The 55,895-nt window shown below is 63.7% G+C and carries 52 protein-coding genes and 1 pseudogene (2 of these 53 only partly in view); 35 read left to right on the plus strand and 18 right to left on the minus strand.

Features of this window, described 5'->3' with window-relative positions; translation table 11 throughout:
* Together mmsA and chvE are read right to left on the minus strand one after the other, a co-directional pair.
* A protein-coding gene (gene mmsA / locus ACVNHC_RS10230) for a multiple monosaccharide ABC transporter ATP-binding protein (RefSeq protein WP_050474813.1) crosses the window boundary here: on the minus strand, positions 1 to 133 show its 5' end (the start). 1,403 nt of this gene lie to the left of the window's left edge; the window shows 133 of its 1,536 coding nt (coding positions 1–133); it begins with the start codon at positions 131 to 133; its stop codon lies beyond the left edge, outside the window.
* A gap of 95 nt (positions 134 to 228) precedes the next feature.
* The gene (gene chvE / locus ACVNHC_RS10235; RefSeq protein ID WP_122520712.1) at positions 229 to 1,314 is read right to left on the minus strand and encodes a multiple monosaccharide ABC transporter substrate-binding protein; all 1,086 of its coding nucleotides are present in this window, start codon (positions 1,312 to 1,314) and stop codon (positions 229 to 231) included.
* 157 nt (positions 1,315 to 1,471) lie between these two features.
* Here chvE and ACVNHC_RS10240 point away from each other — a divergent pair, with 157 nt between their 5' ends.
* Positions 1,472 to 2,422 carry a LysR family transcriptional regulator gene (locus ACVNHC_RS10240; protein ID WP_050474811.1) on the plus strand — a complete coding sequence of 317 codons (951 nt, stop codon included), beginning with the start codon at positions 1,472 to 1,474 and terminating at the stop codon, positions 2,420 to 2,422.
* A 125-nt stretch (positions 2,423 to 2,547) separates the two neighbouring features.
* A complete protein-coding gene (locus ACVNHC_RS10245) occupies positions 2,548 to 2,901 on the plus strand; it encodes a cupin domain-containing protein (RefSeq protein WP_019965565.1) in 354 nt (117 codons plus the stop codon).
* 305 nt (positions 2,902 to 3,206) lie between these two features.
* Here the strand turns inward: ACVNHC_RS10245 and argE are convergent, their stop codons facing one another.
* A complete protein-coding gene (argE, locus tag ACVNHC_RS10250; protein WP_457167175.1) occupies positions 3,207 to 4,358 on the minus strand; it encodes an acetylornithine deacetylase in 1,152 nt (383 codons plus the stop codon).
* Positions 4,359 to 4,626: 268 nt separating this feature from the next.
* Here argE and ACVNHC_RS10255 point away from each other — a divergent pair.
* The 5 genes and pseudogenes from ACVNHC_RS10255 to prfH all read left to right on the plus strand — a co-directional run.
* Positions 4,627 to 4,872 (plus strand): annotated as a pseudogene (locus ACVNHC_RS10255) (aldehyde dehydrogenase family protein); the annotation flags it as partial.
* Between the two features lie 6 nt (positions 4,873 to 4,878).
* On the plus strand, positions 4,879 to 5,913 hold the full coding sequence (locus ACVNHC_RS10260; RefSeq protein WP_457167176.1) for a tartrate dehydrogenase: 1,035 nt from the start codon (positions 4,879 to 4,881) through the stop codon (positions 5,911 to 5,913).
* Between the two features lie 10 nt (positions 5,914 to 5,923).
* Positions 5,924 to 7,399 carry an NAD-dependent succinate-semialdehyde dehydrogenase gene (locus tag ACVNHC_RS10265; RefSeq protein ID WP_457167177.1) on the plus strand — a complete coding sequence of 492 codons (1,476 nt, stop codon included), beginning with the start codon at positions 5,924 to 5,926 and terminating at the stop codon, positions 7,397 to 7,399.
* Between the two features lie 347 nt (positions 7,400 to 7,746).
* Complete coding sequence (locus tag ACVNHC_RS10270) at positions 7,747 to 8,940, plus strand: RNA ligase RtcB family protein (protein ID WP_457167178.1); 1,194 nt, start codon at positions 7,747 to 7,749, stop codon at positions 8,938 to 8,940.
* On the plus strand, positions 8,937 to 9,581 hold the full coding sequence (gene prfH, locus ACVNHC_RS10275) for a peptide chain release factor H (RefSeq protein WP_457167179.1): 645 nt from the start codon (positions 8,937 to 8,939) through the stop codon (positions 9,579 to 9,581). The genes ACVNHC_RS10270 and prfH overlap by 4 nt, the downstream gene beginning before the upstream one ends.
* 394 nt (positions 9,582 to 9,975) lie before the next feature.
* Here the strand turns inward: prfH and ACVNHC_RS10280 are convergent, their stop codons facing one another.
* The 4 genes from ACVNHC_RS10280 to ACVNHC_RS10295 all read right to left on the minus strand — a co-directional run bounded on the left by ACVNHC_RS10280 (position 9,976) and on the right by ACVNHC_RS10295 (position 13,852).
* A complete protein-coding gene (locus ACVNHC_RS10280; protein WP_457167180.1) occupies positions 9,976 to 10,689 on the minus strand; it encodes a DNA helicase in 714 nt (237 codons plus the stop codon).
* A gap of 438 nt (positions 10,690 to 11,127) precedes the next feature.
* Positions 11,128 to 11,538, minus strand: coding sequence for a VOC family protein (locus tag ACVNHC_RS10285; protein ID WP_457167181.1), 411 nt, complete (start codon positions 11,536 to 11,538; stop codon positions 11,128 to 11,130).
* Between the two features lie 331 nt (positions 11,539 to 11,869).
* Positions 11,870 to 13,147: an NAD(P)/FAD-dependent oxidoreductase gene (locus tag ACVNHC_RS10290; RefSeq protein ID WP_457167182.1), complete on the minus strand. Its 1,278-nt coding sequence runs from the start codon at positions 13,145 to 13,147 to the stop codon at positions 11,870 to 11,872.
* Between the two features lie 39 nt (positions 13,148 to 13,186).
* Entirely contained in the window at positions 13,187 to 13,852 is a 666-nt protein-coding gene (locus ACVNHC_RS10295) for a haloacid dehalogenase type II (protein ID WP_457167183.1), read from the minus strand.
* 342 nt (positions 13,853 to 14,194) lie between these two features.
* Between ACVNHC_RS10295 and ACVNHC_RS10300 the strand changes: the two genes are divergently transcribed.
* From ACVNHC_RS10300 to ACVNHC_RS10335, 8 genes are all read left to right on the plus strand, one after another.
* Positions 14,195 to 15,049 (plus strand): GNAT family N-acetyltransferase, encoded by an 855-nt coding sequence (locus tag ACVNHC_RS10300; protein WP_457167372.1) that lies wholly within the window; start codon positions 14,195 to 14,197, stop codon positions 15,047 to 15,049.
* 50 nt (positions 15,050 to 15,099) lie between these two features.
* Entirely contained in the window at positions 15,100 to 16,476 is a 1,377-nt protein-coding gene (locus tag ACVNHC_RS10305; RefSeq protein ID WP_457167184.1) for an aminotransferase class III-fold pyridoxal phosphate-dependent enzyme, read from the plus strand.
* Positions 16,477 to 16,480: 4 nt separating this feature from the next.
* Positions 16,481 to 17,395, plus strand: coding sequence for a 2-hydroxyacid dehydrogenase (locus ACVNHC_RS10310; protein WP_457167185.1), 915 nt, complete (start codon positions 16,481 to 16,483; stop codon positions 17,393 to 17,395).
* A gap of 227 nt (positions 17,396 to 17,622) precedes the next feature.
* Complete coding sequence (locus tag ACVNHC_RS10315) at positions 17,623 to 18,339, plus strand: HAD-IA family hydrolase (protein ID WP_457167186.1); 717 nt, start codon at positions 17,623 to 17,625, stop codon at positions 18,337 to 18,339.
* Between the two features lie 68 nt (positions 18,340 to 18,407).
* A complete protein-coding gene (locus ACVNHC_RS10320; protein ID WP_457167187.1) occupies positions 18,408 to 20,021 on the plus strand; it encodes an ABC transporter substrate-binding protein in 1,614 nt (537 codons plus the stop codon).
* Positions 20,022 to 20,095: 74 nt separating this feature from the next.
* Positions 20,096 to 21,049, plus strand: a complete 954-nt coding sequence (locus ACVNHC_RS10325) for an ABC transporter permease (RefSeq protein ID WP_058899095.1) — start codon at positions 20,096 to 20,098, stop codon at positions 21,047 to 21,049.
* Positions 21,046 to 21,885 (plus strand): ABC transporter permease, encoded by an 840-nt coding sequence (locus tag ACVNHC_RS10330; protein WP_123194929.1) that lies wholly within the window; start codon positions 21,046 to 21,048, stop codon positions 21,883 to 21,885. Before ACVNHC_RS10325 ends, ACVNHC_RS10330 begins: the two co-directional genes overlap by 4 nt.
* Positions 21,885 to 23,543 carry an ABC transporter ATP-binding protein gene (locus ACVNHC_RS10335; protein ID WP_457167188.1) on the plus strand — a complete coding sequence of 553 codons (1,659 nt, stop codon included), beginning with the start codon at positions 21,885 to 21,887 and terminating at the stop codon, positions 23,541 to 23,543. The genes ACVNHC_RS10330 and ACVNHC_RS10335 overlap by 1 nt, the downstream gene beginning before the upstream one ends.
* A 231-nt stretch (positions 23,544 to 23,774) precedes the next feature.
* On the opposite strand, the gene ACVNHC_RS10340 is transcribed toward ACVNHC_RS10335, so the two are convergent.
* The gene (locus tag ACVNHC_RS10340; RefSeq protein WP_050474792.1) at positions 23,775 to 24,251 is read right to left on the minus strand and encodes an Lrp/AsnC family transcriptional regulator; all 477 of its coding nucleotides are present in this window, start codon (positions 24,249 to 24,251) and stop codon (positions 23,775 to 23,777) included.
* A 209-nt stretch (positions 24,252 to 24,460) separates the two neighbouring features.
* On the opposite strand from ACVNHC_RS10340, the gene ACVNHC_RS10345 reads away from it, so the two are divergent.
* A complete protein-coding gene (locus ACVNHC_RS10345) occupies positions 24,461 to 25,777 on the plus strand; it encodes an NAD(P)/FAD-dependent oxidoreductase (RefSeq protein WP_457167189.1) in 1,317 nt (438 codons plus the stop codon).
* A 72-nt stretch (positions 25,778 to 25,849) separates the two neighbouring features.
* Here the strand turns inward: ACVNHC_RS10345 and ACVNHC_RS10350 are convergent, their stop codons facing one another.
* Together ACVNHC_RS10350 and ACVNHC_RS10355 are read right to left on the minus strand one after the other, a co-directional pair.
* Positions 25,850 to 26,713 carry a GNAT family N-acetyltransferase gene (locus ACVNHC_RS10350; RefSeq protein WP_457167190.1) on the minus strand — a complete coding sequence of 288 codons (864 nt, stop codon included), beginning with the start codon at positions 26,711 to 26,713 and terminating at the stop codon, positions 25,850 to 25,852.
* A 73-nt stretch (positions 26,714 to 26,786) separates the two neighbouring features.
* Positions 26,787 to 27,830, minus strand: a complete 1,044-nt coding sequence (locus ACVNHC_RS10355) for a LacI family DNA-binding transcriptional regulator (RefSeq protein ID WP_457167191.1) — start codon at positions 27,828 to 27,830, stop codon at positions 26,787 to 26,789.
* A gap of 125 nt (positions 27,831 to 27,955) precedes the next feature.
* Between ACVNHC_RS10355 and ACVNHC_RS10360 the strand changes: the two genes are divergently transcribed.
* The 3 genes from ACVNHC_RS10360 to ACVNHC_RS10370 are packed head-to-tail and all read left to right on the plus strand — an operon-like array spanning position 27,956 to position 30,744.
* Entirely contained in the window at positions 27,956 to 28,447 is a 492-nt protein-coding gene (locus tag ACVNHC_RS10360; RefSeq protein ID WP_457167192.1) for a TRAP transporter small permease, read from the plus strand.
* Entirely contained in the window at positions 28,444 to 29,724 is a 1,281-nt protein-coding gene (locus ACVNHC_RS10365; protein WP_457167193.1) for a TRAP transporter large permease subunit, read from the plus strand. Before ACVNHC_RS10360 ends, ACVNHC_RS10365 begins: the two co-directional genes overlap by 4 nt.
* Positions 29,725 to 29,766: 42 nt before the next feature.
* Entirely contained in the window at positions 29,767 to 30,744 is a 978-nt protein-coding gene (locus ACVNHC_RS10370; protein WP_457167194.1) for a TRAP transporter substrate-binding protein, read from the plus strand.
* An 885-nt stretch (positions 30,745 to 31,629) separates the two neighbouring features.
* Here ACVNHC_RS10370 and ACVNHC_RS10375 read toward each other — a convergent pair.
* The 5 genes from ACVNHC_RS10375 to ACVNHC_RS10395 all read right to left on the minus strand — a co-directional run bounded on the left by ACVNHC_RS10375 (position 31,630) and on the right by ACVNHC_RS10395 (position 35,193).
* Positions 31,630 to 32,646 (minus strand): LacI family DNA-binding transcriptional regulator, encoded by a 1,017-nt coding sequence (locus ACVNHC_RS10375; protein ID WP_457167195.1) that lies wholly within the window; start codon positions 32,644 to 32,646, stop codon positions 31,630 to 31,632.
* A gap of 66 nt (positions 32,647 to 32,712) precedes the next feature.
* A complete protein-coding gene (locus ACVNHC_RS10380; RefSeq protein WP_055454226.1) occupies positions 32,713 to 33,051 on the minus strand; it encodes a hypothetical protein in 339 nt (112 codons plus the stop codon).
* A complete protein-coding gene (locus ACVNHC_RS10385) occupies positions 33,048 to 33,935 on the minus strand; it encodes an NAD(P)-dependent oxidoreductase (protein ID WP_457167196.1) in 888 nt (295 codons plus the stop codon). Before ACVNHC_RS10385 ends, ACVNHC_RS10380 begins: the two co-directional genes overlap by 4 nt.
* Positions 33,932 to 34,438, minus strand: coding sequence for a gluconokinase (locus ACVNHC_RS10390; protein WP_457167197.1), 507 nt, complete (start codon positions 34,436 to 34,438; stop codon positions 33,932 to 33,934). The genes ACVNHC_RS10385 and ACVNHC_RS10390 overlap by 4 nt, the downstream gene beginning before the upstream one ends.
* Positions 34,438 to 35,193, minus strand: coding sequence for an SDR family oxidoreductase (locus tag ACVNHC_RS10395; RefSeq protein WP_019965592.1), 756 nt, complete (start codon positions 35,191 to 35,193; stop codon positions 34,438 to 34,440). Before ACVNHC_RS10395 ends, ACVNHC_RS10390 begins: the two co-directional genes overlap by 1 nt.
* Positions 35,194 to 35,293: 100 nt before the next feature.
* Between ACVNHC_RS10395 and ACVNHC_RS10400 the strand changes: the two genes are divergently transcribed.
* The 4 genes from ACVNHC_RS10400 to gndA all read left to right on the plus strand — a co-directional run bounded on the left by ACVNHC_RS10400 (position 35,294) and on the right by gndA (position 39,757).
* Positions 35,294 to 36,241 carry a 2-hydroxyacid dehydrogenase gene (locus tag ACVNHC_RS10400; RefSeq protein WP_457167198.1) on the plus strand — a complete coding sequence of 316 codons (948 nt, stop codon included), beginning with the start codon at positions 35,294 to 35,296 and terminating at the stop codon, positions 36,239 to 36,241.
* 11 nt (positions 36,242 to 36,252) lie between these two features.
* A complete protein-coding gene (locus tag ACVNHC_RS10405; protein ID WP_457167199.1) occupies positions 36,253 to 37,284 on the plus strand; it encodes an L-idonate 5-dehydrogenase in 1,032 nt (343 codons plus the stop codon).
* 179 nt (positions 37,285 to 37,463) lie between these two features.
* Positions 37,464 to 38,354: an SMP-30/gluconolactonase/LRE family protein gene (locus tag ACVNHC_RS10410; RefSeq protein ID WP_457167200.1), complete on the plus strand. Its 891-nt coding sequence runs from the start codon at positions 37,464 to 37,466 to the stop codon at positions 38,352 to 38,354.
* Positions 38,345 to 39,757, plus strand: a complete 1,413-nt coding sequence (gene gndA / locus ACVNHC_RS10415) for an NADP-dependent phosphogluconate dehydrogenase (protein ID WP_457167201.1) — start codon at positions 38,345 to 38,347, stop codon at positions 39,755 to 39,757. Before ACVNHC_RS10410 ends, gndA begins: the two co-directional genes overlap by 10 nt.
* A 337-nt stretch (positions 39,758 to 40,094) precedes the next feature.
* On the opposite strand, the gene ACVNHC_RS10420 is transcribed toward gndA, so the two are convergent.
* Entirely contained in the window at positions 40,095 to 41,105 is a 1,011-nt protein-coding gene (locus ACVNHC_RS10420; RefSeq protein ID WP_208982798.1) for a LacI family DNA-binding transcriptional regulator, read from the minus strand.
* A 140-nt stretch (positions 41,106 to 41,245) separates the two neighbouring features.
* Here ACVNHC_RS10420 and ACVNHC_RS10425 point away from each other — a divergent pair, with 140 nt between their 5' ends.
* From ACVNHC_RS10425 to ACVNHC_RS10475, 11 genes are all read left to right on the plus strand, one after another.
* Positions 41,246 to 42,739: a sugar ABC transporter ATP-binding protein gene (locus ACVNHC_RS10425; RefSeq protein ID WP_457167202.1), complete on the plus strand. Its 1,494-nt coding sequence runs from the start codon at positions 41,246 to 41,248 to the stop codon at positions 42,737 to 42,739.
* 8 nt (positions 42,740 to 42,747) lie between these two features.
* Positions 42,748 to 43,770, plus strand: coding sequence for an ABC transporter permease (locus ACVNHC_RS10430; RefSeq protein WP_430511377.1), 1,023 nt, complete (start codon positions 42,748 to 42,750; stop codon positions 43,768 to 43,770).
* Between the two features lie 36 nt (positions 43,771 to 43,806).
* On the plus strand, positions 43,807 to 44,898 hold the full coding sequence (locus ACVNHC_RS10435) for a substrate-binding domain-containing protein (RefSeq protein WP_058900689.1): 1,092 nt from the start codon (positions 43,807 to 43,809) through the stop codon (positions 44,896 to 44,898).
* 160 nt (positions 44,899 to 45,058) lie between these two features.
* Positions 45,059 to 46,579 carry an ABC transporter substrate-binding protein gene (locus ACVNHC_RS10440; protein WP_457167203.1) on the plus strand — a complete coding sequence of 507 codons (1,521 nt, stop codon included), beginning with the start codon at positions 45,059 to 45,061 and terminating at the stop codon, positions 46,577 to 46,579.
* On the plus strand, positions 46,579 to 47,547 hold the full coding sequence (locus ACVNHC_RS10445) for an ABC transporter permease (protein ID WP_457167204.1): 969 nt from the start codon (positions 46,579 to 46,581) through the stop codon (positions 47,545 to 47,547). The genes ACVNHC_RS10440 and ACVNHC_RS10445 overlap by 1 nt, the downstream gene beginning before the upstream one ends.
* Complete coding sequence (locus ACVNHC_RS10450) at positions 47,547 to 48,362, plus strand: ABC transporter permease (protein ID WP_457167205.1); 816 nt, start codon at positions 47,547 to 47,549, stop codon at positions 48,360 to 48,362. Before ACVNHC_RS10445 ends, ACVNHC_RS10450 begins: the two co-directional genes overlap by 1 nt.
* A complete protein-coding gene (locus ACVNHC_RS10455) occupies positions 48,359 to 49,756 on the plus strand; it encodes an ABC transporter ATP-binding protein (protein ID WP_457167206.1) in 1,398 nt (465 codons plus the stop codon). The genes ACVNHC_RS10450 and ACVNHC_RS10455 overlap by 4 nt, the downstream gene beginning before the upstream one ends.
* A gap of 219 nt (positions 49,757 to 49,975) precedes the next feature.
* Complete coding sequence (locus tag ACVNHC_RS10460) at positions 49,976 to 51,406, plus strand: alanine/glycine:cation symporter family protein (RefSeq protein ID WP_050474773.1); 1,431 nt, start codon at positions 49,976 to 49,978, stop codon at positions 51,404 to 51,406.
* A 73-nt stretch (positions 51,407 to 51,479) separates the two neighbouring features.
* Positions 51,480 to 52,853, plus strand: coding sequence for an aspartate ammonia-lyase (locus ACVNHC_RS10465; RefSeq protein WP_186391320.1), 1,374 nt, complete (start codon positions 51,480 to 51,482; stop codon positions 52,851 to 52,853).
* Between the two features lie 121 nt (positions 52,854 to 52,974).
* The gene (locus ACVNHC_RS10470) at positions 52,975 to 53,346 is read left to right on the plus strand and encodes a nucleotidyltransferase domain-containing protein (RefSeq protein ID WP_197717522.1); all 372 of its coding nucleotides are present in this window, start codon (positions 52,975 to 52,977) and stop codon (positions 53,344 to 53,346) included.
* Positions 53,347 to 53,375: 29 nt separating this feature from the next.
* Positions 53,376 to 53,759, plus strand: coding sequence for a HEPN domain-containing protein (locus ACVNHC_RS10475; protein WP_457167207.1), 384 nt, complete (start codon positions 53,376 to 53,378; stop codon positions 53,757 to 53,759).
* A 53-nt stretch (positions 53,760 to 53,812) separates the two neighbouring features.
* Here the strand turns inward: ACVNHC_RS10475 and ACVNHC_RS10480 are convergent, their stop codons facing one another.
* Together ACVNHC_RS10480 and ACVNHC_RS10485 are read right to left on the minus strand one after the other, a co-directional pair.
* Positions 53,813 to 54,658 (minus strand): asparaginase domain-containing protein, encoded by an 846-nt coding sequence (locus ACVNHC_RS10480; protein ID WP_050474770.1) that lies wholly within the window; start codon positions 54,656 to 54,658, stop codon positions 53,813 to 53,815.
* Positions 54,658 to 55,386: an aspartate/glutamate racemase family protein gene (locus ACVNHC_RS10485; protein WP_050474769.1), complete on the minus strand. Its 729-nt coding sequence runs from the start codon at positions 55,384 to 55,386 to the stop codon at positions 54,658 to 54,660. The genes ACVNHC_RS10480 and ACVNHC_RS10485 overlap by 1 nt, the downstream gene beginning before the upstream one ends.
* 108 nt (positions 55,387 to 55,494) lie before the next feature.
* Between ACVNHC_RS10485 and ACVNHC_RS10490 the strand changes: the two genes are divergently transcribed.
* Positions 55,495 to 55,895, plus strand: partial view of a helix-turn-helix domain-containing protein gene (locus tag ACVNHC_RS10490; RefSeq protein WP_050474768.1) — the 5' end (the start) only. It continues 406 nt past the right edge of the window; 401 of the gene's 807 nt are visible here — the first part of the coding sequence; the start codon lies at positions 55,495 to 55,497; its stop codon lies off the right edge, out of view.

Below are 55,895 nucleotides of genomic sequence, written 5' to 3' on the forward strand. Positions count from 1 at the left end.
TGCTCTTGCCCGCGCCGTTTTCGCCGCATATGGCGTGAATTTCGCCCTCTTCCACGGTCAGATTCACCCGGTCAAGCGCCTTGACGCCGGGGAAGACCTTGGAGATGCCGCGCATTTCCAGAAGGGTTGCCATCGAACCTCTCAGAGGAGCCTTGCAGGGGGAACCTTGCAGGATGCAGGAGGCCCGCCCCGGTCTCAGCGGAGCGGGCCCTGCATGCGGATGTCAGATCACTTCAGCTGATCGGCGGTGTAGTAGCCGGAGCCGACGAGGATCTCTTCATAGTTGCTGGCATCGACCGAGACCGGCTCGAGCAGGTAGGACGGCACCACCTTGACGCCATTGTCATAGGTCGTGGTGTCGTTGATTTCCGGCTCGGAACCGCCCAGCAGGGCTTCGGCCATGCCAACGGTGACGCGGGCCAGCTCGCGGGTGTCCTTGAACACCGTGGAATACTGCTCACCGGCAATCATCGACTTCACCGAGGGAACCTCAGCGTCCTGACCGGTAACGATCGGCATCTTCAGGTCGCCGGAACCGTAGCCCACGCCCTTGAGCGAGGACAGGATGCCGATGGACAAGCCGTCATAGGGAGACAGCACGCCATTCACCTGGCGGCTGCCATAGTTGGCGGAGAGCAGGTTATCCATGCGGGCCTGAGCCACGGCACCATCCCAGCGCAGTGTGCCGACAACATCCATGCCCATCTGGCCGGACGGAACGGCAACTTCACCGGAATCGATCAGCGGCTGCAGAACCGACATGGCGCCGTTGTAGAAGAAGTAGGCGTTGTTATCGTCCGGCGAGCCGCCGAACAGTTCCACGTTCCACGGCTTTGCATCCGGGAACCGCTCCTTCAGGCCCTTCACCAGGCTTTCCGCCTGCTGCACGCCGACCTTGAAGTTGTCGAAGGTGGCGTAATAGTCGACGTTGCCGCTGTCGCGGATCAGGCGGTCATAGGCGATCACCTTGATGCCGGCCGCATTGGCGTTTTCCAGCGCGTTCGACAGGGTGGTGCCGTCGATGGCGGCAATCACGAGCACATTCACACCCTTGGTGATCATGTTCTCGATCTGCGCCAGCTGGTTCGGGATGTCATCCTCGGCATACTGAAGATCGGTGCGGAAACCGGCCTTCTGGAACTGCTCAACCATCGAGTTGCCGTCGGAAATCCAGCGGGCGGACGATTTGGTCGGCATGGAAATACCAATGGACCCCTTGTCCTGTGCGAAGACGCTGGACGTCATCATGGCCGGAGCAGCAAGCAGGGTGCCAGCAAGGGTCAGCGCCATGAAGGCGCGTTTCGTCAGTTTCATATCAGTTTCCTCCCCCGCCCTAAGCGCATAGGGCGTCAAATGGTCTTTGGCCCCGCCGCTTCTCCGCAGCTTGGGGTCCATTCACCGCGGGAAGGCTTGCACCGGCCAAACATAACTGTCAAATTCGATTATATCCATCAAACATAGCAAATCAGATATGAATGACTCCTTCCGCACCAGCAGCCTGCACCAGCGCGGCCTGAAACTCTCACATCTTCGGCTGATGGCCACTTTGGGCGAGCGGCCGCAGGTCAGCGTCGCCGCAACACTTCTGGGGATGACGCAGCCCGCCGCCTCCCGGCTGCTTGCGGACGTGGAGCGCATCATCGGCCAGCCGGTGCACCAGCGCGAGGGGCGCGGCCTTTCGCTGACCAGCAGCGGACAGGCGCTGGCCCGCCGTGCCGCCCGCATCCTGCAGGAGCTGGATGATGCGGGCCGGGAGATCGAGGAACTGGCCGAAGGCAGCAAGGGCGAGGTGCGCATCGGCTCGGTGACGGCTCCGTCCATCGAGCACGTGCTGCCGGCCGTCCAGAGGGCGCGGGAGCTCAATCCAGGCCTGCTGATCGAAGTGATCGTCGATACGTCCGACAATCTGTGCAAGGCGCTGATGGCCGGCCGGATCGACTTTGCCGTGGGGCGCCTCGTCGGCATCAGCGATCCCACGCTGGTGGAGATGGAGGTGATGGAGCCGGAACCTGTCAGCCTGATGGTCCGCCATGACCATCCGCTTCTGCAGTCGGGCAATGCGGCCCTCGAAGACATCATCCGGCACGACTGGGTGATGCCGAGCCCCGACAGCGTGCTGGGCCGCGCCGTCATCCGCCGCCTGAGCAGCCTTGGGCTCCCCCCGCCGCGCCAGCAGCTCTCCACCGCGTCCTTCCTGCTGACGCTCGCCATCATCCGCGGCAGCGATTCCATCGCGCCCGTCGCCAAGGCCGTCGCCGACGCCTTTGCCCAGGACGAAGGCACCGTTTACGGCGTGCTGCCTGTGGAACTGGGCATCGAGGTGGAACCCTACGGCCTCATCCGCCGCAGCGGCAGCACGCTGACGCCCGCCGCCAGCAAGATCGCCGGTCTCATCCTCGAAGGCAGCCGGGCGAAGATCTGACCGCAGGATCTTGGGCGAAGAGGGGGTAATACGGCAGAATTTCCTGCCGTCCGGCAGCGGACGGCAGATCCCGCGTGCGGCGGGCGGGTCTAATGGCAGCGATCCTTCCCCCTCAGGAGCCTGTCATGAGCCTCATCAAAACCATCGACCACAACCCCACCTTCGAGCCCACCCACGCCCTGCCCGCCCCCGAGCGGCTGATTTCCGGCAATCCGGAATTCTCCACCTGGGCCATGGACGAGTCGCGCGACGGCAAGATCAAGTCCGGCATCTGGCAGGCCACCCCCGGCCTCACCCATTCGATCAAGGGCGAGACCTTCGAATTCTGCCACATCCTGGAAGGCGTCGTGGAAATCACCGAAAACGGCAAGGAGCCCATCACCTACCGTGCCGGTGACAGCTTCGTCATGAAACCCGGCTTCGTCGGCACCTGGCGCACCATCGAGACCGTGCGCAAGATCTACGTGGTTTGCTACTGAGTGATATCGCGGCTGACAGCTCCCAAGCTGTCAGGCGCTTTCTCCGAAGCGAGTTGCCGTCGGCACGACCTGCACAATACGCAAACACCACCCACCGCGCCGTCCCGGCCTTGTGCCGTCCCCCATGGCCGTACCACCTCCCGATCGTCATCCCGGACGCAGCGAAGCGAAGATCCGGGACCGGTGAGTCAAGGTCCATCGCCTCACGCTCTTGCTGGCAACCAAATGACACCCCGGCTCTCCGGTCCCGGATCGCGCGGAGGCGCGTCCGGGATGACGATGGAGAGGCAGGGCTTCCAGTGCCCCTACCCCGCCAGTTCCCCCGCCAGCCGTTCCAGCATGGCCATGCAGGCGGCGAGTTCCTCGCGCAGGATATATTCATCGGGCCGGTGGGCGCGGGTGATGGAACCGGGGCCGCAGATGATTGACGGCACGCCTGCGGCCTGAAACAGCCCCGCTTCCGTGCCATAGCTGACCGATTGGATCGCCTCGCCGCCCGACAGCCGCTCCATCAGCGCGATGAAGCCTGCATCCGGCGTCGGGGCCAGCGCGGGATAGCTCGCCAGTTCCTGCCAGCTTGCCGACAGCGCCCGCCCTTCCGCCTGTGCCTGCGCCATCAGCGCATCAAGCTTTGCCAGTACCTTTGCACTCACGTCCTGCGGCGCGGCACCGGGCACGGAACGCACCTCGAAAGCCAAACGGCACAGATCGGGAATGATGTTGACGGCGCTGCCGCCGGACACAATCCCCGCCACCACCGTTGAGGAGGGCGGCGAGAAGCGCGCATCAAACGGGCCTTCCACTTCCATCTTCGCCGAGAGATCGCGGATGAACAGCAGCAGTTCCGCCGCCGGATAAAGCGCATTCTCCCCGAGCGCGGGCTGGGAGCTGTGCGCCGCCTTGCCGGTAAAGGTGATTTCAACCGCCTGTTTGCCCTTGTGCGAGAGCACGGGGCGCATGTCCGAGGGCTCGCCGACGATGCAGCCCGCCGGCGGGGCGCACAGCTCCGGCAGTTCCGCAATCATGTGCGGCACGCCCCGGCAGCCGATTTCCTCATCATAGGAAAAGGCGATATGCACCGGCCGCTTCAGGCTTGCTGCCTTGAACTGGGGCACCGCCGCCAGCACGCAGGCAAGAAAGCCCTTCATGTCCGTGGCCCCGCGCCCCGTCAGCCGCCCGCCAAGGTCGGTGAGGCGGAAGGGATCGGAGGTCCAGACCTGCCCCTCCACCGGCACCACATCCATATGGCCGGACAGCACATAGCCCGGCACATCCTTCGGCCCGATGGTGGCAAAGAGGTTCACCCGGTCGCCCTCCGGCCCCGGCAGCACGGCACAATCCACGCCATGGCCCGCCAGATAGTTGCGCACATAATCCGCAATCGTGCCATTGGCCGCCCCGGGCAGCACGTTGAAGCCAACCAGATCCGCCAGCAGTGCTTCCGCCGAATGCGCCATTCCCATTTCTCCAGTCAGTCCACAAAGTCTCTGCCTGCCATCATCCGCGCTTTGCCGCGCAGTTCCTGCCGAAGACACGCTGCCCCGCAGGATATCCTGCGGCAGGCTGGCCTCCTGCTTGCGGATGGACTTTACCAGCCCCAAGCCCCCGCCGCACAGAATTGCGCCGAAGGGCTTCCGAACAGCGAAATCGGCCGCGCGCTGCAAACATATGGCGCATGGTTGTGCCGCCTGAGGCCTAGGATCGCTGCAGATTTACCGGAGCCTTGCAGTGTCCCTGTCCTTTCACCCCACCTATGGCCTTGCAGCCGGGGTCTATACCCGCGATGTTTCGCGGGCGCTGAAGAGCCTCAAGCACATCGAGGCTGGCGCCACCCGGATCAACCGCAACGGCCGGTCGCGCGTTTCCATCCTGCTGGCGGGGGGCTCCAAGTCCTCCGGCACCCGCAAGGATCCGGGCCGCGACGCCTACAACGCCAACCGCCGCTCCAAGAGCGTGCTCATCGACCTGTGAGAGAACATGGCCCCCTATCGTATTGCAGTCATCCCCGGCGACGGCATCGGCATTCCGGTCACGGAAGCAGCGCTCGCCGTGGCAGCCAAGGCCCTGCCCGGCAAGCTGGAAACCGTCACCTTCCCCTGGTCCTGCGACTATTACCTGCAGACCGGCCGGATGATGCCGGAAGACGGCATCGAGACCCTGCGCGGCTTTGACGCCATCTACCTTGGCGCCGTTGGCTGGCCGCAGAAAGTGCCGGATTCGGTATCTCTGCATGGCCTGCTGCTGCCGATCCGCAAGGCCTTCGTGCAATATGCCAACATCCGCCCGCACCGCATTCTGGCCGGCGTCGAAGGCCCGCTGCGCAAGGGCGGCTTCGACATCCTGTGCATCCGCGAGAACACAGAGGGCGAATACTCGGGCGCCGGCGGGCGCGTGCATCAGGGCACGGCCAATGAAGTGGCCGTTGAAACCGCCGTCTTTACCCGGGCAGGCGTCGAGCGCATCCTGCGCTTCGGCTTCGAGCAGGCCCGCAAGCGCAGCAAGCGCCTTGCCTCGGTCACCAAGTCCAACGCGCAGAAGCACACGATGGTGTTCTGGGACGAGGTGACGAAGGAACTGGCCGCCGAATACCCGGATGTTGCCGTCAGCCACTACCATATCGATGCCATCGCCGCCCGCATGGTGATGGCGCCCGAAAGCCTCGACGTGGTGGTCGCCTCCAACCTCTTCGGCGACATCCTCACCGATCTGGGTGCGGCCATCCAGGGCGGCCTCGGCTTTGCCGCTTCGGCCAACATCAACCCGGACCGCAGCGCCCCGTCCATGTTCGAACCGGTGCATGGCTCTGCGCCCGATATCGCGCATCTGGGCATCGCCAACCCGCTGGCCGCCATCTGGTCCGCCGCCATGATGCTGGAGCATCTGGGCGAAGCAGAAGCTGCCAACCGCATCATGACCGCCATGGAACAGGCCACCGCGCAAGGCATTGGCACCGTGCCGGGGCAGAACAAGACCGATGAAATCACCCATGCCGTGATGGCAGCGCTGGATTGAGGATAAAGCTATGACAATTGCAATCTCTGACCTTCTGCCCGGTCTCAAGGATGCAGACCTGTTCCGCCAGCAGAGCGTGATCGGCGGCGTCTGGTGTGATGCCTCGACGGGCAAGACCATCGACGTCACCAACCCGGCCACCGGCAAGGTCATCGGCACCGTGCCGGACATGTCGGCAGAGGACACCCGCCGCGCCATCGAGGCCGCAGACACCGCTTTCCGCGCCTGGCGCAAAGTGCCCAATGGCGAGCGCGCCGCCAGGCTGGAGCGCTGGTTCGACCTGATGGAGGAGCATGCGGATGACCTCGCGCTCATCCTGACGCTGGAGCAGGGCAAACCGCTCAGCGAGGCCAGGGGCGAAATCACCTATGGCGCCTCCTTCGTGAAGTGGTTTGCCGAGGAAGCGCGGCGCATCGAGGGCGGCATCATCCCGGCCCCCACCAATGACCGCAAGATCCTGGCGCTGAAGGAGCCGGTGGGCGTTTCGGCCATCATCACGCCGTGGAACTTCCCCAACGCGATGATTACCCGCAAGGTCGGCCCGGCGCTCGCCGCCGGCTGCACCGTGGTGATCAAGCCGTCCGACTTCACCCCCTATTCGGCGCTGGCCCTAGCCGTTCTGGCCGAGCGGGCCGGCATTCCGGCGGGTGTCATCAACATCCTCACCGGCCAGCCGGCGGAGATCGGCGCGGAGCTGACCTCCAGTCCGGTGGTGCGCAAGCTGTCCTTCACCGGCTCCACCCGCGTTGGCTCCCTGCTGATGGCCCAGTGCGCCCCGACGGTGAAGCGGCTCAGCCTCGAGCTGGGCGGCAATGCGCCCTTCCTCGTCTTTGACGATGCGGATCTGGACGCCGCTGTGGAAGGCGCCATCGCCTCCAAGTTCCGCAACGGCGGCCAGACCTGCGTCTGCTCCAACCGCATCCTCGTCCAGTCCGGCATCTATGACGCCTTTGCTGCAAAGCTTGCCGAACGGGTGGCTGCGATGAAGGTCGGCGAGGGCCTTGAAGCGGGTGTTGCCATCGGCCCGATGATCAACCGCGCCGCCGTGGAAAAGATCGAGCGCCACGTGGCCGACGCCGTTGCCAAGGGCGCAAAGGTCGCTGCTAGGGCCGCAACGCCGGAAGGCAGCCAGTTCGCCGCCCCGGTGGTGCTGACCGGCTGCACCACGGACATGCAGCTGGCGAGCGAGGAAACCTTCGGCCCCGTCGCCCCGCTCTTCCGCTTCGAGACGGAAGAAGAGGCCGTGCGGATCGCCAACGACACCCCCTTCGGCCTGGCCGCCTATTTCTACACCCGCGACATGGCCCGCGCCTGGCGGGTGGGCGAAGCGCTGGAATCGGGCATGGTCGGCCTCAACACCGGCGCCATCTCCATGGCCGTCTCTCCCTTCGGCGGCGTCAAGCAATCCGGCCTCGGCCGCGAAGGCGCCCGCGACGGCATCGAGGAATACCTCGAAACCAAATCCTTCCACATGTGCGGGCTTTGATCAGACCGGAGCGGGCCAAACGGCCCGCTCTTCTGGTTTTGGAAAGCTGGACCGGCGCGGAAACTGGTGCGATCAGGCCGTGGCAATGTCGCAACACCAGCGTGTTATCCGCTTTCGCGTGCAATGCGTGGCTTGTAAAATATCAACGAAGTCCATAGCTCTGTAGTCACCGCACACAAAGCGGTCGCTAGTCTTTTGGAAACGGGAGCTAAAACATGATGACCATGTCTGGCATGCCCAAAGTGGCAGCAACCCTTCGCTAAACCGCGTTAACGGTGCGCCGGAGGCAGTTCAGGGCAACAATGCTTGCACCTGAGGCTTTCCTGTTTTCATAAAGAGAATCCCAAATGGGCACTTCTTCAAAGGAGGCTGCGCAGACAACAAGCGCCGCCTCCATTCATCGTTTTTATTCTGAAGACTCCTGGATAGAAGGAGCGGCAAAAGATCAGCTCCACGCCGTCGCCGCAATGAAGGGCGTCCTCAGCGTTGCTGCCTTCCCGGATCTTCACCCTGGCAAATATGGCCCAGTCGGCTGTGCAATAGTGTCCGACCGGATCTATCCGCAACTGATCGGGAATGACATCGGCTGCGGCATGTCGGTCTATGCGCTGGACATCCCAGCGCGCAAACTGCGGCTGGACAAAGCCGCTGAGAGACTGCGCACGCTGGAAGACTTGTGGGACGGGAATGCCGGCGCCCGCCTCGCATCAGCAGGCCTGGATCCGGACCTGCACCCGCAATCCCTCGGCACTCTCGGAGGGGGAAATCACTTCTGCGAATTGCAAGTCGTTGACACCGTGCATGATGAAGCGGCACTGCGCGAAGCTGGACTGGTCAAGGGAGGGCTTGTGCTCCTTGTTCACTCCGGCTCCCGTTCACTCGGAACGTCCGTCTTCAGTTCCGTACAGAACCACTTTGGCGGCCTCGGTGTGGGCAGTTCGACGGGACAGGCCTACATGGAGGCCCACAATCAGGCTGTTGCCTGGGCAAGCTTGAACCGGACACTCATTGCGGAACGCGCGGCCAAAGCTCTGCGCTCCGGCCTCCGGCAGGTCTGCGACGCGCCGCATAATCTTATTGAAAGCCATAAGGATGGGCTCCTCCATCGAAAAGGGGCCGCAAAGTCGGACAGCCCTGTGGTGCCGTTGGCTGGATCGAGGGATGCACTGAGCTTTCTCCTCAAACCCCTCCACAATAAGGCAGAAGCCTTGGCTTCACTGGCGCATGGCGCTGGACGCAAATATGACCGGCGCTCCATGATGGGCCGGGCGGGACTGACCCGCTCCGGCAGGGCAAGCTTGAGCCGGAACGCCTTCGGCGGCATGGTGATTTGTGACGATCGTCAGCTCCTGATCGAAGAAGCAGGGCAGGCCTACAAAGATCCTGCAAATGTGGTCAGAGAGCTCCAGTCAGCGGGGCTTGCAGAACCCATTTCCGAGTTGAAACCTTTGATAACATTTAAGAAAGCTGTGACTGAAAGCCATCAGACTGAAGTTCAGGAAAAACTCCAGCGCCTGAAAGACAGGAGGGCGGCAAGATGACCGTACCCGAAACCTTCCGCCTCCTTGTCTCAAGTGGCGATGGTCCACGTGAGTGCCGCCGGGCAGTCTCTCTCATATTGAACCGAATGGAACAGGAGGCGATCAGCTGCGGCATCCGCTTCAGCGCCGAAAGATCCAGTGCAGCAGCAAACGAGCAGGACCCCTCCTCGGCCCTCGTCACCTTGTCCGGGCCCAGCGCGGCAAAGATGGCAAATTCCTGGGCCGGAACGGTACAGTGGACTTGCCCGAGCCCTTTCCGCCCTCATCACAAGCGGCGCAACTGGTTTGCCGGTGTATTCGCCATCGAGATGCGGGACGCTGAAGAGGTCAATCCGAAACCTGAGGATTTGAAGATTGAGACCTTCCGTTCCGGAGGCCCAGGCGGGCAACATCAAAACACGACGGACAGCGGGGTGAGGATCACTCATCTGCCGACGGGTATCTCCGCCATCGCAACTGACGAACGTTCCCAGCACCGCAACAAACAAGCGGCACTTGAACGTCTCGCCGCCAGGTTGGTTCTGGAGCAGCACGAAGCCCTGAGCCGTGACCGATCCGCGCAGAACCAGTTGCACAAGCAGTTGGAGCGGGGAAATCCGGTCAGGGTGTTCAAGGGCGAGGGCTTTACGGAGGTGAATTAGGCCCGCACCGACACCGCAACCCAAGCAATCCGGCCTCGCCCGCGAAGGCGCCCGCGACGGCATTGAGGAATACCTCGAAACCAAATCCTTCCACATGTGCGGGCTTTGATCAGACCGGAGCGGGCCAACGGCCCGCTCCTTTGGTTTTCAGGGGCGACGAATGCAGCACTACCCTCCGCATTCGTCATGCCATGACTTGATCATGGCATCCATTCCCTGACCTCGCAAACAGGGACAAACAAAAGAAAATACAGAGGGTTATGGGTCAACCGCGCCGACACGAGAGGCAACAGCGTGGATGCCATGGTCAAGCCATGGCATGACGGAGAGAGACGGGAGGGCCCCACCCATTACGCAGCCGTCACGCCCCCATCACGCCGTCGGCGCTGCCGGATCAGCGTAGCGCCTGAAACCGCATCTGGCCTGCGTGCAGGAAGCAAGCTTTCGAGAAGTGACCAAGCTCCACCCTGTTGGGCAAGCGGAGGTCCTCAATGTCCGGCACAGGCTTTGCCGCAGGGTCATAGGACCTGTGGATCTGCGAGATGAAGGCAAGGATCATACCCGTTTGCTGCGCAAATGCCTGAAGTGCAATGATCTGCTCAGACAGGTGTGGCGTGTCGCGGCGCTGGTCGAGGATCTGCAGATAGTCAATGACGGCAACCGTACCGCACGGCATGCCACTCAGATACCGGATGACGTAATCTGCGCAGATCTCGTCCGATGTCACGATGTCCACGCCGTGCCCGCTGCATGGCGCGCCTTTTTCAAGGCGGCCGATGCGCGACAGAACGTCCTGCTCTGTATACTCCAGCGTGAAGAAGACAGCCCGCCGCCCTGCCCGCGCGGCCTCAAGGAGCAACTCGAGGCCAAGCAGCGTCTTGCCATGTCCGGGCCTTGCACCCAGCAGCAGCAGATCCCCTCCGGTAAGCCGGGGCAACATCCCGTTCGGTACGGTCACTGAAGAAAAGCGGGAGGCGAGCAGACTCCAGGTCTGAAAACCTTCGTCTCTGGCCACGCGGTCAAGAGCCGCATGCAGAGGAAGACCTTCCTCATGGGCAATACGTTTTGCCTTGCACTTCAAGAGATAGATCGGGGCAGATAATTTCATCTGGGAACCTCCGTTCCGGACAAGAAACGCAATCCCTCCTTATGCGGTGCCCGAACAGATGGCTCGATAATCCCGGAACCCCGTATGACAAATACTTCCCCGGTTGGAGGGAGGAGGCGCGGGCCAAGCCTGTTGAATATTGATAGCTTGAGTCTGGAGAGACCGGCAAGCGCCCAAGCCCTGGTCTCAGCTGGCCGTTCCGCCGCCACCATGCGGCGCCTTCTCCGTATTCGTCATGCCATGACTTGATCATGGCATCTATTCCCTGATCTCTCAGACAGGAAAAGCAAAAGAAAATACAGATAGTTACAGCAAAATCACGCAGCCATGAAAGGGAACGGCGTGGATGCCATGGTCAAGCCATGGCATGACGGAGAGAGACGGAAAGGCGCTTGAGCAGGACCAATGCCCGCCACATAGGCATTGAAAGCCCAGCTCTCAGCTGATCGTGCCGCCGCGATCGGGCCTGGCGAATTCGATCAGATCCCACCGGTTACCCCAAGGAGCGTTCCAGACGGCAACCCTGCCATAGGGTTCATCACGCGGCCCGGCTTCAAACTGCACGCCTTCGGCCAGCATTCGGGTGTAGTCGGCTTCAAAGTTCTCTGTTTCAAGAAACAGCCACACACGTCCGCCCCCTTGTTCTCCTATGGCAGCCGACTGCCTGTCACCCACGGCGCGGGCGAGCAGGATTTCCGTCTCGCCGCCGGAAGGAGCAATCCGGACCCAGCGTTTTCCATTACCCAGATCGGTATCTTCGCGGCATTCGAAGCCTATCCGGAGAAAGAAATTCAGAGCTTCGTCATAATCGGGAACGAGCAGGGAGAAGAGCGCAATACGTCTTGGCATGAAGACAGCCCGTCATTGAGTGATCAAATCTGCCTGCCGATGATCGTCCGAGTCGGCGATTGCCCAAAGACGTTTCTGACGCTGCCAGCACTTCGGTCATTCGCCCCCCTCCGTATTCGTCATGCCATGGCCTTTCATGGCTGCGTGATTTTGCTGTAACTATCTGTATTTTCTTTCGCTTTCCCGGTCTGAAACGTCAGGGAATGGATGCCATGGTCAAGCCATGGCATGACGGAGAGAGATGGAGAGCCGCGAGCAAGCAGGCCTTGGCACAATAAAAAAGGCAGGCGCGGCGCCTGCCCTTTTCAGCTTCATGACACAGATCTGGCCTTCACCCGATCCTGTCCTTGAACTTGTAGTAAGCCCCGACGAACGGCAGGAACCAGGGTTGGCCGAGATGGCCGGGGATGGCGGGCCAGGGGAGGCTGGCCCAGGGGTTGGTACGGGCGCGGCCGAGGATCTGGTCCGCGACAATCTCGCCCATGTGGGTGGCGATCTGCGCGCCGTGGCCGGAATAGCCCATGGAGAAATATACGCCATCCGCCTCGCCGGCGCGGGGGAAGCGGTCCTTGGTCATGTCGACGAGGCCGCCCCAGCAGTAATCCACCTCGATATCGCCCAGCTGCGGGAAGATGCCCTTGAGCGCGTCCTTGAGGATGCGGCCGCTCTTTTCGTCCGAGGTCTGGTTGGAGGTGGCGGAAAAGCGGGCGCGGCCACCGAAGATCAGGCGGTTGTCGGGCGCCAGGCGGAAGTAGTTGCCCACATTCAGCGAGGTGACGCAGGTGCGGTTGCCCGGCATCACCGACTGCACTTCCGTGTCCGTCAGCGGGCGGGTGGCCAGCAGGAAACTGCCGACGGGCACGATACGGCGGCGGAAGAAGCCGAAGGTCTTGGGCGTATAGGCACCGGTCGCCAGCACCACCTTGGCTGCACGCACGGTGCCTTTCGGCGTTTCCAGCTCGTGGCCGGCAGCCGTCTGGCGGCGGCCGGTGACGGGCGTGTTCTCGTGGATCTCCGCCCCATGCCGGGCGGCGGCTTCCGCAAGGCCGACGACAAAGCGGCCCATGTGCATCATGGCGCTCTTCTTCTGCAGCATGCCGCCGTGGAAGATGTCCGAGCCGATTTCCCCGGCAAGCTCGGCTTTGCTCAGCATCGCCGTTTCGGGATCAACCGTACGGTTGATGGCTTCGAGGTTACGGGCCAGCACCTCGTAATGCTGCGGCTTGGAGGCGAGCTTCAGCTTGCCTGCGCGGCGGAAATTGCAGTTGATGCCCTCCTCCGCGATGATGCGTTCGATGGTCTCGATGCCATCGTCAAAGGCCTTGTACATGGCCTTGGCGGTTTCCACCCCATAGGTGGAAATGGCGCCGGTGAAGCTGTGGGCCACCCCGTTGTTGAGGTGGCCGCCATTCCGGCCCGAGGCTCCGAAGCCGACCGTTGCCGCCTCCAGCACGATGACCCGGCGGCCCTCCATGGCCAGACGGCGTGCCGCGCCGAGGCCGGTAAACCCGGCCCCGATCACCGCAACATCATAGAGGCTCGAAGGGGCGGCCGTGGCGCCGCCGGTGAAGGCGGGCGCCGTATCCTGCCAGTAGGATGCAAATTTCATGGGTCAGCTCCCGGAGCTTGCGCGGATCACAGCCGGATTTCAGATGCCGAACACGCCCGGCAGGTCATAAACACCCTTGATTTCGGTGTATTCGTAGAAGGGGTTGGCCGGCTCGTGCTGGCGGTTGACCCAGACCTTGGACTTGATGCCCAGATCATAGGCGGTCATCAGGTCATAGCGGAAGGAGGACGACACATGGGTGATGTCCTCCGGACCGCAGCCGAGCACGTCGAACATATACTCAAAGCCGTTCATCTGCGGCTTGTAGCTGCCGGCTTGTTCTGCCGTGATCACCTTGTGGAAGGGCGCGCCGAGCTTTTCCACATTCGACATGATCTGGCTGTTCATGGCGTTGGAGAGGATGACGAGCGGAATTTCCTTGGCCAGTTTGGCAAGGCCTTCCGGAACATCGGGATGCGGACCCCAGGTCGGCACTTCATTATAGATGCGCAGCGCATCTTCCTCGCGGAAGGTGACGCCATTGCGCTTGCAGGTGCGCTTGAGGGAGTTGTGCACCACATCCGCATAGGGCTTCCAGGCGCCCAGCACCTCATCCAGCCGGTAGGCCGAGAAGTCACGGATGAAGACGTTCATCTTCGCTTCGTCGAGCATTTCGCCATAGATGCGGCGCGCGGCGCCTGCCATGTCGAAGTTGATCAATGTGCCGTAGCAGTCGAAGGTCACGTATTTCGGGCGGAAGGTCATTTGGGTCCCCGTGCTGAAAGTGCCGGAAGGAAGAAGGCTGAGGCAGGTCATCGCTTGCCTGCTGATCTATCCTAGACAGCCTGCAAAAAAGCCCTCGCCGCTTTCGCGCCGTCCCAAAGCACATTCCGCCGTATCACAAGGGCTCCACGGCACCTTATTGCGCAACGGCCATCTGGCGCCCCGGGCCGCCTCCCCCATCTTCCCGCCTCCGTGGCAGATCATGCTTTTAAGCACCCGGCGAACAGCGGAAGATACCGCCAGCACAGAGGCCAAGGGCGGCAAGTTTGCCCGGATGGGACATAGGCTGAGAACATCACCAGTCTTCCAGCGCAGGTTCACATGCTGACCGATGACACACTGACCATCCAGCCGATGGAACCGGACCACCTCGCCGGGGCACTGCGCCTGTCGCAGGCCGAAAAGTGGCCTCACCGGGCTGAGGATTGGAGCCTCTTCCACAGCCTGTCGAAAGGCGCCGTCGCCATCGAGAATGGCGAGGTCGTCGCAACGGCCCTGACAACGCTCTTCGGCGATGCGGCAACCATCAACATGATCATCGTCGATGGGAGCATGCGTGGGCGCGGCCTTGGTCGCAAGATGATGACCAGCGTCATGAGCCTGATCCAGCCGAAGCAATGGCGGCTGGTGGCAACGAAGGACGGCCTGCCGCTTTATGAAAAGCTCGGCTTCCGTGCAGTGGGCGAAATCTTCCAGCATCAGGGTATCGCCCAGGCACCGGAAAATGTTCCAGCCCTTGCTGCAGAAGGTGCTGACGGGCTGCATCCCGCCGGTCCTGAAGATGCGTCTGTTCTGGCCCAGCTCGACAAGGCCGCAACCGGCATGGACCGGACCGCGCTGATCAGCGAGCTGTTCCGTCTCGGCCGGATCTTCGTCATCCGCGAGAACGGCCAGATCACCGCCTATGCCGCGCTGCGCCCCTTCGGGCGCGGCGAGGTGGCTGGCCCGGTCATCGCGCGCGATGCGGATCAGGCGCGGCTGCTGTTGTCCCATATCCTGAAGGAATGCGAAGGCCGATTCCTTCGGGTGGACACGGGCGCCGAGACCGGCCTTGCCCCCTGGCTGGCAGAGCATGGCCTGGCCCATGCGGGCGGAGGGATCCCCATGCGCCTTGGGGCCACCAGCGAAGCTGCCGGCCCGGTTCACACATTTGCCCTCGCCGCGCAGGCGCTCGGCTGAACGGACAGTCCGGTGGCCAAAGAGCCGGCCGGAGCAGAAAGGACATTCCCATGCTTGCCAACTCGCTGGTCGAACTCGACCGTGCCCATCTCATCCATCCGGTTGCCAGCTGGCGCGGCCACGAGGCCGCCGGTGTCCGCGTGCTGAAATCCGCCAAGGGCGCCACGGTGACCGACGCCAGCGGCCACACCCTGCTGGATGGCTTTGCCGGCCTGTGGTGCGTCAATGCCGGCTATGGGCATGAAAGCATCATCGAGGCCGCCACGAAGCAGCTGCGCGAGCTGCCCTATGCCACCGGCTACTTCGGCCTCGGCTCGGAACCGGCAATCCGCCTTGCCTCCCGTCTTGCCGAACATGCGCCGGGCGATCTCAGCCATGTCTATTTCACGCTCGGCGGCTCGGATGCGGTGGACACCACGGTCCGCTTCGTACGCTACTACTGGCAGGCCAAGGGCCAGCCGCAGAAGGAGCATTTCATCTCCGTCGAGCAGGGCTATCACGGCTCCACCACCGTTGGCTCCGGCCTCACCGCCCTGCCCGCCTTCCACGCCGGTTTCGGCGTGCCCTACACCTGGCAGCACAAGATCCCCTCGCACTACAGTTACCGCAATCCGGTGGGTGACAGCCCGGAGGCGATCATCGCGGCCTCACTTGATGCCCTGAAGGCCAAGGTTGCGGAACTGGGCGGCGCGGAAAAGGTCGCGGCCTTCTATCTGGAGCCGATCCAGGGCTCGGGCGGCGTCATCGTGCCGCCGAAGGGCTGGGTCAAGGCCATGCGCGATGCCTGCAAGGAGATGGGCATCCTGTTCATCGCCGACGAGGTGATCACCGGCTTCGGCCGCACCGGCCCCATCTTCGCCTGCCTCGAGGAAGGCATCGTGCCGGACATGATGTCCACCGCCAAGGGCCTCACCTCCGGCTACGTGCCGATGGGTGCGGTATTCCTGTCCGACCACATGTATCAGGTGATGGCGGATGCGGCAGGCGCGGCCGCCATCGGCCACGGCTTCACCTATTCCGCCCATCCGGTCAGCGCGGCTGTCGGCCTTGCGGTGCTGGATCTTTATGAAAACGGCCTGTTCGACAACGGCGTGAAGATGGGCAATCTGCTGCAGCAGGGCCTTGCCTCGCTGGCAGACCATCCGCTGGTGGGCGAGGTGCGCGGGCGCGGCATGCTGGCGGCCGTGGAACTCGTCACCGACAAGGCGAAGAAGACGCCGATCCCCGCCGCCGCAAAGCCTGCCACCCGCATCTTTGACCGGGCCTGGGAAAACGGTCTCGTCATCCGCGCCTTTGCGCAGGGCGTGCTCGGCTACGCCCCGCCGCTGTGCTGCGCGGAAGACGAGATTGCCCAGATCGTCGAGCGCACAAAGCTGACGCTGGACCAGACACTGGCGGACCCGGACGTCCGCGCGGCGATGGCCTGACCCGGTGGCGGTCCTCTACACCTCAGAGGCAAAGCGCGGCGAGATATTCGCCGCGCATTTTGCCGCCGAACTGCCCGCCCTGCCCTTCCACCGCGACAAAGCCCCCGATCCGGCGGCGGTGGAATATCTCGTCGCCTGGACGGCGCCGCAGGATGTTGGCACGCTCTACCCCAATCTCAAGCTGCTGTTTTCGGTGGGCGCGGGCGTCGACCAGCTGAACCTTGCCTGCCTGCCGCCGCAGGTGGGCGTGGTGCGCATGCTGGAGCCTGGCATCGCCGAGCAGATGAAGGAATATGTGACGCTCGCCGTCCTTGGCCTGCACCGGGATCTGCCGCGCTACATCAGCCAGAAATCCGCCGGCCTCTGGCAAGCGGGACGCAATGTTCCGGCGCGGGAACGGCGGGTGGGCGTCATGGGCCTTGGTCAGCTGGGCAAGGCAGTGCTGGAAGCCCTTGCCCCCTTCGGCTTTCCGCTGGCCGGGTGGAGCCGCAGCCCGCAGGATATTCCGGGCGTCGACACCTTCACGGACCTTCCCGCCTTTCTCGCCCGCACGGATATTCTCATCTGCCTGCTGCCGCTGACGGCCGAGACAACGGGTCTTCTGGATGCCCAGCTTTTCGCGCAGCTGCCGCGCGGCGCAGCGCTGGTTCATGCCGGGCGCGGGCGCCAGCTGGATCACGATGCCCTGCTGGACGCACTCGCCAGCGGCCAGCTCTCCAATGCCTGGGTCGACGTGACGGACCCGGAGCCGCTGCCCTCAGAGCATCCCTTCTGGCAGCACCAGCAGATTGTGCTGACACCGCATGTCGCCTGCCAGACGCGCGCGGATGATGGTGCAAGACATGTGATCGCCGGAATCCGGGCGCATCGGGCGGGATTGCCGGTGCCAGGGCTGGTCGACCGCGCCAGAGGCTACTGAAGCTCCATGCACGGCAAAATGCCGTAAAACAGCAGATTGTGCCGAAGCACGATTGGATTCGGAGCATATGCCGCGCAAAAGACCCGCAAACTGATCTGCAGAAATCAAGGCAAAGCATACAAAATGCGAGCCAAGCCCGCAAAACAGACCGGGCCAACAAAACTGGCAGAAAATGCCGGAAACCAACCAGAGGACGCCGCAGCTTCTGCGGCAATACGGGACTCAGAATGACGGCACAGCCTCTCGCGTCGTTCCGCTATATGACATTTGATGTCGTCGGGACGCTCATCGACTTTGAAGGCGGCTTAATCTCCGCCCTTTCGCAGATTGCGGCAGATCAGGGCGTCAGCCTCGACGGAGAGGAGGCCCTCGCCCACTACCGCGCTGCCCGCTACATGCCGGAAGCGCAGCTCTTCCCGGATGATCTCGCCCGCGTCTACACGGTCATCGCGCCCAAGCTGGGCCTGGATCCGGACCCTTCGCATGGCGAACGCCTGCGGCAGGCAGTGGCGGACTGGCAGCCCTTTGCCGACAGCGTTGCAGCACTGGCGGAACTCAAGAAGAAGTACCGCCTGATCGCCATGACCAATGCGCAGCGGTGGGCCTTCGAGCATTTCAACGAAAAGCTCGGCTATCCCTTCCATGCGGCTTTCACCACCGATGACACGGGAACGGAAAAGCCGGACCCGGCCTTCTTCGAGCAGGTCTTCCGCTTTGTGGAGCAGGAAGGCGCGGACAAGAACGCGATCCTGCACGTGGCCCAGAGCCAGTATCACGATATCGGCGTCTCCCGCAGCCTTGGCATGACCAACTGCTGGATCGAGCGCAGGCACGCCCAGCCGGGATACGGCGGCACCATCGAGCCCGCGCAGTTCACGAAGCCCGATTACCACTTCACCTCCATGGCCGGGCTCGCCGCGGCTGCGGAGGCCGGACACTCCTGACAGCCGGCAGGCAGGTTCGCGGCAATAAAAATAAAAAGCCGGGCATATCTACGACAAGGGGAACACTGATGAGCAAATCTGAAATCAACAACTGGACCCGCAACGACGATGCGATGGTCGAGGACGCAATCCGCCGCGGCGCCAGCCGCCGCGACATCATGCGCATGTTCCTTGCCGGCGGCATCGGCCTTGCGGCCGGCGGCTCGCTCTTTGCCCGCGCCACCTCGGCGCTCGCTGCAACCCCGGTCAAGGGCGGCCACTTCAAGGCTGCCGGCTGGTCCTCGTCCACCTCGGACACGCTGGACCCGGCCAAGGCCTCGCTCTCGACCGACTATGTGCGCTGCTGTTCGCTCTACAACCGCCTCACCTTCCTCAACGATGGCGGCACGCTGAGCATGGAACTGGCCGACAGCATCGAAAGCTCGGATGCCAAGGTCTGGATCGTCAAGCTGAAGTCCGGCGTCACCTTCCATGACGGCAAGTCCCTCACCTCGGCCGACGTGGTGTTCTCGCTGATGCGCCACCTCGACAAGGAGACCGGCTCCAAGGTCAATGCCATCGCCAAGCAGATTACGGGCGTCAAGGCTGTTGACCCGCTGACGGTCGAAATCACGCTGGAAGCTCCCAACGCCGATCTTCCGACCATCCTGGCCATGCATCACTTCATGATCGTGCAGGACGGCACCACCGACTTCAGCAAGGGCATCGGCACCGGCGCCTTCAAGCTGGAAAGCTTCGAGCCGGGCGTGCGCTCGCTGATGAGCCGCAACGAGAACTACTTCAAGCCGGGCGGCGCCCATGTCGACAGCTTCGAGTATTTCGCCATCCCCGACGAAATGGCCCGCGTCAGTGCCGTCATCTCCGGCGACATTCACCTCGGCGCCTCCATCAAGCCGCAGTCCATGCGCCTCCTCGAAAGCGCCAGCGGCGTTGAACTGGTGAAGTCGACCGCCGGTAACTACACCAACCTGAACTTCCGCATGGACATGGAGCCAGGCAGCAAGTTCGATCTGATCGAAGGCGTGAAGTACCTTTTCGACCGCGAGTTGATCCAGATGTCGGTGATGCGCGGCCTCGCCGAAGTCGCCAATGACCAGCCTATTTCGCCGATGAACGCCTATCACAACGCCGACCTGAAGCCGCGTGCCTTTGATCCGGAAAAGGCAAAGCACCACTTCGAGAAGGCTGGCCTTCTTGGCCAGACAATCCCGGTCGTCGCCTCCGATGCGGCCACTGCCTCCGTCGAAATGGCCACCGTGCTGCAGCAGGCCGGCAGCAAGATCGGCATGAACTTCGACATTCAGCGCGTGCCCTCCGATGGCTACTGGTCCAACTACTGGCTCAAGGCCCCGGTCCACTTCGGCAACATCAACCCGCGCCCGACGCCGGACATCCTGTTCTCGCTGCTCTATGCTTCCAACGCTCCCTGGAACGAGAGCCAGTACAAGTCGGAGAAGTTCGACAGCATGCTGGCCGAAGCCCGCGGCGAACTGGACAACGAGAAGCGCAAGACGATCTACGGCGAAATGCAGGTGATGGTGGCCAACGAAGCAGGCACCGTCATCCCGGCCTACCTCTCCAACGTGGATGCCAAGCAGACCAAGCTGAAGGGCCTGGAGCCGAACCCGCTGGGCGGCCAGATGGGCTATGCCATGGCCGAATACGTCTGGCTCGAAGCCTGACAGTCTGCCAGCATCGAACCGGAGGCGCTTGCCGCCTCCGGTCTCATCTTTCCCTATCTGCAGAGGCTGCATGAATGTCGGGGCAAATCGCTTTCCTGGTTCTTGGACGGCTCGGCGTGACTATGCTCACGCTGCTGATCGTGTCCTTCGTCGTCTTCGGCGCAACCCTCCTGCTGCCGGGCGATGTGGCGGAGATCCTGCTGGGTCAGGCCGCCACGCCCGAAGCCGTTGCCGGGCTGCGCGAGGCCATGCATCTCGATTCCCCGGCGCTCATCCGCTACGGCCAGTGGCTTCTGGGTATGGTTCAGGGCGATTTCGGCGTCTCCTACGCCAACAACATGCCGATTGGCGACATGATCGGCACCCGTCTTGCCAACACACTGCGCCTGGCTGCCGTCACCACCACCATCGCCGTGCCGCTGGCCCTGTTTCTCGGCATCACCATGGCCGTCTACAAGGGCTCGCTCTATGACCGGGCCGTCACGACCACCGTGGTTTCCGTCATCTCCGTTCCCGAATTCATGATCGCCACCTTCGCCGTGCTGGTCTTTGCCGTCTGGCTGCGCTGGCTGCCCGCCCTGTCGCTGGCCAATGACGTGAGCAGCTTCAGCCAGCTCCTGAAGGTCTTTGCCATGCCGGTGATCACGCTGACCTGCGTCATCTCGGCCCAGATGATCCGCATGACCCGTGCCGCCGTGATCGACGCGCTGAAGATGCCCTATGTGGAAATGGCGCTTCTTAAAGGTGCTTCTCGCAGCCGCATGGTGATGCGCCACGCCCTGCCCAATGCCATCGGCCCGATCGCCAATGCGGTTGCCCTGTCCCTGTCCTACCTGCTGGGCGGCGTGATCATCGTCGAGACGATCTTCAACTATCCGGGCATTGCCAAGCTGATGGTGGATGCAGTTTCCACCCGTGACCTGCCGCTCATCCAGAGCTGCGCCATGATCTTCTGCTTCGGCTTCCTGCTGCTGATCACCATCGCAGACATCATCGCCATTCTCTCCAACCCGAGGCTGCGCAAATGAGCCAGATGCCCGTTTCCTCGCCCCGCTTCGGATTCCGGATCAACACCACCGGCATCGTTGCTGGACTGATCATCCTGTTCTGGGCGCTCGTGGCCATCGCCGGCCCCTCGGTTGCCCCTTACGCTCCCGGCGATATCGTCGATTTCGATTTCTACGGACCCATCTCGGAAAAGCTGTGGCTAGGCTCGGACTATCTCGGCCGGGATATCTTCTCCCGCATCCTGCTGGGCACGCGCTACACCGTCGGCATTTCCTTTGCCGCCGTCTGTATCGCCTGTTTCTCCGGTGTGGTTCTGGGCATGACGGCGGCCGTCACCGGCGGCTGGTTCGACACGGTGCTGAGCCGCGTGCTGGATGCACTCAACTCGATCCCGTCCAAGCTCTTCGGCCTCGTCATGGTCGCAGCCATCGGCTCGTCAATTCCGGTGCTGATCATCCTGCTGGCCGTCATCTATACCCCCGGCTCCTACCGCTTTGCCCGGGCGCTGGCGGTGAACTGCAACACCATGGACTACGTCACGGTGGCGCGGGCACGCGGCGAGCGGACGCTGTACCTTATTTTCCAGGAGATCCTGCCCAACATCACCGGCCCTGTGCTGGCTGATCTTGGCCTGCGCTTTGTCTTCATTGTACTGCTGCTCTCCGGCCTTTCCTTCCTTGGCCTCGGCGTACAACCGCCCAATGCAGACTGGGGCTCCCTAGTAAAGGAAAACCTCGGTGGCCTGCCCTTCGGCGCCCCCGCCGTGATCGCCCCCTGCATCGCCATCGCCAGCCTGACGATCAGCGTCAACCTTCTGATCGACAACCTGCCAGTCAAGATCCGGGACCGCGCCTGATGACCAAACCTCTTGCCGAAATCCAGGACCTGCACGTCGAAGCCCGCACCGACTCGGGCCGCCGGGTGGAGATCATCAAAGGGGTCAGCCTGACCATCAATCCGGGCGAGATCGTCGCACTGATAGGCGAAAGCGGGTCGGGCAAGACCACCATCGCCCTGACGCTGATGGGTTACACCCGCACCGGTTGCAAGATCAGCGGTGGCAAGGTCCTGCTCGGCGGGCAGGATCTGGTGACGATGAGCGAAGCCTCGCGCCAGAAGCTGCGCGGCACGGATGTGGCCTATGTGCCGCAAAGTGCAGCCGCTGCCTTCAATCCCTCGCACCGTCTGATCGATCAGGTCGTCGAGGTAGCCAGCATCCACAAGCTGATGAGCCGGACGGAAGCCCGCGCCAAGGCCGTGGACCTGTTCCGCGCCCTCGCCCTGCCGGAGCCGGAAACCATCGGCGAGCGCTATCCGCATCAGGTCTCCGGCGGCCAGCTGCAGCGCCTTGCCGCTGCCATGGCTCTCATCGGCGGCCCGCAGCTCGTCATCTTCGATGAGCCCACCACCGCGCTGGACGTGACCACCCAGATCGAGGTGCTGCGCGCCTTCAAGTCCGTCATGCGCAAGGGCGGCATGGCCGGTGTCTATGTCTCGCACGACCTTGCCGTCGTCGCGCAGATTGCGGACCGGATCATCGTGCTGAAGGGCGGTGAGATCCAGGAGGAAGGCTCGACACAGCAGATCCTGCATGCGGCCACCCACCCTTACACGAAAGAGCTTCTGGCTGCCTTCCAGCCGGTGCCCTTCGCAGCCCCTGCGGAAGCTGAGGTGGACATGCCCGTCAAGCGGCCCATCCTCGAAGTCAGCGGCGTTTACGCAGGCTATGGCCCGATCGAACCGACCGGCCTGCCCTTCAAGACCGTGTTGAAGAACGTCAGCTGCAAGCTGGAGCGCGGGCATAATCTCGGCGTCATCGGCGAAAGCGGCTCGGGCAAATCCACCCTCGCCCGCGTCATCGCCGGCCTGCTGCCGCCGGTTCGCGGCCATGTGCAGCTGGATGGCCACGAGGTCGATCCGCGCGCAAGACAGCGCAGCAAGGAAGAACTGCGGCGCATGCAGATCGTCTTCCAGCTGGCCGACACCGCGCTGAACCCGTCCCGATCCGTCTCCGACATCCTTGGCCGTCCGCTTGCCTTCTACCATGGACAGAAAGGCGCTGCGCAGGAGACCCGTGTCAACGAGCTTCTGGACATGGTGCAACTGCCCCGCGCCCTGCGCCACCGCATGCCGGGTGAACTCTCCGGCGGGCAGAAGCAGCGCGTCAACTTCGCCAGAGCCCTTGCCGCCAAACCGGACATCATCCTGTGCGACGAAATCACCTCCGCCCTCGACACGGTGGTAGCGGCTGCGGTGATCGAACTGCTGAAGGAATTGCAGCGGGAGCTGGGCCTCTCCTACGTCTTCATCAGCCACGACCTCTCCACCGTCCAGTCGATCTGTGATCAGGTGATGGTGATGCAGCATGGCGAGATGGTGGAGCTTCTGGCCAATGACCAGCTGCCGGGCGGCGCCACCCACCCCTATTCCAAGCTGCTCTTCTCCTCCGTGCCGAAACTCGACACCGGCTGGCTCGACAGCCTGCCCGAGAATTTCGCCAGCACGGCAGCGTGAGAGGCTGGGCTTTGGAAGCGCAAGTTCTCGCCGGAACAGATCCGGCGGGGACCTTCGCAGGCTGTTTCCATCGTCACCCCGGACGCAGCGAAGCGGAGATCCGGGGCCGGTGAGTCGAAGCGTCCCGGCTTTAACTTATTGAATGAACATACCGCTCGGCTCACCGGCCCGGATCCGCGAGGCGCATCACGGATCACGGCGGAGAAGCACAACCAGCGATCTGATCGCCCCTCACATCGGGAAAATCGTCTTCAGCGGCAGGTGAGATTTCACGAAAGGCGACTTCATCACCACGAAGCTGAAATACTTGTCGATACCGACATCCATGTCGATCATCCGCTCCATGATCGCCTGATAATCGCCGATGCTGCCGGTGACGAATTTCAGCAGGTAGTCATAGCCGCCGGAGATCAGGTGGCATTCGATGATCTCCTCCACCTTTTCCGCCGCCTGCTGGAAGCGGTCGAAGTCCATCTTGCGGTGGTTCTTCAAGGTGATTTCGGTGAAAACCGTCAGCGTCGGGCCGAGTTTGGCAAGATCGATCTGCGCCGCATAGCCGGTGATATAGCCCGCCTGTTGCAGCTTTTTCACCCGCATCAGACAGGGGCTGGGCGACAGGTGCACAAGCTCGGCCAGCTCCACATTGGTGATGCGGCCATTTTTCTGCAGCTCGTGCAGAATGCGGATGTCGATCCGGTCCAGCTTCATGATGCCCTCTCGCAATCAGCCGAGAGTAAGCAGAAAATGCCGGATAGGCAATCAGCCAAATTTCCCTGAATACAAAAAGATTTCTCCACGGGACGAACACCACCCGCCGCCCACGCATCCAGTTTCAGCAGAAAATGCCGCATCATGGCATCACTGCAGTAGCCATGCCTGACAGGCCGCCGCTAGGCTGCAAGTCAAAGGAGCCTTCCATGCGCGTACCCCTGCTGACAATCGAAACCGTCGATGACATGCCAGCCGAAGCCGATGTCGTGATCATCGGCGCCGGCATCGTGGGCACCTGCACGGCCTATTACCTCGCAAAGCGCGGGGTGAAGGTGGTGCTGGTGGAGAAAGGCCGCACCGGCGCCGAACAGTCGAGCCGGAACTGGGGCTGGTGCCGCCAGCAAAACCGCGATGAACGCGAGCTGCCGATGGCGACCCGCAGCCTCGCGCTGTGGGATGAGCTTGCCGCCGAAATCGGCCCCGGCATTGGCTTCCGCCGCTCCGGCCTTTTGTATTTGTCCAACAACGAGGCAGAGATCGAGGGCTGGGCGCGCTGGCGCGATTTCGCCCGTACGCAGAATGTCATCACCCACATGCTCACCGCCGAAGAGGCCGCCGAGCGCGGGCGGGCAACGGGCAAGAGCTGGAAGGGCGGCGTCTTCTCCCCGACCGATGGCATTGCCGATCCGGCCAGCGCCGTGCCGCTGATTGCGAAGGCCGCCGAGACCCATGGCGGCCGCGTGCTGCAGAATTGCGCCGTGCGCGGGCTGGAACTCTCCGGCGGCCGTGTCAGCGGCGTCGTGACCGAGCGCGGCACCATCCGCACAAAGACTGCCGTCATGGCGGGCGGTGCCTGGGCCTCCAGCTTCTGCCGCCAGCTCGGCATCCGTTTTCCGCAGGCCTCCGTCCGCGCCTCGATCCTCGCCGTCAGCGAGGCAGCAGGCATTCCGGATGCACTGCACACGGCACGCGTGTCTCTGACCGCACGCAAGGGCGGGCACACGCTCGCCATTTCCGGCCGCGCCCGTGTTGACCCGACCGCGCAGATGCTGCGCTTCGGCACCACCTTCGTTCCGATGTTCCTGAAGCGGCACAAGTCCCTCGCCGTCGGCGGACTTGAGGGCCTGCGCAGCGGCCACGAGAGCCTGTCGCGCTGGCGGCTCGACCGGGAAACGCCGATGGAGCATATGCGCATCCTCGATCCGAAGCCTGATCCGTCGCAGATCCGCGACACGCTGGCCCGTGCCCGCGAGTTGATCCCGGCCCTCAAGGAAAGTCAGGTCACCGCTGCCTGGGCCGGCTATATCGACAGCACGCCGGACGGTGTTCCCGCCATTGGCGAAACGCAGGTCCCCGGCTTCGTGCTTGCCGCCGGCTTCAGCGGCCACGGCTTCGGCATCGGCACAGGCGCGGGCGAAATGATCGCCGATATCGTCATGGGACGGGAGCCGGCGCTCGATGCCAAGCCCTATCATCCCTCCCGCTTCAGCGAGAGTTCCTGGGGCAAGGTTGCCGATTTCTAAGACAGGGCCTGCCTGCCAGAATGGACAGAGCCCGGCGCACAGGCCGGGCCAGTCCGCATCTCTCAGTCTGCGTCATCCCAAGGCGTGATTGACAAGACCGAAGGTGGTGACCGGGCCGCATTCAGGCACGTTGCCCAGGGTCATGGTCGTCACCGTATCGAAAACGCCAAGTCCGGCTTCCTGCAGGAAACGGCGCAGCGGACCGTCTTCAGCTCTCGTGTCCATGCGCAGGAACACACCCTGATGAGCTGCCACATGCGGACGGATGAGGGCAATCGCATCCTCTTCCGTTTCTGCGACAACGGGCCCGATCACACGCCCGCGGCCAAACTCCCGGCTCAACGCAAAACCGGCCACCTTGCCTTCGCGCAGGATCACCGTGCCCTCGGAAAGCTCGAAGAGCCGCTCGAACACCTGACTGCGGTCTGCGCCATAGGCACTGGCATCAAGAGCAACGATCTCCGAAGCATGCTCCGGGAGCATCGGCACCGCGGTTTCAGGCCCATCAGGCACTTTTACCGCCATGCCCTGATGCTGATAGACGGTCGCCCGTGGAATGAAGCCCAGCGACAGATACAGCCGGTAGGCTGCCTTGGTGGCATTGAGCACCTTGCCACGGTCCGCCGTATCCGCCAGCACGTGCTGCATCAGCCAGGCCCCCGCCCCATGCTCCTGCAGGCGCGGTGACGTGATGACCATACCGATGGTTGCAAGCTCAGGACCAATGGGAAACCACATGGCCGAGCCCAGCACGCGGCCGATCTCGTCGCGGGCGACATAGCCATGGCCGAGGCCGATGGCGAGTTCCCAGTCCTTCGGGCGGTGCGGCCAGTTGACGCCAATCGACAGCTCATGCAACCGGGGAATGTCATCCGGCAGCATGTCCGTGCGGGTCACCTCGTAGGTGTCGAGCGTCTTGGTCAGACCGGCCTGCACGCGCTTGCTCCCTCAAGTTGCGGTCAGGACGAGTCTAACAGCTGACGGCGGAATTTCGTGCTATTTCCGGGTGTTATGAAGCAGATTCTGCCACAGCCCGTTCCCTGCCCCAGTCCGGCAACAGCGGACGCGTGGTGTTGCCCTCGATAATACGCAAACCGATCTCCTGACCCGGACCGGGTGCACTCCTGCGGCAAAGCTGGAGGAGGCAGCAGGCCGCATCGCGCCCAAGCTGCAGGCGCGGCAGATCCAGCGTGGTCAGCCGCGTGCGGATGGAAAAGGCATGCGCGGTGCCGTTGAAGCCGATGACCGACACCTGCCCCGGCACATCGATCCCCGCCTCGAAGAGATAGCGCAGGCCGCCTGCCGCCATCGCATCATTGAGGAAGTGGATTCCTTCCACATCCGGCACGCTTCCCAGCAGCTGCTGGACCAGCAGGTTGCCGCTTTCCACCTGCCGCGGCAAAGTGCCGCCATCCAGAACGGTCAGGCGTGCACCGGCAGCCGAGACCTCTGCGGCAAATCCCTTGAAGCGCTCACGGGCGCACAGATCGGCCTCCAGCTGCGAGCCGACATAGGCCAGGCGCCGGAGGCCTGCATCCAGCAGCCGGCGTGCCGCCATGCGTCCGGCCCCGGCGTGATCAACCCCCACCGCCGCGTCGAGACCGGCATTGCGCTGATCCCACATCTGCACCGCCGGCACCTGCCGCCGCTCCAGCAGCACCCGCGCCTTTTCCGTGCGCAGGATCCCGCCGGACACCAGCAAACCCGCAGGCTTCAGCGACAACATGGTCCGCAGCAGGCTCTCTTCCAGCCCGGGATCGAAGAAGGTTTCGCCAATGAAAGTCTGCATCCCCTCCGGCCGGAGCACGCCATGGATACCGCCCAGAACCTCCGCATAAACGTGGTCACTGATGGAGGGAATGAGTACGGCCACAAGCTTGCTGGTGCGCGAACTGAGCGCACCGGCAAGCGAGTTGGGCACATAGCCCAGTTCATCGGCCAGCTGCTTGATCCGTGCCCGCGTCTCCGCACTCAGGCGTCCGGTATCGCGGAGCGCTTTCGATACGGTCATGGGACTGACGCCGGCCCGCGCCGCCAGATCGGCAATGGTCACGGGACGCTCTTCGGGAAGAGCTTGACGCTCAAATTTGTTATCGATATCATCCATGGTGGGTTAACGATAACCCAAACGCACAGCCCGTGCAATTTGAAGCATTCCAACTTCTGGGAGGAGGACGGATGCACAGCATAATCCGCCTCATCTGGCGCTCGATCGATCTCATCATGGCGGCGCTTCTGACCGCGATGATTGCCATCGTCTTTGCCAATGTCGTCCTGCGCTACGGTTTCTCGTCCGGCATCCGCGTCTCGGTGGAGTTGTCGCGCCTCTGGTTCGTCTGGGTGGTCATGCTCGGTGCTGCCGTCACCCTGCGCCGGGGCGAGCATCTGGCGCTGGCCGAATTCGCCGAAGGTGTCTTCCCGAAGTACATCGGCCTCCTGCGCCGCGCCTGCTGGCTCGTCATCCTCGGCACCGTGCTGCTGCTGTTCTGGGGCTGCATGAAGCAGACCATGATGAACATGGCCAACATCTCGCCGCTCACGGGCCTGCCCTCCGGGCTGTTCTATCTGTCCGGTGTTGTTTCCTCGGTGCTCATGGCCGCCATCGCAGTGGTCCGCATCATCAATCCTGACAGTGTGAAGCAAGTCCTTGCGGAGGATGGCGCGGAATGACCCTCGTTCTCTTTCTGGCCGTCCTGATCGGTGCGATCCTGCTTGGCCTTCCGGTTGCCTTTGCCCTGCTGCTCGCCTCCATGGCCTTGATGCTGCAGATGGATCTGCTCAGCACCGACATTCTGGCGCAGAACCTCATCAACGGCGTCGACAACTTCCCGCTGCTGGCCATCCCCTTCTTCCTTGTCGCCGGTGAAGTGATGTCGCGCGGCGGGTTGTCCACGCGCATCGTGCGCCTCGCCTCCTCGCTCGTCGGCCACCGCAAGGGCGGGCTCGGCTATGTGGCGATCATGACTTCCATCGTGCTGGCCGGCCTGTCCGGTTCGGCCGTGGCCGATGCTGCCGCACTCGTCTCGATCCTTTATCCGATGATGCGCGACGGCAACTATCCGGAAGGCCGCAGCCTTGGCCTTCTGGCCGCAGGCGGCATCATTGCGCCGATCATTCCCCCGTCGCTGCCGCTGATCCTCATCGGCGTCTCGGGCAACATCTCCATCGCCAAGCTGTTCCTCGCCGGCATCGCCCCGGGCCTGATGATGGGCCTGACGCTGGTGCTGGTGTGGAGCTTCATGATCCGCAAGGAAAACCTTGAAGTCCTACCCAAGGCCTCTGGCGCGGATCGCTGGAAAGCCCTGAAGGATGGCATCTGGGCACTGCTGCTGCCCGTGATCATCATCGGCGGCATCCGCACCGGCGCCTTCACGGCCACGGAAGCGGCAGTGGTTGCGGCGGTCTATGCGATCCTTGTTTCCACGCTTGTCTACCGCGAGCTGACATTCCGTGACTTCCTGCAGGTGCTGATCAGCGCCGGACGGTCCACGGCCATGGTGATGTTCCTCGTCGGTGCTGCAATGGTCGCCGCCTGGCTCATCACGGTGGCTCAGTTGCCGCAGCAGCTTGCGGCCCTGCTCCAGCCGCTGATCGACAGCCCGCGCCTGCTGATGCTGGTCATCATGCTGATCGTGCTGGCTGTGGGTATGGTCATGGATCTTTCACCAACAGTTCTGATCCTTGTGCCGTTGTTCATGCCCGTTATCAAAATGGCAGGGATCGACCCTGTCTATTTCGGGCTCATGTTCATCATGAACTGCTCCATCGGCCTGATCACCCCGCCGGTCGGAACGGTTCTCAACGTCATCTGCGGCGTAGGCCGTGTTCCGATGAGCCGCGCCGTTCAGGGCGTCTGGCCTTTCGTGATCGCCTACGCCCTTCTGCTCGGCCTGTTCATCCTGGTGCCCGAGCTGATCACCGTTCCGGCCCGTTTCATGGGCGGATAACCGTACCCTGGCTCAACGCCATCATTCTGGGAGGAGTACTGCATGAAGAAAGTCCTGAAAGCCCTTGGCCTCGCCACTGCCCTGACCCTTGCCGCTGTCAGCGCACAGGCGCAGACCACACTGAAGTTCGCACATGCCGCACCGGAAACGGATCTGCAGCAGAACCTTGCCGTGTTCTTCAAGGAGCAGGTCGAGGCGCGTACCAACGGTTCCGTCACGGTCAACATTTTCCCGCAGGGCCAGCTGGGCAATGATGCGGCCATGATCGACGGCACCCGTTCGGGCATCATCGACATCGCCATGTCGGGCCTCAACAACTTCACCGGCCTCGTCAAGGACGCCGGCGTGGTCGAGCTGCCCTTCATGTTCCCGAACCGCGAAGTCGCCTACAAGGTTCTGGACGGCGAAATCGGCCAGGGCATTGCTGCCAAGTTCGAGCCGCTGGGCATGAAGGTTCTGGGTTTCCCGGAAAACGGCTACCGCAACATGACCAACAGCCGCGGCCCGATCAAGACCCCGGCTGACCTCGCCGGCCTGCGCATGCGCGTCAACAACTCCAAGGCTCTGAACGACATGTTCACCCTGCTGAGCGCAAACCCGCAGCAGCTGCCGGTGGCCGAGCTCTACACCGCCCTGGAAACCGGCGTTGTGGACGCGCAGGACCATCCGATCGGCATCGTTCTGTCCTTCAAGTTCTATGAAGTGCAGAAGTACCTCTCGCTCACCCAGCACGCCTACTCCAACCTTGCGATCGTCATGAACAATGACAAGTTCAAGGGCCTCACCGCTGACGAGCAGAAGGTCATCACCGAAGTCTCTGCAGAAGCCGTCGCCATGCAGCGCAAGCTGGCCCAGGAGAAGGAAGCGACCATGATCGCCGAACTGACCTCTGCCGGCATGACCGTCAACAGCGACGTCGACGCCGCCGCCTTCCAGGAAGTCGTCCGCCCGGTGTGGGACAACTTCATTGCCGAGAACGGCGACACCCTCGTCAACGCCATCGTCGCCCTGCAGAAGTAATCTGCAGCGTATGAGTGTTCAGAAGGGCGGTCCGGCAACGGGCCGCCCTTTTGCATTCGGCGGGGAGGAAAAAACTATTTATCTCAGAGGCTACGCCATGCCACGGCTCGACCATGGCATCCACGCCGTTCCCCACCCGCACGGCACAGCCTCGCAATCCCGCACCGTCACACAGCCCCAAGCTCACGCACACACCGCTGAGGCGAAAGGGGATGGATGCCATGATCAAGTCATGGCATGACGGAGGATGGGGCCGGCGCAGGGGCAAAAAAGAAGACCCCCCATAAAATCAATACCTTTCGTCATGCCATGGCTCGACCATGGCATCCATGCCGTTCCCCATCCGCACGGCACAGCCTCGAAACCCCGCACCGTCATACAGCCCAATCTCATGCACAGATTGCTGAGACGAAAGGGAATGGATGCCATGATCAAGTCATGGCATGACGGAGGATGGGGTCGACGCAACACGAAAGAACAGAAAACCCCTTAAAATCAATAACTTTCGTCATGCCATGGCTCGACCATGGCATCCACGCCGTTCCCCACCCGCACGGCACAGCCTCGAAACCCCGCACCGTCATACAGCCCAATCTCATGCACAGATTGCTGAGACGAAAGGGAATGGATGCCATGATCAAGTCATGGCATGACGGAGGATGGGGTCGACGCAACACGAAAGAACAGAAAACCCCTTAAAATCAATAACTTTCGTCATGCCATGGCTCGACCATGGCATCCACGCCGTTCCCCACCCGCACGGCACAGCCTCGCAACCCCGCAACGTCACACAGCCCCAATCACACGCCTACACCGCTGAGGCGAAAGGGGATGTCTGCCATGATCAAGTCATGGCAGGACGGAGGATGGAGCGGGCCACCCCGCTCACACGCTGCTGCCGCGGATCTGCAGGACGGGGGCGATGGCGATGGTCTGACGGGAGATGGTCTTGCCGCCGAGGGCCTCGATGATGATGCCTGCCGCCCGCTCGCCGATCTGGCGCGGATGCGGGTTGATCGTGGTCAGCGAGGGCACGGAAATGCCGGCAATCTCGTAGTCACCGAAGCCTGCGATGGAAATGCGCTCCGGCACCGGCACGCCCCGGCGCTGGCATTCGGTCAGCGCGCCGAAGGCCGAAAGATCGGACACGCAGATGACGGCTTCCGTGTCCGGCATTTCTTCCAGCAGGCGGCCCATGGCATTGGCCCCTTCCCGCATGGAAATGGGCGGCACACCGGCGGCAATCAGCCGGCCTGTGTCCAGTCCGTAAGCCTTCATGGCCGAGATGAACCCGTTGCGGCGGTCGGTGCCGCGTGTGTCGCGGTCAGCATCCCCGCCGATAAAGGCGATCTTGCGCAGGCCGCGTGCGACGAAGTGATCGACCATTGCCCGTACCGCAGCTTCGTTGGAAAAGCCGACCACATGGCCGATGGGTGCGCGGGGCAGATCCCACGTCTCGATGACGGGGATGGCGGCATTTTCCAAGAGCTTGCGGGCACGCGGCGTATGCCTGCCACCGGTGACGACAATAGCCTCGGGCCTGCGCTGCAGCAGCTGCTCGATCAGCTGTTCTTCGGCATGAATGTCATAGTTGGTGTAGCCCAAAAGGATCTGGAGGCCATGATCCTTCAACGTGTCGGAGAGGCCGCCGACCGTTTCGGCAAAGTTGGCATTGTTCAGCGAGGGAATGCTGACGGCAACAAAGCCCGTGCGCTGCGAGCGCAGGTTGGAGGCCGTGCTGTCGAAGACATACCCCAGCTCCTCGGCCGCCTGATGGATCGCCGTGCGCGTTGCCTCCGAGACCGAACTGCCGTCCTTGAAGGCCCGGCTGACGGTCATGGGTGAGACGCCCGCGACGCGGGCGACATCAGCCATGGTGGGCGGTTTGCGGGTCTGACGCATCAGGGGCCGTGGAGCTGGAGTTAATGTGACCTTCCGGTATTACCGCAAGGTTCTCCGGCTGGAAACTCAGCCAGCCAGAACGTGGTCGTGTGCCGTGGTGATGTGGTGATGGATGCGGCCCGTGAAGAAGCGCTCCAGCACGGACTCGGTCGCAGCACGCGCCTCGGCCCGGATCGGGCTGGCAAGAGCAGCGTCAACCGTGGCAAGGTCCGGGTAGCTGATGGCGAGGATCATCGGATATTCCGGAGCGCCCTCGTCGCGGCTTTCCGCAAAGGTGACACGCACGGCCAGCGCGCCGGGGAAGCCCTTCCACTTCGGCAGGATTTCGGACAGCACGGCCTCACGGAAAGCTGCGTCCTGGCCTTCATGAACCTTGCCCTCGAACAGGGCGTAACGGGTGATCATTCAAAGTTCTCCTGTTTGGGCCCCTTGAAAAACTCCATCAAGGCGGCCTGATCTTCTCCGCCAAGGCCCGCTGCGGTCAGCATGCGGTGCACCTCGGCGCAAATGGCGGTCAGCGGCATGGCGGTGTGGGTCAGGCGGGCGAGATCCTGCGCGCCGTTGAGGTCCTTCACCATGTTGTCGATACGGCCCGTGCGGCGGTAGTCGCGCGCGGCAAAGCGGGGCATGTATTCCTGCAGGATGGCGCTGTCGGCGCGCCCGCCCTTGAGCGCCTGCGGAATGCGGCTCACCTCCACACCGGCAGCTTCCGCCAGCGCGGTTGCCTCGGCGACGGCCAGGAAGCCAAGGCCGCAGAGCACCTGATTGATCAGCTTGGTGGTCTGGCCTGCGCCCGCCGGGCCCATGTGGGTCTGGTTGCTGGCAACGCCGGAAAGCACCTGCTGGGCTTCTGCCACGTCGGCCTCTGCCCCACCCTGCATGAGGGTAAGCTGACCGATGGCCGCCTTCGGAATGCCGCCGGACAGCGGGCTGTCCACCCAGCGCAGGCCCTTTTCAGCCGCATCCGCTGCAAGCTGGCGCGTCGCTTCCGGATCGATCGACGACATGTCGATAATCAGCGTGCCCGATGCTGCCCCTTCTGCAACACCGCCAGCGCCGAAAACGGCGGCCCGGACGATGCGCGGCGCATTGAGGCTGAGGATCACGGCCTTGGCGCCCGATGCAGCCTCTGCAGCACTGGCCGAAGCCACAGCGCCCTTGGCCACGAGCACGTCCACCTTGGCGGTGTCCAGATCGAACACCTTCAGCGGCGTGCCGGTTTCAACGAGGCGGGCGCCGATGGCACCGCCCATGGCGCCTGCGCCAATCAGCGCAACATGTCCAGTCATGCCTTGATCTCCTCCAGATTCAGCCCCTTGACGATGCCATCCACCAGCGCATCGAGCGGCTGGCTGATGTCGGCGGTCAGCGCGCCTTCGTCCGGCTGCGGCAGTTCCAGCGCCGCGAACTGGCTGTCGAGCAGCGACAGGGGCATGTAGTGCCCCGTGCGCTGCGCCATGCGCCCGGCGATGAGATCGCGCGAGCCGGCCAGATGCACGAAGGTTACCGGTCCGCCGGCCAGCGCCCGGATGCGGTCGCGGTAGACCCGCTTCAGCGCCGAGCAGCCGATGATGAGCGGTGCCTTGTCCGCCAGTTCCCGGCCCACCTGATCGAGCCAGGGCCAGCGGTCATCGTCGGTCAGGGGAATGCCTGCGCGCATCTTCTCGACGTTCGCCGCCGGATGCAGGTCGTCACCATCCCGGTAGGCAATGCCGGTGCGAGCGCTGATGGCTTCACCCACGCTCGACTTGCCGCAACCGGCAACGCCCATGAGAATGATGCGGATGCTCATCACAGCGAGGCCGTGATGCCGCCGTCAACGAACAGCACGTGGCCGTTGACGAAGGAGGCCGCTTCCGAGGACAGGAACACGCAGGCGCCAACCAGCTCCTCGACCTTGCCCCAGCGGCCCGCAGGCGTGCGCTTTTCGAGCCAGGCGGAGAAGGCCGGATCGGCCACGAGCGCGGCGTTGAGCGGCGTGTCGAAATAGCCCGGCGCAATGGCGTTGCAGTTGATGCCATACTTGGCCCAGTCGGTGGCCATGCCCTTGGTCAGGTTGCCGACAGCGCCCTTGGTGGCGGTGTAGGGGGCGATGGACGGGCGGGCGAGCGCGGTCTGCACGCTGGCGATGTTGATGATCTTGCCCTTGCCGCGCTTGATCATGTGGCGGGCAACGGCCTGACCGACATGGAAGATGCTGGCAATGTTGGTCTGCAGCAGGCGCTCGAAGGCATCTGCGGGGAAGTCCTCCAGCGGGGCGCGGTGCTGCATGCCGGCGTTGTTCACAAGAATGTCGATGGCGCCATTCTTCGCCTCGAAGGCGTCAACGGCAGCGCGCACGCCTTCGTGATCCGTCACGTCAAAGGCGAGGGTTTCCGCACCCGGAATCTGGGCCGCAGCTTCGGCCAGACGCGCCGCATCCCGGCCATTCAGGACCACCTGCGCACCGGCAGCCGCAAGCCCCTTGGCAAGCGCCAGACCGATACCCTGCGAGGAACCGGTTACCAGTGCACGGCGTCCGGTCAGGTCAAATAGCTGAAGGCTCACTCTCTTCCCCTTTGTCAGAAAACCACTCGACAAGTTCGTCTGACCCTGTTTATGTTATCGATAACATTTGATGTCAAGCACGAAGCTTACGGAGACAAGAATGAGCAAGCCCCACCTCCTCCAGGTTGGACCCTACCCGGAGTGGGACCAGATCCCCCTTGATGAAGCCTTCACCGTGCACCGCTATTTCGAGGCGGCGGACAAGGCGGCTTTCCTTGCTGAAGTGGGCCCGCAAATCCGCGGCATCGCCACGCGCGGCGAGCTGGGCGCCAATGCTGACATGATCGCAGCCTGCCCGAATCTCGAAGTCATCAGCGTCTATGGCGTCGGTTATGACGCGGTGGATCTGAACGCTGCCAAGGCCCGCGGCATCCGCGTGACCAACACCCCGGACGTGCTGACCAATGACGTGGCCGACCTTGGCGTTGCCATGATGCTGGTGCAGTCGCGCGGCATGATCGGCGCGGAAACCTGGGTCAAGGACGGCTCGTGGGCCGCCAAGGGGCTTTATCCGCTGAAGCGCCGCGTCTGGGGCCGCAAGGCTGGCGTGCTGGGCCTTGGCCGCATCGGTTATGAAGTGGCCAAGCGCCTCGCCGGCTTCGACATGGAGATCGCCTATTCGGACGTGTCCGCCAAGGATTACGCGTCGCAGTGGGAGTTCATCCAGGACCCGGTCGCACTGGCTGCCCGTTCCGACTTCCTGTTCGTCACCCTCGCGGCCTCGGCTGCCACGCGGCACATCGTCGGCCCGAAGGTGATCGAGGCTCTGGGGCCGGAAGGCATGCTGATCAACATCAGCCGCGCCTCCAACATTGACGAAGAAGCGCTTCTCAACGCACTGGAGAGCGGCAAGCTCGGTTCGGCCGCGCTTGACGTGTTCGAAGGCGAGCCGAAGCTCAACCCGCGCTTCCTCAAGCTCGACAACGTGCTGCTGCAGCCGCACCATGCCTCGGGCACCATCGAGACCCGCAAGGCCATGGGCCAGCTTGTGCGCGACAACCTGACCGCCCATTTCGCCGGCAAGCCCCTGCCGACACCGGTTCTGTAAGGATCACACCCATGCGTGCCATCGTCATTCACGCCGCCAAGGATCTGCGCGTCGAAGAGCGCCCGGAGGAAACCCCGGGCGAAGGCCAGCTGCGCCTGCGCCTTGCCACCGGCGGCGTCTGCGGCTCGGACCTGCATTACTACAACCACGGCGGCTTCGGCACCGTGCGCCTGCGCGAGCCGATGATTCTCGGCCACGAAGTCTCCGCCTATGTGGAGAGCGTTGGACCCGGCGTCACCGGTTACAGCGAAGGCCAGCTTGTGGCCGTGTCCCCGTCCCGCCCCTGCCGCACTTGCAAGTACTGCCTTGAGGGCCTGCCGAACCAGTGCCTCAACATGCGCTTCTACGGCTCGGCCATGCCCTTCCCCCACATTCAGGGCGCCTTCCGCGAAGTGCTGGTGGCTGACCAGTTCCAGTGCGTCGATGCAACCGGCCTGACCCCGGGCGAAGCTGCCATGGCTGAGCCGCTGGCCGTGACCCTGCACGCCACCCGCCGTGCGGGCGACATGCTGGGCAAGCGCGTGCTGGTGACCGGCTGCGGCCCCATCGGCATCCTGTCGATTCTCGCCGCCCGCCGCTCGGGCGCGCAGGAAATCGTGGCGACGGACCTCTCTGACTTCACGCTGGCGCTGGCCCGCAAGGTGGGTGCCGACCGCACCATCAACATGGCGAGCGAACCGGATGCGCTGGCCGCCTACAACGCCGACAAGGGCTATTTCGACGTGCTCTACGAGTGCTCGGGCGCGGCCCCTGCACTGGCCGGCGGCATCGCGGCCCTGCGCCCGCGTGGCATCATCCTGCAGCTTGGCCTTGGCGGCGACATGAGCGTGCCGATGATGGCCATCACGGCCAAGGAACTGGATCTGCGCGGCTCGTTCCGCTTCCATCCGGAATTCGCCGTGGGCGTCAGCCTGATGCAGAACGGCCTCATCGATGTGAAGCCGCTGATCACCCACACGGTCGGCCTCGACAAGGCAGAAGAAGCCTTCCTGCTGGCCTCCGACCGCAGCCAGGCCATGAAGGCACAGATCGCCTTTTCCTGACGGGTTCTCCATCCAGCTGCCGCGCCCGGCACCCCACTGGCCCGCAAGGGCCGCCGGGCGCGGTCTCATCTCAACTCAGAACCGCCTCGTCGCGCAAACGCCTTTCTCGCCCACGCCTCAGGTGGTAACGCTACCTGCAATCAGGCCGGACCAACGGCCCGCAGGGACAGGGAGGTTTCATGTCGTTCTTCGAGGTCATTGACCCGGTTTTCCAGACCTACGTCCTCGGCAATGCGCCGGTGAAGCGGATCGCCACCGGCTTTGACTGGGCGGAAGGCCCGGTCTGGTTCGGCGATGCCGGGCATCTGCTTTTCTCCGACATCCCCAACAACCGCATCATGCGCTGGACGCCGGACGGGGTGACCACCTACCGCGCTCCCTCCAACTATGCCAATGGCCACACCCGCGACAGGCAGGGCCGGCTGATCTCCTGCGAACACGGCACGCGCCGCGTCACCCGCACCGAATGGGACGGCTCAATCACCGTGATCGCCGGCCAGTTCGAGGGCAAGCGCCTGAATTCTCCCAATGATGTCATCGTCTCGCGCGATGGCGCCATCTGGTTCTCCGATCCCCATTACGGGATCATGACCGATTACGAGGGCTTCAAGTCCGAACAGGAACTGCCCTGCGCGGTCTACCGGGTGGACCCCGACGGCACCATTGACAAAGTGATCGATGATATGGCCTGTCCCAACGGACTGGCATTCAGCCCGGATGAGAGCCTGCTCTATGTTGCCGATACCGGCCGCATGTTCGGCAGCGATCCCCAGCACATCCGGGCCTATGTCATGAAAAACGGCAGACCCAGCGAGGGGCGTGTGTTCCACACGATCCAGCCAGGCTGTGCCGATGGATTCCGGGTGGACGAGGACGGCAATCTGTGGTCCTCGGCTGCCGATGGCGTCCACTGCATCGCCCCGGAGGGCCACCTCATGGGCAAGATCCTTGTGCCGGAACTGGTGTCCAACCTCTGTTTCGGCGGCAGGGCGAAACATCAGCTCTTCATCACGGCGACGACCAGCGTCTACTCCGTGATCCTGAACCGGAAAGGACTACAATGGCCATGACTTCGGCAGAGATCGGGCTCATCGGACTTGGCACGATGGGTGCCGCACTGGCGCTGAACATCGCCGAAAAAGGCTTTCGCATTGCCGTGTGGAACCGCACCACGGATGTGACCCGCCGCTTCCACGCGGAAGCCGGCGATCTGGCCGCAAACGTGGTTCCCACCGAAAGCCTGAAGGATCTGGTGGCGGCCATCAAGCCGCCGCGCGCCATCATCCTCATGGTGCCGGCCGGCAAGGCCGTGGATGACCAGATCGAGGCTCTGGCTCCGCTGCTCGGCAAGGACGACCTGATCATCGACGCGGGCAACGCCAACTTCCACGACACCAACCGCCGCGCTGCCGCAGACCTTGGCGTCCGCTTCATGGGCATCGGCGTGTCCGGCGGCGAGGAAGGGGCGCGTCACGGCCCCTCGATCATGGCTGGCGGCAACCCGGCCGATTTCGAGCGGGTGAAGCCGGTTCTCACCGCCATTGCCGCCCGCCACGGCGACACGCCCTGCGCCACCTGGATGGGCGAAGCAGGCGCGGGCCACTTCGTCAAGGCCGTGCACAACGGCATCGAATATGCCGACATGCAGATGATCGCCGAAGTCTACGGCATCATGCGCGACGGCATGGGACTTGGCGCCGCCGATGCAGCCGCAATCTTCCAGAAGTGGAACGAGGGCACCCTGCGCTCCTATCTGGTGGAAATCTCCGGCGCTGTCGCCGCCGCCACCGATCCGCTGACCGGCCAGCCGATGCTGGACGTCATTCTGGATGCTGCCGGGCAGAAGGGCACGGGCCGCTGGACCGTCATCGAAGCCCAGCATCTGGGCGCTCCGGTGCCGGTGATCGAGGCCGCCGTGATGGCGCGCAACGTCTCGTCCCGCGTGGACGAGCGCAAGGCCGGTGAAGCGCTTTATGGCGCGGCCCCGCAGAAGCTCGCCGACGCGCCTTCCGCTGACGAGCTGGAGCAGGCGCTCATCGCAGGCAAGATCCTGTGCTATGCGCAGGGCTTCACCATGATGACCGCAGCCTCGGCCACCTTCGGCTGGAACCTGCCGCTGCCGGACATCGCCCGCGTGTGGCGAGCCGGCTGCATCATCCGCTCGGACATGCTGAACGACATGGCCAGCGCCCTGACGGAAGACGCAACGCGCAACCTGATCATGGCGCCGGACTTTGCCCGCCGCATCGAGGCAGCGCTCCCGGCCCTGCGCAAGATCGTCGCCCTCGGCGCGCTCAACGGCCTGCCGGTTCCGGCTCTGGCCTCGGGCCTTGCCTGGTTCGACCTGATGCGCACCGCACGCGGCACCGCCAACATGATCCAGGCCCAGCGCGACTTCTTCGGCGCCCACGGCTTCGACCGCCTCGACGGCAAGGACGCCCACCACGGCCCCTGGGGCCTCTCGGCGTCCTGACAACAAAACTGAACACTGCCCCTTCTTCAGGGGATGGGGCAGTGTTTGACTGAGACTCAAGAAAGGGGCAGACGCACAGCCCCACCACACATTCCGCGTCGTCCCGGACGAAGCGCAGCGGAGATCCGGGAACCACTCGCTTGCAGAGCGGCGAGACTGGAACGCGGCAAAGAGGCGTGCGCAGGGCCGGTGACTGCCACCCCGAATGAGACAACAGCACCCCTCTGCAAACGAGTAGCCCCCGGCTCGCGCTGCGCTTGGCCGGGGTGACTCAGTGCCTGTTCGCAACGCAGTGCCCAGCGGCTGAGGCACTCACAAAGCTGAAGCAGAAGCCCCCCTACGCCGTCTCCCCCGGCACCAGCCGCGTCGGGACAACGGTGATGTCCTGCCCCGGTTCGCCGCGCAGGCGGGCGACGAGGGCTTCGGCGGCGGATTTGCCGATGGCGGTGGCGGGAACAACCGTGGTCGTCAGGCGGCGCGGCAGGACGGAAGCCGCTTCCATGCCGCCCCAGCCGGCGATACCCAGATCCTCCGGCACGCGGATGCCCCGCGCCTCGCAATAGGCAAGGCCGCCGATGGCCATTTCGTCATTGTGAAAATAGACCGCATCAAGGTCCGGTTCACGCGCGAGCAGGGTTTCGAGCCCGTAGAAGCCCCGGTAGAAGCCGGGGTTGTCGATGAGGATTTCCTTCGCCGCCAGCGGATGGCCGCCAGCCGACAGTGCCGCCTCGAAGCCATCGAGCCGGGCTGAACTGATCACATCCGACAGGCCCAAGGCCCCGACATAGCCAACCTTGCGCCGCCCGCGCCGCAGCAGAAACTGGCCCATTTCCATGCCGCAATCGAAGTGGGAAAAGCCGACCGCCATGTCGACGGGGCTTGTCGTCAGCTCCCACACCTCCACCACCGGCATGGCCGACTGGCGCAGCATCTCGACGGTGCCAGGTGTGTGCAGGCTGCCGGAGAGGATGACGCCGGCCGGGCGCCAGCTCACCACCTGCCGCACCCAGTCCTCTTCCTGCTCCACCGCGTGATTGCTGGCCCCGATCATCAGCTGATAGCCGAGCCGCGACAGGGCGCGGTCCACCCCGTCGAGCACCTGACCAAAGAGGCTTGAACTCAGGCGCGGCACGCACATACCGACCAGTGTCGACGCCTGATCCGAGCCGAAAGCAGCCGCCAGACGGTTGGGCACATAGCCAAGCGTCTCCGCCGCTGCGAGCACCTTCCCGCGCGTTTCCTCGGAAAATCCGCTGCCGCCGCGCAGGACGCGGCTTACCGTCATTTTCGACACCCCCGCCACGCGGGCGATGTCATCCATATTGGCCTTGTTCCGCCGGTCCATCATGCTTCCAGACTGCCGCATATGCAGAATATGTTATCGATAACTTTGCGCTTGACAACCCATCTGAGCCGATACACGCTACATAACGTTACCGGTAACTCAGCCGCAAGAGCCGAGACGGAGACATGGGAGGAGACACCGGTATGCAACCGGCTAATGATGGTCTGTTTTTTGACCGTATCGTCAAGTCATTTGGCGGCACGCAGGCCCTGCGCGGGGTTTCGCTGAAAGTCGAGCGGGGAGAAATCCTTGCACTTCTGGGCGAAAACGGCGCGGGCAAGTCAACCCTGATCAAGGTTCTGTCCGGCACCCACAAGGCCGACACCGGGACGGTGTCGATCGATGGCGTGCCCTATCATCACGAGGCGGGCAAGGGCGGCCATCAGAAGGTCGCCTTCATCCACCAGGATCTCGGCCTCATCGAATGGATGAGCGTGGCCGAAAACATCGCCCTGGCGCTCGGCTATGTGCGCAAGCGCGGCCGGATCGACTGGAGCGCCACGGAGGCCATGGCCACCGAAGCGCTGAAGCTGGTGGATGCGGATTTTCCCGCCACCGCCCGCGTTGCCAATCTGACGCGCACGCAGAAATCCCTCGTCGCCATCGCCCGCGCGCTGGCCGCCGATTGCGACTTCCTCGTGCTGGACGAGCCCACCGCCAGCCTTCCGGCTGACGAGGTGGAGCGCCTGTTCAACGCGCTGCGCCCGCTGAAATCCCGTGGCGTCGGGATGATCTATGTCAGCCACCGGCTGGACGAGATCTTCCGCATTGCCGACCGTGTGGCCGTGCTGCGCGACGGACAGATGGCAGGCCTGCGCGCCATCGGCCACACCACGCCGGAAGAGCTGGTGAGCCTGATCGTAGGCCGCAAGACCCGCGAGATCAGCCGTCCGGATGTGCAGGAAGGCACGGCCATTCTCTCCGTCCGCTCCCTGCTCACCCGGCAGGTCGGGCCTGTCGATTTCGAACTCAGGCGCGGCGAGCTGCTGGGCCTTGCGGGCCTGCGCGGTGCCGGTCATGAGGATATCGGCCGTGCGCTCTTCGGCGTCATGCCGCATTCCGGCACCGTGGTGCTGGACGGGCGCACGCCGGATCTGGCCTCACCGATCACCGCCATGGCTTCGGGCATCGGCCTTGTCGCCCGCGATCGGGTGGCGGAAAGCGTCGCCACGGGCCTGACCATCCGCGAGAACGCCTATGTCAATCCGGCGGCGACCGGACGGGGCATGCTGTCGCTGATGAGCCCGCGCAAGGAAGAGGACATGGCGGCGGAAATCGGCCGCCGGGTCGGTCTTTCGCCCAATGACCCGGCGCTGCCCATCGAGGCGCTGTCGGGCGGCAACCAGCAGAAGGTCGTCGTCGGCCGGTGGCTGGACAGCGGCCGGCGGCTGCTGATCACCGAAGACCCGACCGCCGGCGTCGATGTCGGCGCCAAGGCCGAGATCTATCACCTGCTTTACGAAGCTCTCGCCAGCGGCATGGGCGTGCTCGTGGTCTCCACCGACTTCGAGGAAATCGCCAACATCTGCCACCGCGCCATCGTCTTCTCCCGCGGCCAGGCGGTCGCGGAGCTGAGCGGTGTCGAACTGTCCACCGAATCCCTGATCCAGGCCGCATCGGCCGGTGAAGCTGCCTGAGGCCCCTCATGCCCTCCATCGAATCCAACGCCATCGAACCGACCAAGGATGAACTGCAGGGGCTTTCCCTGATGGGCCGGGCCCTGCGCCTTGCGCCCACCTATGGCCTCGTCATCCTCATGTTCGGCCTCATCATCCTGTTCTCGATCCTCTTGCCGAACACTTTCCCGACCATGCTGAACCTGCGGGCGATCCTGTCGGACAAGGCGATCATCGCGCTCCTCTCCCTTGCGGCCATGATTCCCATGGTGGCGGGACGCATCGACCTGACGGTCGGCTACGGCATCGTGCTGTGGCATATCCTCGCCATCTCGCTGCAGACGGTCTACGGCCTGCCCTGGCCGGTGGCCATCGGCATCGTGCTGGTGCTGGGCATTGCCACGGGCATTCTCAACGGCATCCTCGTCGAGGTCGCCCGCATCGACAGCTTCATTGCCACCCTCGGCACGGGCACCATCCTTTATGCGCTGGCCCTGTGGCACACGGGCGGACGGCAGATGGTGGGCCAATTGCCGGATGCCTTCTATGCCATCAACGGCACCTTCATCTTCGGCCTGCCCATCACGGCCTTCTATGTTCTGGCCATCACGCTGGTGATGTGGGTGGTGCTCGAATACACGCCCGTCGGCCGCTACCTCTATGCCATCGGCGCCAATCAGCGCTCGGCCGAACTCAACGGCATTCCGACGCGCAAGTTCGTGATCGGCGCCTTCCTCACCTCCGGTCTGATGACGGCGCTGGCGGGCATTCTGCTCGCCTCCAAGCTGCGCATCGGTCAGGCGTCGGTGGGTCTTGAATTCCTGCTGCCCGCCCTCGTCGGCGCCTTCCTGGGCTCCACGACGATCAAGCCGGGCCGCGTCAATGTCTGGGGCACCATTGTCGGCGTGATGATCCTCGCTGCAGGCATCTCCGGCATCCAGCAGTTTGGCGGAAGCTTCTGGGTCGAGCCGCTGTTCAACGGCACCACCCTGCTCATCGCCATTGGCATCGCGGGCTATGCCCAGCGCAAGAAAGGCGCAAAGTCCCGCTGACCCTTAATGACACTCAGCAACCGGGAGGAAAACGACATGCTGAAACGTCTCTTGACTGTAACCATCCTGCTGGCCGGCACCACGCTGGCAGCCCATGCAGACGCCGTCTCCGACGCCATGGCGGACGTGCAGAAATATGCCGGCCAGAAGACCACCTGGGACGGCCCCACCTCCGGCCCGAAGGCCGCAGAGGGCAAGACCATTGTGGTTCTGGCCGCAGACATGAAGAACGGCGGCGTCCTCGGCGTCACCAAGGGCATCCAGGAAGCCGTGTTCATGATCGGCTGGAACGTGAACGTGCTGGACGGCGCAGGCTCCATCCAGAGCCGCGCCGCCGCCTTCGGCCAGGCCCTTGCCCTCAAGCCGGATGGCATCATCATCAACGGCTTTGATGCGGTGGAACAGCAGGCAGCCCTCGATCAGGCCAAGGCTGCAGGCATTCCGATGGTCAGCTGGCACGCCAGCCCGGTCATCGGCCCGGATCCGGAAAACGGCATCTTCGCCAATGTCTCCACCGACGCCATGGAAGTGTCGGCGGCTGCGGCCAAGTGGGCCTATGCAGATGCCGGCGGCAAGCCGGGTGTGGTGATCTTCACCGACTCCACCTATGCCATCGCCATCGCCAAGGCCGACAAGATCAAGGAAACGATCGAAGAGCTCGGCGGCACCGTGCTGGAATATGTCGACACGCCGATTGCCGACACCTCCAGCCGCATGCCGACGCTGACCACCGCCCTGCTGCAGAAATACGGTGCAAGCTGGACCCACGCACTGGCGATCAACGACATCTACTTCGACTTCATGGGCCCGAGCCTTGCCGCAGCCGGCATCCCCGGCGATGGCGCCCCGAAGGCCGTTGCGGCCGGTGACGGTTCGGAAAGCGCCTACCAGCGCATCCGCTCCAGCCAGTATCAGGCCGTCACCGTGGCCGAGCCGCTGAACCTGCAGGGCTGGCAGCTGGTGGACGAACTGAACCGCGCCATGAACGGCGCCGAATGGTCCGGCTACACCTCGCCGCTGCATGTGGTGACGAAGGACAACATCTCCTTCGACGGCGGCGACCGGAACATTTTTGATCCGGGCAATGGCTACCGCGAGGAATACGGCAAGATCTGGGGCAAGCAGTAAGCCTCTGGAGGCCTTTGGCTTCTGACGTGAAAGGCGCCGGTGGGGTCCGCTCCACCGGCGCCGTTGTTTTTGCTGCGCACAAATTTTCAGGGCTGACGCCTTGCGCCCCAAGATCGTTATGTTATGTCGTAACGCAATTCAAACCCAAGTGAGGTCTGCGATGCGTTACCGTTCCAACCTGAAAACCTTCGCCCTGGCGATGGCTCTTTCCAGCACCCTGCTTTCAGGCACCGCCTTTGCCGCCGATGACAGCATCGACGTGGCAGGCCCCTTCGAGATCAAGGGCGCGGACCCCTCACTTTCCGGCAACATCTTCCTGGCCATGGACGTGGCCGAGACGCTGGTGAACACGGATCAGGACGGCCACCTGACGCCGGGCCTCGCGGCCAGCTGGGCCGTGGAAAGCGATGGCCTCGTCTGGCGTTTCAAGATGCAGGACGGCGCAACGTTCCATGACGGCACCCCGGCGGATGCGGCTGCGGCGGCCAATGCGCTCAACATCGCCCGCGCCAAGCCGGGCCTCTTGCAGCGCGCGCCCATTGACGCCATCGAGGCGGACGGTGCGGACCTCGTGGTGAAGCTGGCAGAGCCCTTCGCCGCCCTGCCCGCTTTCCTCGCCGAATACCGCTCGCAGATCCTTGCCCCGGCCTCCTATGGCGCCGATGGCATGGCCACCTCCGTCATTGGCTCGGGCGCCTACAAGATCACCCTGCTGCAGGCACCGGGCAAGATGGAAGCAGACCGCTTCGATCAGTACTGGGGCGGCCCGGCCAAGATCGGCAAAGCGACCTATAACTCCGTCAGCCGCGCCGAAACCCGCGCACTGATGGCCGAAAGCGGCGATGCCGACTATGTGCTGAACCTTGATCCGGCCTCCGTCGCCCGGCTGAAGGACAAGGACGGGCTGGACGTGCGCTCCGTGCCGATCCCACGCTCGCTGCTGGTCAAGGTCAACGCGGCCAACCCGAAGCTCAACACCGTGGAAGCCCGCAAGGCGCTGAGCCTTGCCATCGACCGGGAAGGCCTCGCCATCGCCGTGCTGCGCTATCAGGCCGGCGCCACCCAGTTGTTCCCGCCGTCCGTGGGCGACTGGCACAATGCGGCCCTTGCCCCGCTCGCCTATGACCCGGAAGCAGCTGCCGCACTGCTGGCTGAGCTGGGCTGGAAGGCCGGCTCCGATGGCATTCTCGAAAAGGACGGCGAACGCTTCACGCTGGAACTGCTGACCTATCCGGACCGGCCGGAGCTGCCGCTGGTGGCTGCCGTGCTGCAGCAGCAGTTGCAGGAAGTGGGCATCGAGCTGACGATCAACTCCACCAACTCCTCGGAAGTCCCGGCCCGTCACAACGACGGCTCGCTGGAGCTGGCGCTGCTGGCCCGCAACTTTGCCCTCGTGCCGAACCCGATCGGCACCCTGTTGCAGGATTATGCCCCCAATGGCGACTGGGGCGCGATGAACTGGCAGAACGCCGAAATCGCGGACCTGCTGAAGTCCATCGGCCGCAACGGCGGCAGCGCAGAGCAGTTCGCCACCGCAACCACCATCCTGCAGGAAGAGCTGCCGGTGCTGCCCATCGCCTGGTACCAGCAGAATGCCGCCATCTCCGGCAAGCTGCAGGGCGTGATGCTTGATCCCTACGAGCGCAAGCTCGGCCTGAAGGATGCGAGCTGGAAGAACTGATGTCCTCTCCTTCCCTTGCAACGCGTGCGGGCCGCCTCTCCGGCGGCCTTGCCATGCGGGCTGCACAGGCGGTGCTGGTGGCACTGCTTGTCGGCATTCTCACCTTCCTGATGATGCAGAGCCTTCCCGGCGACATGGCCTACCGGATTGCCGCCGGACGCTATGGCTATGACATGGTGAGCGCCGCCGCCGCCGATGCCGTGCGTCAGGAGCTGGGGCTGGATCGTGGCCCCGTCACCGCGTTCCTCGTCTGGATGCGGGATCTGGCCACCTTCGACCTCGGCAAGTCGCTCATCTCCGGCGAGCCGGTGTGGCACGAAATCCGCCACCAGCTGGGCGCCAGCGTGCAGCTGGCAGGTGCAGCCATCGTGCTGTCCCTGTTCATGGGCCCGCCGCTTGGCATTCTCGCCGGGCTGAAGCCGGGCGGGATGCTGGACCGGGTGCTGCTGACGGTTTCGGCCGGCATCCGCGCCCTGCCGCAGTTCCTGCTGGCGCTGGTCTTGATCCTGCTCTTTGCCGTGCAGCTCGGCTGGCTGCCCGCCGCCGGGCACGGCAAGCCGGCGCATTTCGTGCTGCCCGCGGTCACCCTCGCCCTCGGCCTTGCCGCCTTTTCCGCCCGCGTGACGCGGGACGTGATGGCAGGCGTTGCCAAGGCCCCCTTCTACCAGTTCGCCAGAACCAAGGGTCTCAGTGATGGCCAGATCCTGTTGCGCCACGGCCTGCGCAACATCGGCGCGCCGGTGCTTGCCTTCCTCGGCATGCAGTTCGTGACGCTGGTGGAAGGTGTCGTCATCGTGGAGAGCATCTTCGGCTGGCCCGGCATCGGCCATGCGCTGGTCCATGCCATCTTCGGCCGCGACATCCCGATGGTGCAGGGCACCGCGCTGGTGCTGGGTCTCGGCTTCGTGCTGCTCAACACGCTGCTGGATCTCGTCATCCAGCGGATCGATCCGCGGAGGGCTGCCTGATGGATATCTCCGCAGTGCCGCAGCAGGGGCGCGGCTTCCGCCCCCTGCCCTTCTGGGCCGGGATCGTGCTCGTGGGCCTGCCCGTGCTTCTGGCCATCATCGCACCGATGATCTCGCCGCTGAGCCCGGTGCGCCAGAGCCTGAGGCTGGCGCTCGCCGCCCCCGACCTGGCCGCCCCCTTCGGCTATGACCATCTGGGCCGCTCGCTGATGGCCCGCCTGGCCGAAGCCCTGCGCCTGTCCCTGACGGTGGCAGCGCTCAGCGCACTCAGCGCCGCAGCCATCGGCCTCGCCCTTGGCGTCACCGCCGGCCGCAAGGGCGGCATGACCGACCGGCTGCTGACGCTGCTGGCCGATTCCGTCATGGCCATTCCCGGCCTGCTGATCGTGCTGATGGTGGGCGTCATCGTGCCGAACAAGCCGCTCGCCTTCTGGCTCGGCCTGACGCTGGTTCTGTGGGTCGAGTTCTTCCGCCTCGCCCGCGCCGCCTCCCGGCCGATCTTTGCCTCTCCTGCCGTTCAGGCCTCCGGCCTCCTCGGCTTCGGCAAGGCCTATGTCTTCCGCCGCCACGTCTGGCCGGAACTGGCGCCGGTGATGCTGACCTCCACCGCCTTCGGCATGGCCACCTGCATCATGACCATTGCTGCACTCGGCTTCGTCAGCGCCGGCGTGCGCCCGCCCACCCCGGAACTCGGCCAGATGATGGTGGAGCTGATGCCCTATTGGCGCGAAGCGCCCTGGGCGCTGCTGCAGCCGGTCGCCGCCATCTTCAGCCTCATCCTTGGCCTCAACCTGATCGCAGGCTCGCGCGCATGACACATTCCGTTTCCATCCGAAATCTGAGGGTCCTGGCGGGCAAGGACGTGCTCGTGCAGCCCGTGTCGCTGGAGCTGCAACCCGGACGGCCGCTGACGATCCTTGGCGAAACCGGCTCGGGCAAGAGCCTGCTGCTACAGGCCGTGCTTGGCACTCTGCCGGAAGGCCTCACCGCCACGGGCGAAGTCGTGTTCGAGGGACAGCGCTTTGCCGCCGGAGATGCGGATGCCATCCGCCCCCTGTGGGGCCGGCTTCTCGCCATCCTGCCGCAGGAGCCCTGGCTTGCGCTCGACCCGCTGATGCGCGGGGCGGAGCAGATCCGCGAGACCCATGCTCTGGTCGGTGGCGCCGCCGATGCGCGCGCCATGACGGCAGAAGACCTCACCAGCCTCGGCCTTGCCGGCTCCGGCGCCAAGCGCCCCTATGAGCTGTCCGGCGGCATGGCACAGCGGCTGGCCTTTGCCGTGGCACGGGCTGGCGGCGGACGGCTGATCTTTGCCGACGAGCCAACCAAAGGGCTGGATGCCGCCCGGCGCGATGACGTCGCCCGCATGCTGCTGCAAGGCCTTGGCACGGATGGCGCGCTGCTGACCATCACCCATGATCTGGAGCTTGCCCGCCAGCTGGGCGGGGACTTCATGATCATGAAGGAGGGGCAGATCACCGATCAGGGCCGGACGGAAGACCTGCTCTCGCCCGAAAGACCGGCCTATACGCGGAAACTGGCGCAGAGCGACCCGCTGCACTGGCCAAAGCGCGCCTCTACCCGCAAGGACGGAATACCTGTGCTGACCGCAGAAGGCGTGGCCGCCTCGCGCGGCGGGCGGCGGCTGTTCTCCGGCGTCAGCCTCACCGTTCACCCGGGCGGGATCACCGGCATCACCGGCCCCTCCGGCTGCGGCAAGTCCACGCTGGGGGATATTCTCATCGGCCTGATGAAGCCGGATGAAGGCCGGATCGAGCGCAAGACAGCATCAGGACGCCCGCTGTTCCAGAAGCTCTATCAGGACCCGCCCGCCAGCTTCCCGCGCCATTCCACCATGCAAGAGCTCGTCACGGACCTCATCCGCCTGCACAAGCTGGACCGCAGCCGCGTTGCTCCCCTCATGAAGCAGCTGGGCCTGGCAGACCGCCTCCTGGCCCGGCGGGCTGACGAGATTTCCGGCGGCGAGCTGCAGCGCTTTTCCATGCTGCGGGCGCTGTTGCTGGACCCTGTCCTGCTCTTTGCCGACGAGCCCACGTCCCGGCTCGACCCGATCACCCAGAAGGACACCATCACCCTGCTGACGGACATCGTGGCCGGACAGGGCCTGGCGCTGATCCTCGTCAGCCATGATGCAAATCTGGTGGGAGCCATCGCGGACAAGACGCTACGGCTGGCGGCAGCAGAGTAAAGGCAGGCCCTGCAAAGAAACGAGAGGGACGCTCATCCGGGCGTCCCTTTTTTACTGTAAGAACTACGGAAGATAGAGGTGTTTGCTCCGCTTTGCGCGCAAATAGCGCAAAATAGCGTCACTCCGCAGCGAAGTGCGGAATCCTTAAGTAGCAACACTCACTTTAAAATAGTGGGGATGAATAACGGCCAATTCAAGGCCGGTGGTCAGGAGGAAACCATGGAGTACATTCAGTCATTCTTCGGCTTGATTGACAATTTGACGTGGGGATGGGCGCTCATTCCGATCCTCGTCGTGTTCGGTGTGTTCATCACCATCATGTCGGGCTTCGTGCAGTTCGAGTTTTTCGGGCGCATGTTCCGTGTGCTCGGTTCCAATGCCAACAACTCCGATCCCAACACCATCTCCGCGCGTGAGGCCCTGCTTGTCTCCGTCGGCGGACGCGTGGGCGGCGGCAACATTGCCGGCGTGGCCGTGGCCATTACCCTCGGCGGACCGGGCGCCGTGTTCTGGATGTGGGCGATTGCCCTTTGCGGCATGGCAACCAGCCTGATCGAGTGCACCCTTGCCCAGCTCTACAAGAACAAGGAAACCGACGGCAGCTTCCGCGGTGGCCCGGCCGACTACATCCGCCGCGGTCTTGGCCAGCGCTACAACTGGCTCGCCATTGTTTATGGCATCTGCCTGCTGGCCTCCTTCGGTTTCGGCTTCAATGCCTTCCAGGGCAACACCATGGCCGGTGCCGTGCAGGACTCCCTCGGCATCGACCGCATGTATTCCGCCTTTGCCATCGCAGCCGTCACCGGCCTCGTGATCTTCGGCGGCATCAAGCGCATTGCCAAGGCGGCCGATGTTGTCGTGCCGGTCATGGCAGTCGGCTACATCACGCTGGCTCTGGTCATCATCCTGCTGAACATCACCGAAGTGCCCTCGATGCTGCTGCACATCGTCCGCTCCGCCTTCGGCTTTGAAGAAGCGGTGGCTGGCGGCATGGGTGCGGCCATTGCCCAGGGCCTGCGCCGCGGCCTGTTCTCCAACGAAGCCGGCCTCGGCTCGGCTCCGAACGTTGCGGCCACAGCGCTTGTCCGCCATCCGGTCAGCCAGGGCATCACCCAGTCGCTGTCGGTTTTCATCGACACCATCCTGATCTGCACCTGCACGGCGCTGATCATCCTGCTGGGTGACGTCTACGTGCCGGGCGCGCAGGGCATCGACGGCGTGGTTCTGACGCAGCAGTCGCTGGTCAGCCATGTGGGGGAATGGTCCAAGTATGCGCTGACGCTGGCGATCCTGCTCTTCGCCTTCTCATCGATCATCTACAACTACTACCTTGGCGAAAACGCACTGGCCGTCGTCACCCGCTCCAAGCCGGCCGTCTTCGTGCTGCGCCTGCTGATCCTCGGCGTGGTGTTCCTCGGCGCCGTCGCTCCGAAGGCAACCTCGGTGTTCTTCTTCTCCGATCCGATGATGGGCCTGCTGGCGCTGGTCAACCTGATCGCCATCATCATGCTGTTCCCGATCGCCATGCGCGTTGTCGATGACTACCGGGCACAGCTGAAGGCAGGCGTTGCCCGCCCGATCCTCGATCCGGCCAAGTTCAACGACCTCGACCTCGACCGCAAGGCCTGGGACCCGAGCATCTGGAAGTAATCCGGATAGAAGCCTCATGGGCCGCCAACTGGCGGCCCATTTCACATCCCCTCCATTGCTGTGAGAAAGACCGATGCAACAGCAGATGCGCATCGAAGAGGACAGTCTTGGCCGCATATCCCTGCCGGCAGACTGTGTGTGGGGCATTCACACCGCCCGCGCCATCGAGAACTTCCCGATTTCCGGCATTCCGCTCAGCGCCTTCCCGGAGTTCGTCCGGGCGCTGGCCTGGGTGAAGAAGGCGGCCGCTGCCGCCAACCTTGCCCTCGGCGTGCTGCCGCAGGCAAAGCATGACGTGATTGCCTCCGTCTGCGACGAGATCATCGCAGGCCACCATCACGAGCATTTCCGGGTGGACATGATCCAGGGCGGGGCCGGCACCTCGACCAACATGAACACCAACGAGGTGATCGCCAACCTTGGCCTCATCCGCATGGGCTACCGGCCGGGCGACTATGCCCAGCTGCACCCCAATGACGACGTGAACAGGTCGCAGTCCACCAACGACGTCTACCCGACGGCCCTGCGCCTTGCCATCGTCAGCCAGTGCGAGGCCTTCCGTCAGGCGCAGACGCGCCTTGCCGGCGCCTTTGCCGGGCGCGCCGAAGCCTTTGCCAATGTGCGCAAGATCGGCCGTACCCAGCTGCAGGATGCGGTGCCAATGACCCTCGGCATGGAGTTCGCCGGTTTTGCCGCGACCATCCGCGAGGACATCGACATCATCGGCCGCCTGTCGGAGCTGCTGCTGGAGGTGAACCTTGGCGGCACCGCCATCGGCACCCGCGTCAACACGCCGGACGGCTATGCCGAACGGGCGGTGGAGGAACTGTCAGCCGTATGCGGCATGAAGGTGAAGCTTGCAACCGACCTTGTGGAAGCCTCATCCGATGCCGGTGCCTATGTCACTTTCTCCGGCGTGCTGAAGCGCATTGCAGTGAAGCTGTCGAAGATCTGCAACGACCTGCGGCTTCTGTCTTCCGGCCCGCGCTCGGGCTTCAACGAGATCCGCCTGCCGCCGATGCAGGCCGGCAGTTCGATCATGCCGGGCAAGATCAATCCGGTGATCCCGGAAGTGGTCAATCAGGTGGCCTTCCAGGTGATCGGCAACGACCTCACCGTCACCATGGCCGCCGAGGCCGGGCAGCTGCAGCTCAACGCCTTCGAGCCGGTGATCATCCTCAACGTGCTGCAGTCCATGCGCATCCTCATGCGCGCCATGGACACGCTGAACGAGCGCTGCGTCAGCGGCATCGAGGCCAATGTGGCCCAGTGCGAAGGCATGCTGGAGAACTCGCTGGTGCTGGCCACCATGCTGGTGCCGCATATCGGCTACGCCAAGGCCGCCAAGGTGGCCAAAACCGCGCTCTCCGAAAACGCCAGCGTCACCGAAACCGCTGTCAAGCTTGGCTTTGGCACGGCGGAGGAAATCACTGCCATGCTGCAGTGATACGGCAAGGGGCGGTCCAAGCCCACCCAGCGCCGCCCCTTGCCACCTTCGGGAGACACACAAAACCCGCCGCCCCCTATGGAGCGGCGGGTGTTTTGTGTTTCCCCGCTTTGGCGCTAAGATGGAGAAAGGCAGTTCTCAGGACGAGGATCGCATGGCGAGCATAGACCGGGACACCCAAAAGGCAGTCCGCAGCTTTCTGGCGCGGATTTCCGGCCATTATGATCTGGCTGGCGCCATCATTTACGGCAGCCGGGCAAGAAGCACGCACCGTCCGGACAGTGATGCTGACGTTGCAGTCCTTCTACGGGGCAGCCAAGGGCGCTTTCTGCCAGTCAAGCTGGACATGGCCGACGCCGCCTTTGATGTGATGCTCGAAACAGGGATACTCATCTCCCCTCTGCCAATTGCACTGGAAGAATGGGAGCATCCGGAGACACATTCTAATCCTGCCCTGCTGCGCAACATCGGCCGGGAAGGTGTCCGCCTGTGAAAAGCAAACGGTTGACGCCTGAGATACTGATGGCGAAAGCGCAAACAGCATGTACCTCCGCACAAGCGTTGCTGGCGCTTGGCGACACCGACGGCGCAGCCAATCGCGCCTATTACGCGATGTTTGACGCAGCTCGGGCCGCACTTCTGTCCTCAGGCGCACAAGTGGACCCGGAAATCGGGCGCACCCACAGCGGCTTGATCGGCGCTTTTGGCTCTCACCTCGTCAAAACAGGCCTTGTCTCCAGAGATCTTGGGCGGCAATTAAACCGTGCACACGAGATACGGCTGGTCGCCGACTATACAGATGGCTCAGTTGAGCTTTCAGATGTTCGTGAACTGGTCCGTCAGGCCGCTCAATTTGTTGCAGCAATGCAGATTGCGTTCCTGCCGGGCGCGACCCCAACTGACTGACCGAAACCGGCCCGGCTTTTAACCAGACAGATTTCAGTCCCGGATCACTCCCCTCAATTCAGCCACAGCCGCACCAGCGCGGCTTCCGGCGTTTCGAGGCCGCCGTTTTCGACACCGCAGGACCACAGGCCGGCTCCCGCGGCATAGCCGCCGGGGATGAGGCCGCCCTGCTCACACTGGCTGACGGCGCGGATGCGCTTGCCGGAGGCCACGGCATCGCGCAGGGTTCCAAGAACCTCCTCGCAGGACATGGCCGTACCCGAGCCGAAGACGCGCAGCACCGCCCCGTCCAGTTCGGCAAGCGCCGCCCGCAGCATCGCGGCGGGCATGCCCGGTGACAGGGAGAGGACAGCGATGCGCCGGTCCTCGAAGCGGCGGCGGGCGGGCAGGCCCGGCTTCAGCTGCGGCGTGGCGCGGAAGGCGTCCGCATCCTGGCTCTCGTGTTTCACCAGCCCTTCGGCGGGCATCAGCTTGCCGTTGAAAGCCAGCCACACGCCTTCACCCGGCTGAAAGGCTGCGCCGATGGCAAGATCGAGATTGCCTTCCGCGTCACCGCCGTGATGCAGCGGCACCATGGAGCCGCACAGCACCACATGCCGGCCAAGACCCGCCAGCGCCTGCGACAAGGCCGCGCCCGTGAAGGCCATGGTATCGGTACCGTGGGTGATGATCACCGGCGCTCCGGGATGGGCCTCGATGGCATCCAGCATTTCGTTCCAGTGAGACGGGCCGACGTTTGAACTGTCCAGCAGCGGGGTAAAGACGTGGGTGGCCAGCACCGCGCCTTCCGGCAGGCGGGCTTCCAGCGCCTCTTCCACGATCCCTGCCATGGGCGCAAGACCGTGCTCGGTGTCACCCATGCCGATGGTGCCACCCGTATGTATCAGCAGAAGTTCCATCACGCTGCTGCCCGGTGATGCTCAAGCGCAAGGCCGGCCAGCGCGGCAGCCACCGCATCCGTCACGTCGATCAGCGTCTTGCCCTGAACGGGACGGGCGATCAGCGGCAGTTCGGTACAGGCCAGCAGCACCGTCTGCGCCTCCATGGAAAGAACGATTTCCTCCAGCCGGGGGGCAAGCGAGGCATCCGTGCTGCCAAGGCGCTTCACGTCGTGAATAAGGCTCTGCAGTGCCTGCGGCTCGGCCGGAGTCTCCAGATCAAAGACGGGCGTCAGCGTCGCATAGGCGGAATACTCGTCCAGCGCGACAACGGGCGCTGCGCCCAGAAGGCCGACACGGCCGGAGCCGGAGCGCCGGATTTCGGAAGCCACCACGGACTGGAACGACACCAGCCGCGCACTCACACCCATCTTGGCCAGCAGCACCTCGATCTTGGGCGCAAACCAGTTCAGCGTGTTGCAGGCAATGGCGAAGGCATCCACCTGCGGCGCGATCTGCCGCACGGCGCGCTCCATCGCGGCCCAGACGGCATCCTCGTTTTCGCGCAGGTCCATCGACAGGCCGAGTTCCGGCTCGGACACGGCGACAAGACGCGGCGCATCAAGGTCGCCGCGGAAACTGCAGCCCATCATGTCCTGGGTGTGGCGCAGGATCTTGGCCCACATGTCGAGACCGGCCTCAGGGCCTGATCCGGTGATGATGCCAAGGGTGTAAGCTCTCTGGTTCATGGTGTTCCCCCTTTTCCCAGATGGTGCAACCCCGCAGTTTCCTTGACAATTCGGCACTCATCCACTAAGTGATGCACTCTTGTGCATTTTTAGCATCAAAGAGCGCAAATGGACGAAATCGCCGAGAACCTTCGCCTGCTCTGCTCCTACCGCCCTTCCATTTCCCATGTCGGGCGGGACCTCGGCATCAACCGCAGCCAGTTGAACCGCTATCTGGCGGGCACGTCCACCCCGCGCACGGCCTTGATGCGCAAGATCTGCGATTACTTCGGCGTCGAACCCTACGAGATGATGCTGCCGCACAAGGAATTTGCAGAGATCGTCCGTATTCGCGGCCTCGGCAATGACACGGTGACACGGCGCCTGCGCCAGCATTTCGACCAGGTGATGACGCTGAGCGATGCCCGCGTGCAGAACCTGACCGGCATGTTCTATGAGTATTACTACTCCATGTCGCAGAAGGGCAAGATCATCCGGGGGCTCATCGTTTTCACAATGGAAGACGGGCA

Source organism: Pannonibacter sp. Q-1, assembly GCF_054073275.1.

Excerpts from the sequence above, each read along its gene's own strand:
- chvE (WP_122520712.1), bottom strand. The coding sequence starts at position 1,314 with ATGAAACTGACGAAACGCGCCTTCATGGCGCTGACCCTTGCTGGCACC.
- ACVNHC_RS10240 (WP_050474811.1), top strand. The coding sequence starts at position 1,472 with ATGAATGACTCCTTCCGCACCAGCAGCCTGCACCAGCGCGGCCTGAAA.
- ACVNHC_RS10245 (WP_019965565.1), top strand. The coding sequence starts at position 2,548 with ATGAGCCTCATCAAAACCATCGACCACAACCCCACCTTCGAGCCCACC.
- argE (WP_457167175.1), bottom strand. The coding sequence starts at position 4,358 with ATGGCGCATTCGGCGGAAGCACTGCTGGCGGATCTGGTTGGCTTCAAC.
- ACVNHC_RS10260 (WP_457167176.1), top strand. The coding sequence starts at position 4,879 with ATGGCCCCCTATCGTATTGCAGTCATCCCCGGCGACGGCATCGGCATT.
- ACVNHC_RS10265 (WP_457167177.1), top strand. The coding sequence starts at position 5,924 with ATGACAATTGCAATCTCTGACCTTCTGCCCGGTCTCAAGGATGCAGAC.
- ACVNHC_RS10270 (WP_457167178.1), top strand. The coding sequence starts at position 7,747 with ATGGGCACTTCTTCAAAGGAGGCTGCGCAGACAACAAGCGCCGCCTCC.
- prfH (WP_457167179.1), top strand. The coding sequence starts at position 8,937 with ATGACCGTACCCGAAACCTTCCGCCTCCTTGTCTCAAGTGGCGATGGT.
- ACVNHC_RS10280 (WP_457167180.1), bottom strand. The coding sequence starts at position 10,689 with ATGAAATTATCTGCCCCGATCTATCTCTTGAAGTGCAAGGCAAAACGT.
- ACVNHC_RS10285 (WP_457167181.1), bottom strand. The coding sequence starts at position 11,538 with ATGCCAAGACGTATTGCGCTCTTCTCCCTGCTCGTTCCCGATTATGAC.
- ACVNHC_RS10290 (WP_457167182.1), bottom strand. The coding sequence starts at position 13,147 with ATGAAATTTGCATCCTACTGGCAGGATACGGCGCCCGCCTTCACCGGC.
- ACVNHC_RS10295 (WP_457167183.1), bottom strand. The coding sequence starts at position 13,852 with ATGACCTTCCGCCCGAAATACGTGACCTTCGACTGCTACGGCACATTG.
- ACVNHC_RS10305 (WP_457167184.1), top strand. The coding sequence starts at position 15,100 with ATGCTTGCCAACTCGCTGGTCGAACTCGACCGTGCCCATCTCATCCAT.
- ACVNHC_RS10315 (WP_457167186.1), top strand. The coding sequence starts at position 17,623 with ATGACGGCACAGCCTCTCGCGTCGTTCCGCTATATGACATTTGATGTC.
- ACVNHC_RS10320 (WP_457167187.1), top strand. The coding sequence starts at position 18,408 with ATGAGCAAATCTGAAATCAACAACTGGACCCGCAACGACGATGCGATG.
- ACVNHC_RS10325 (WP_058899095.1), top strand. The coding sequence starts at position 20,096 with ATGTCGGGGCAAATCGCTTTCCTGGTTCTTGGACGGCTCGGCGTGACT.
- ACVNHC_RS10330 (WP_123194929.1), top strand. The coding sequence starts at position 21,046 with ATGAGCCAGATGCCCGTTTCCTCGCCCCGCTTCGGATTCCGGATCAAC.
- ACVNHC_RS10335 (WP_457167188.1), top strand. The coding sequence starts at position 21,885 with ATGACCAAACCTCTTGCCGAAATCCAGGACCTGCACGTCGAAGCCCGC.
- ACVNHC_RS10340 (WP_050474792.1), bottom strand. The coding sequence starts at position 24,251 with ATGAAGCTGGACCGGATCGACATCCGCATTCTGCACGAGCTGCAGAAA.
- ACVNHC_RS10345 (WP_457167189.1), top strand. The coding sequence starts at position 24,461 with ATGCGCGTACCCCTGCTGACAATCGAAACCGTCGATGACATGCCAGCC.
- ACVNHC_RS10360 (WP_457167192.1), top strand. The coding sequence starts at position 27,956 with ATGCACAGCATAATCCGCCTCATCTGGCGCTCGATCGATCTCATCATG.
- ACVNHC_RS10365 (WP_457167193.1), top strand. The coding sequence starts at position 28,444 with ATGACCCTCGTTCTCTTTCTGGCCGTCCTGATCGGTGCGATCCTGCTT.
- ACVNHC_RS10370 (WP_457167194.1), top strand. The coding sequence starts at position 29,767 with ATGAAGAAAGTCCTGAAAGCCCTTGGCCTCGCCACTGCCCTGACCCTT.
- ACVNHC_RS10375 (WP_457167195.1), bottom strand. The coding sequence starts at position 32,646 with ATGCGTCAGACCCGCAAACCGCCCACCATGGCTGATGTCGCCCGCGTC.
- ACVNHC_RS10380 (WP_055454226.1), bottom strand. The coding sequence starts at position 33,051 with ATGATCACCCGTTACGCCCTGTTCGAGGGCAAGGTTCATGAAGGCCAG.
- ACVNHC_RS10385 (WP_457167196.1), bottom strand. The coding sequence starts at position 33,935 with ATGACTGGACATGTTGCGCTGATTGGCGCAGGCGCCATGGGCGGTGCC.
- ACVNHC_RS10390 (WP_457167197.1), bottom strand. The coding sequence starts at position 34,438 with ATGAGCATCCGCATCATTCTCATGGGCGTTGCCGGTTGCGGCAAGTCG.
- ACVNHC_RS10400 (WP_457167198.1), top strand. The coding sequence starts at position 35,294 with ATGAGCAAGCCCCACCTCCTCCAGGTTGGACCCTACCCGGAGTGGGAC.
- ACVNHC_RS10405 (WP_457167199.1), top strand. The coding sequence starts at position 36,253 with ATGCGTGCCATCGTCATTCACGCCGCCAAGGATCTGCGCGTCGAAGAG.
- ACVNHC_RS10410 (WP_457167200.1), top strand. The coding sequence starts at position 37,464 with ATGTCGTTCTTCGAGGTCATTGACCCGGTTTTCCAGACCTACGTCCTC.
- gndA (WP_457167201.1), top strand. The coding sequence starts at position 38,345 with ATGGCCATGACTTCGGCAGAGATCGGGCTCATCGGACTTGGCACGATG.
- ACVNHC_RS10420 (WP_208982798.1), bottom strand. The coding sequence starts at position 41,105 with ATGATGGACCGGCGGAACAAGGCCAATATGGATGACATCGCCCGCGTG.
- ACVNHC_RS10425 (WP_457167202.1), top strand. The coding sequence starts at position 41,246 with ATGCAACCGGCTAATGATGGTCTGTTTTTTGACCGTATCGTCAAGTCA.
- ACVNHC_RS10430 (WP_430511377.1), top strand. The coding sequence starts at position 42,748 with ATGCCCTCCATCGAATCCAACGCCATCGAACCGACCAAGGATGAACTG.
- ACVNHC_RS10435 (WP_058900689.1), top strand. The coding sequence starts at position 43,807 with ATGCTGAAACGTCTCTTGACTGTAACCATCCTGCTGGCCGGCACCACG.
- ACVNHC_RS10440 (WP_457167203.1), top strand. The coding sequence starts at position 45,059 with ATGCGTTACCGTTCCAACCTGAAAACCTTCGCCCTGGCGATGGCTCTT.
- ACVNHC_RS10445 (WP_457167204.1), top strand. The coding sequence starts at position 46,579 with ATGTCCTCTCCTTCCCTTGCAACGCGTGCGGGCCGCCTCTCCGGCGGC.
- ACVNHC_RS10450 (WP_457167205.1), top strand. The coding sequence starts at position 47,547 with ATGGATATCTCCGCAGTGCCGCAGCAGGGGCGCGGCTTCCGCCCCCTG.
- ACVNHC_RS10455 (WP_457167206.1), top strand. The coding sequence starts at position 48,359 with ATGACACATTCCGTTTCCATCCGAAATCTGAGGGTCCTGGCGGGCAAG.
- ACVNHC_RS10460 (WP_050474773.1), top strand. The coding sequence starts at position 49,976 with ATGGAGTACATTCAGTCATTCTTCGGCTTGATTGACAATTTGACGTGG.
- ACVNHC_RS10465 (WP_186391320.1), top strand. The coding sequence starts at position 51,480 with ATGCAACAGCAGATGCGCATCGAAGAGGACAGTCTTGGCCGCATATCC.
- ACVNHC_RS10470 (WP_197717522.1), top strand. The coding sequence starts at position 52,975 with ATGGAGAAAGGCAGTTCTCAGGACGAGGATCGCATGGCGAGCATAGAC.
- ACVNHC_RS10475 (WP_457167207.1), top strand. The coding sequence starts at position 53,376 with ATGGCGAAAGCGCAAACAGCATGTACCTCCGCACAAGCGTTGCTGGCG.
- ACVNHC_RS10480 (WP_050474770.1), bottom strand. The coding sequence starts at position 54,658 with ATGGAACTTCTGCTGATACATACGGGTGGCACCATCGGCATGGGTGAC.
- ACVNHC_RS10485 (WP_050474769.1), bottom strand. The coding sequence starts at position 55,386 with ATGAACCAGAGAGCTTACACCCTTGGCATCATCACCGGATCAGGCCCT.